The sequence below is a fragment of the Streptomyces sp. NPDC107654 genome, from assembly GCF_055639035.1.
Window position 1 is genome coordinate 1 of record NZ_JBVKBI010000016.1, and the last position, 54,560, is coordinate 54,560.

General features: G+C 73.5%; 51 protein-coding genes and 3 pseudogenes (1 of these 54 running past the window's edge). 26 read left to right on the forward strand and 28 right to left on the reverse strand.

Going from position 1 to position 54,560, the window contains the following annotated elements; genetic code table 11:
- Window positions 1-98 precede the first annotated feature (98 nt).
- The 3 genes and pseudogenes from ACZ7N4_RS25965 to ACZ7N4_RS25975 form a co-directional block, all read right to left on the reverse strand.
- Window positions 99-377, reverse strand: a pseudogene (locus ACZ7N4_RS25965) (M56 family peptidase); the annotation flags it as partial.
- Window positions 378-383: 6 nt separating this feature from the next.
- Entirely contained in the window at window positions 384-794 is a 411-nt protein-coding gene (locus ACZ7N4_RS25970) for a BlaI/MecI/CopY family transcriptional regulator (protein WP_467922467.1), read from the reverse strand.
- Window positions 795-844: 50 nt separating this feature from the next.
- A complete protein-coding gene (locus ACZ7N4_RS25975; protein WP_471361960.1) occupies window positions 845-2,275 on the reverse strand; it encodes a PepSY-associated TM helix domain-containing protein in 1,431 nt (476 codons plus the stop codon).
- A 153-nt stretch (window positions 2,276-2,428) separates the two neighbouring features.
- Between ACZ7N4_RS25975 and ACZ7N4_RS25980 the strand changes: the two genes are divergently transcribed.
- Complete coding sequence (locus tag ACZ7N4_RS25980) at window positions 2,429-3,073, forward strand: peptide deformylase (protein WP_471361962.1); 645 nt, start codon at window positions 2,429-2,431, stop codon at window positions 3,071-3,073.
- Between the two features lie 153 nt (window positions 3,074-3,226).
- Here ACZ7N4_RS25980 and ACZ7N4_RS25985 read toward each other — a convergent pair whose 3' ends face one another.
- A complete protein-coding gene (locus ACZ7N4_RS25985; protein WP_471361964.1) occupies window positions 3,227-4,657 on the reverse strand; it encodes a dihydrolipoyl dehydrogenase family protein in 1,431 nt (476 codons plus the stop codon).
- Between the two features lie 142 nt (window positions 4,658-4,799).
- Between ACZ7N4_RS25985 and ACZ7N4_RS25990 the strand changes: the two genes are divergently transcribed.
- Window positions 4,800-5,177, forward strand: a complete 378-nt coding sequence (locus tag ACZ7N4_RS25990; protein ID WP_471361966.1) for a thioredoxin family protein — start codon at window positions 4,800-4,802, stop codon at window positions 5,175-5,177.
- Between the two features lie 25 nt (window positions 5,178-5,202).
- On the opposite strand, the gene ACZ7N4_RS25995 is transcribed toward ACZ7N4_RS25990, so the two are convergent.
- A complete protein-coding gene (locus ACZ7N4_RS25995; RefSeq protein WP_471361969.1) occupies window positions 5,203-6,216 on the reverse strand; it encodes a LacI family DNA-binding transcriptional regulator in 1,014 nt (337 codons plus the stop codon).
- Window positions 6,217-6,336: 120 nt separating this feature from the next.
- Here ACZ7N4_RS25995 and ACZ7N4_RS26000 point away from each other — a divergent pair, with 120 nt between their 5' ends.
- Entirely contained in the window at window positions 6,337-7,029 is a 693-nt protein-coding gene (locus tag ACZ7N4_RS26000) for a TetR/AcrR family transcriptional regulator (protein ID WP_471361971.1), read from the forward strand.
- 13 nt (window positions 7,030-7,042) lie between these two features.
- Window positions 7,043-8,173, forward strand: a pseudogene (locus ACZ7N4_RS26005) (FAD-dependent oxidoreductase); the annotation flags it as partial.
- 30 nt (window positions 8,174-8,203) lie between these two features.
- Here the strand turns inward: ACZ7N4_RS26005 and ACZ7N4_RS26010 are convergent.
- Window positions 8,204-8,884, reverse strand: coding sequence for a TetR/AcrR family transcriptional regulator (locus tag ACZ7N4_RS26010; RefSeq protein WP_471361974.1), 681 nt, complete (start codon window positions 8,882-8,884; stop codon window positions 8,204-8,206).
- 100 nt (window positions 8,885-8,984) lie between these two features.
- Between ACZ7N4_RS26010 and ACZ7N4_RS26015 the strand changes: the two genes are divergently transcribed.
- Entirely contained in the window at window positions 8,985-9,542 is a 558-nt protein-coding gene (locus tag ACZ7N4_RS26015; protein WP_471361977.1) for an NAD(P)H-dependent oxidoreductase, read from the forward strand.
- A 416-nt stretch (window positions 9,543-9,958) separates the two neighbouring features.
- Window positions 9,959-10,924 (forward strand): alpha/beta hydrolase, encoded by a 966-nt coding sequence (locus ACZ7N4_RS26020; RefSeq protein ID WP_471361980.1) that lies wholly within the window; start codon window positions 9,959-9,961, stop codon window positions 10,922-10,924.
- A 543-nt stretch (window positions 10,925-11,467) separates the two neighbouring features.
- Here the strand turns inward: ACZ7N4_RS26020 and ACZ7N4_RS26025 are convergent.
- Entirely contained in the window at window positions 11,468-13,492 is a 2,025-nt protein-coding gene (locus tag ACZ7N4_RS26025; protein ID WP_471362274.1) for a TerD family protein, read from the reverse strand.
- A 278-nt stretch (window positions 13,493-13,770) separates the two neighbouring features.
- On the opposite strand from ACZ7N4_RS26025, the gene ACZ7N4_RS26030 reads away from it, so the two are divergent.
- From ACZ7N4_RS26030 to ACZ7N4_RS26040, 3 genes are all read left to right on the forward strand, one after another.
- Window positions 13,771-15,204, forward strand: coding sequence for an amidase (locus ACZ7N4_RS26030; RefSeq protein ID WP_471361984.1), 1,434 nt, complete (start codon window positions 13,771-13,773; stop codon window positions 15,202-15,204).
- Between the two features lie 26 nt (window positions 15,205-15,230).
- Window positions 15,231-15,449: a hypothetical protein gene (locus ACZ7N4_RS26035; RefSeq protein WP_471361986.1), complete on the forward strand. Its 219-nt coding sequence runs from the start codon at window positions 15,231-15,233 to the stop codon at window positions 15,447-15,449.
- A 139-nt stretch (window positions 15,450-15,588) separates the two neighbouring features.
- Window positions 15,589-17,070, forward strand: a complete 1,482-nt coding sequence (locus tag ACZ7N4_RS26040; protein WP_471361989.1) for an SPFH domain-containing protein — start codon at window positions 15,589-15,591, stop codon at window positions 17,068-17,070.
- Window positions 17,071-17,135: 65 nt separating this feature from the next.
- Here the strand turns inward: ACZ7N4_RS26040 and ACZ7N4_RS26045 are convergent, their stop codons facing one another.
- From ACZ7N4_RS26045 to ACZ7N4_RS26055, 3 genes and pseudogenes are all read right to left on the reverse strand, one after another.
- Window positions 17,136-18,716, reverse strand: coding sequence for a hypothetical protein (locus ACZ7N4_RS26045; protein WP_471361992.1), 1,581 nt, complete (start codon window positions 18,714-18,716; stop codon window positions 17,136-17,138).
- A 73-nt stretch (window positions 18,717-18,789) separates the two neighbouring features.
- Window positions 18,790-19,220: pseudogene (locus ACZ7N4_RS26050) on the reverse strand (hypothetical protein).
- Between the two features lie 71 nt (window positions 19,221-19,291).
- Window positions 19,292-19,963 carry a helix-turn-helix transcriptional regulator gene (locus ACZ7N4_RS26055; protein ID WP_471361995.1) on the reverse strand — a complete coding sequence of 224 codons (672 nt, stop codon included), beginning with the start codon at window positions 19,961-19,963 and terminating at the stop codon, window positions 19,292-19,294.
- Window positions 19,964-20,088: 125 nt separating this feature from the next.
- Between ACZ7N4_RS26055 and ACZ7N4_RS26060 the strand changes: the two genes are divergently transcribed.
- Both ACZ7N4_RS26060 and ACZ7N4_RS26065 read left to right on the forward strand, forming a co-directional pair.
- Window positions 20,089-20,535 carry a hypothetical protein gene (locus ACZ7N4_RS26060; protein WP_471361998.1) on the forward strand — a complete coding sequence of 149 codons (447 nt, stop codon included), beginning with the start codon at window positions 20,089-20,091 and terminating at the stop codon, window positions 20,533-20,535.
- 101 nt (window positions 20,536-20,636) lie between these two features.
- Window positions 20,637-21,083, forward strand: a complete 447-nt coding sequence (locus tag ACZ7N4_RS26065; protein ID WP_471362001.1) for a type II toxin-antitoxin system PemK/MazF family toxin — start codon at window positions 20,637-20,639, stop codon at window positions 21,081-21,083.
- A 167-nt stretch (window positions 21,084-21,250) separates the two neighbouring features.
- On the opposite strand, the gene ACZ7N4_RS26070 is transcribed toward ACZ7N4_RS26065, so the two are convergent.
- On the reverse strand, window positions 21,251-22,102 hold the full coding sequence (locus ACZ7N4_RS26070; protein ID WP_471362004.1) for a TIGR02452 family protein: 852 nt from the start codon (window positions 22,100-22,102) through the stop codon (window positions 21,251-21,253).
- A 279-nt stretch (window positions 22,103-22,381) separates the two neighbouring features.
- On the opposite strand from ACZ7N4_RS26070, the gene egtA reads away from it, so the two are divergent.
- From egtA to egtD, 4 genes are read left to right on the forward strand one after another with little or no spacing between them, the layout of a single operon-like run.
- Complete coding sequence (gene egtA / locus ACZ7N4_RS26075) at window positions 22,382-23,725, forward strand: ergothioneine biosynthesis glutamate--cysteine ligase EgtA (protein ID WP_471362007.1); 1,344 nt, start codon at window positions 22,382-22,384, stop codon at window positions 23,723-23,725.
- Window positions 23,722-25,053, forward strand: coding sequence for an ergothioneine biosynthesis protein EgtB (gene egtB / locus ACZ7N4_RS26080; protein WP_471362010.1), 1,332 nt, complete (start codon window positions 23,722-23,724; stop codon window positions 25,051-25,053). The genes egtA and egtB overlap by 4 nt, the downstream gene beginning before the upstream one ends.
- A complete protein-coding gene (gene egtC / locus ACZ7N4_RS26085; protein ID WP_471362013.1) occupies window positions 25,053-25,832 on the forward strand; it encodes an ergothioneine biosynthesis protein EgtC in 780 nt (259 codons plus the stop codon). Before egtB ends, egtC begins: the two co-directional genes overlap by 1 nt.
- Window positions 25,829-26,791: an L-histidine N(alpha)-methyltransferase gene (gene egtD / locus ACZ7N4_RS26090; RefSeq protein ID WP_471362016.1), complete on the forward strand. Its 963-nt coding sequence runs from the start codon at window positions 25,829-25,831 to the stop codon at window positions 26,789-26,791. Before egtC ends, egtD begins: the two co-directional genes overlap by 4 nt.
- A 50-nt stretch (window positions 26,792-26,841) precedes the next feature.
- Here the strand turns inward: egtD and ACZ7N4_RS26095 are convergent, their stop codons facing one another.
- The gene (locus ACZ7N4_RS26095) at window positions 26,842-28,098 is read right to left on the reverse strand and encodes an extracellular solute-binding protein (RefSeq protein WP_471362019.1); all 1,257 of its coding nucleotides are present in this window, start codon (window positions 28,096-28,098) and stop codon (window positions 26,842-26,844) included.
- 216 nt (window positions 28,099-28,314) lie between these two features.
- On the opposite strand from ACZ7N4_RS26095, the gene ACZ7N4_RS26100 reads away from it, so the two are divergent.
- Window positions 28,315-28,530, forward strand: a complete 216-nt coding sequence (locus tag ACZ7N4_RS26100; protein WP_471362022.1) for a dodecin — start codon at window positions 28,315-28,317, stop codon at window positions 28,528-28,530.
- Between the two features lie 9 nt (window positions 28,531-28,539).
- Here the strand turns inward: ACZ7N4_RS26100 and ACZ7N4_RS26105 are convergent, their stop codons facing one another.
- Window positions 28,540-29,031, reverse strand: coding sequence for a phosphatase domain-containing protein (locus tag ACZ7N4_RS26105; protein ID WP_471362024.1), 492 nt, complete (start codon window positions 29,029-29,031; stop codon window positions 28,540-28,542).
- A gap of 156 nt (window positions 29,032-29,187) precedes the next feature.
- Here ACZ7N4_RS26105 and ACZ7N4_RS26110 point away from each other — a divergent pair, with 156 nt between their 5' ends.
- From ACZ7N4_RS26110 to ACZ7N4_RS26120, 3 genes are all read left to right on the forward strand, one after another.
- The gene (locus tag ACZ7N4_RS26110; protein WP_471362027.1) at window positions 29,188-30,195 is read left to right on the forward strand and encodes an LLM class flavin-dependent oxidoreductase; all 1,008 of its coding nucleotides are present in this window, start codon (window positions 29,188-29,190) and stop codon (window positions 30,193-30,195) included.
- Between the two features lie 75 nt (window positions 30,196-30,270).
- Window positions 30,271-30,465: an antitoxin gene (locus ACZ7N4_RS26115; protein WP_471362030.1), complete on the forward strand. Its 195-nt coding sequence runs from the start codon at window positions 30,271-30,273 to the stop codon at window positions 30,463-30,465.
- Between the two features lie 29 nt (window positions 30,466-30,494).
- Window positions 30,495-32,825 (forward strand): ATP-binding cassette domain-containing protein, encoded by a 2,331-nt coding sequence (locus ACZ7N4_RS26120; RefSeq protein WP_471362033.1) that lies wholly within the window; start codon window positions 30,495-30,497, stop codon window positions 32,823-32,825.
- A gap of 37 nt (window positions 32,826-32,862) precedes the next feature.
- On the opposite strand, the gene ACZ7N4_RS26125 is transcribed toward ACZ7N4_RS26120, so the two are convergent.
- The 8 genes from ACZ7N4_RS26125 to ACZ7N4_RS26160 all read right to left on the reverse strand — a co-directional run bounded on the left by ACZ7N4_RS26125 (window position 32,863) and on the right by ACZ7N4_RS26160 (window position 39,821).
- On the reverse strand, window positions 32,863-33,441 hold the full coding sequence (locus ACZ7N4_RS26125; protein ID WP_471362036.1) for a hypothetical protein: 579 nt from the start codon (window positions 33,439-33,441) through the stop codon (window positions 32,863-32,865).
- Window positions 33,442-33,471: 30 nt separating this feature from the next.
- Window positions 33,472-34,032, reverse strand: a complete 561-nt coding sequence (locus ACZ7N4_RS26130) for a hypothetical protein (protein ID WP_471362039.1) — start codon at window positions 34,030-34,032, stop codon at window positions 33,472-33,474.
- A gap of 79 nt (window positions 34,033-34,111) precedes the next feature.
- On the reverse strand, window positions 34,112-34,945 hold the full coding sequence (locus ACZ7N4_RS26135; RefSeq protein ID WP_471362042.1) for a lysophospholipid acyltransferase family protein: 834 nt from the start codon (window positions 34,943-34,945) through the stop codon (window positions 34,112-34,114).
- Window positions 34,945-35,715, reverse strand: coding sequence for a GNAT family N-acetyltransferase (locus ACZ7N4_RS26140; RefSeq protein ID WP_471362045.1), 771 nt, complete (start codon window positions 35,713-35,715; stop codon window positions 34,945-34,947). Before ACZ7N4_RS26140 ends, ACZ7N4_RS26135 begins: the two co-directional genes overlap by 1 nt.
- A 225-nt stretch (window positions 35,716-35,940) precedes the next feature.
- The gene (locus tag ACZ7N4_RS26145) at window positions 35,941-36,204 is read right to left on the reverse strand and encodes a hypothetical protein (RefSeq protein ID WP_471362048.1); all 264 of its coding nucleotides are present in this window, start codon (window positions 36,202-36,204) and stop codon (window positions 35,941-35,943) included.
- Window positions 36,205-36,452: 248 nt separating this feature from the next.
- The gene (locus tag ACZ7N4_RS26150) at window positions 36,453-37,202 is read right to left on the reverse strand and encodes a succinate dehydrogenase/fumarate reductase iron-sulfur subunit (protein ID WP_471362051.1); all 750 of its coding nucleotides are present in this window, start codon (window positions 37,200-37,202) and stop codon (window positions 36,453-36,455) included.
- A complete protein-coding gene (locus tag ACZ7N4_RS26155) occupies window positions 37,199-39,148 on the reverse strand; it encodes a fumarate reductase/succinate dehydrogenase flavoprotein subunit (protein WP_471362053.1) in 1,950 nt (649 codons plus the stop codon). Before ACZ7N4_RS26155 ends, ACZ7N4_RS26150 begins: the two co-directional genes overlap by 4 nt.
- 1 nt (window position 39,149) lies before the next feature.
- Window positions 39,150-39,821 carry a succinate dehydrogenase gene (locus tag ACZ7N4_RS26160; protein ID WP_471362276.1) on the reverse strand — a complete coding sequence of 224 codons (672 nt, stop codon included), beginning with the start codon at window positions 39,819-39,821 and terminating at the stop codon, window positions 39,150-39,152.
- A 119-nt stretch (window positions 39,822-39,940) separates the two neighbouring features.
- On the opposite strand from ACZ7N4_RS26160, the gene ACZ7N4_RS26165 reads away from it, so the two are divergent.
- Window positions 39,941-40,825, forward strand: coding sequence for a LysR family transcriptional regulator (locus ACZ7N4_RS26165; RefSeq protein WP_471362056.1), 885 nt, complete (start codon window positions 39,941-39,943; stop codon window positions 40,823-40,825).
- 430 nt (window positions 40,826-41,255) lie between these two features.
- Here the strand turns inward: ACZ7N4_RS26165 and ACZ7N4_RS26170 are convergent, their stop codons facing one another.
- Window positions 41,256-42,146 (reverse strand): NAD(P)H-binding protein, encoded by an 891-nt coding sequence (locus ACZ7N4_RS26170; protein WP_471362059.1) that lies wholly within the window; start codon window positions 42,144-42,146, stop codon window positions 41,256-41,258.
- A 142-nt stretch (window positions 42,147-42,288) separates the two neighbouring features.
- Here ACZ7N4_RS26170 and ACZ7N4_RS26175 point away from each other — a divergent pair, with 142 nt between their 5' ends.
- Complete coding sequence (locus ACZ7N4_RS26175) at window positions 42,289-43,200, forward strand: LysR family transcriptional regulator (protein ID WP_471362062.1); 912 nt, start codon at window positions 42,289-42,291, stop codon at window positions 43,198-43,200.
- Here the strand turns inward: ACZ7N4_RS26175 and ACZ7N4_RS26180 are convergent.
- From ACZ7N4_RS26180 to ACZ7N4_RS26190, 3 genes are all read right to left on the reverse strand, one after another.
- On the reverse strand, window positions 43,137-45,281 hold the full coding sequence (locus ACZ7N4_RS26180) for a putative bifunctional diguanylate cyclase/phosphodiesterase (RefSeq protein ID WP_471362065.1): 2,145 nt from the start codon (window positions 45,279-45,281) through the stop codon (window positions 43,137-43,139). The genes ACZ7N4_RS26175 and ACZ7N4_RS26180 overlap by 64 nt on opposite strands.
- Window positions 45,278-46,090, reverse strand: a complete 813-nt coding sequence (locus ACZ7N4_RS26185) for an SAM-dependent methyltransferase (RefSeq protein WP_471362068.1) — start codon at window positions 46,088-46,090, stop codon at window positions 45,278-45,280. Before ACZ7N4_RS26185 ends, ACZ7N4_RS26180 begins: the two co-directional genes overlap by 4 nt.
- A 271-nt stretch (window positions 46,091-46,361) precedes the next feature.
- On the reverse strand, window positions 46,362-47,327 hold the full coding sequence (locus tag ACZ7N4_RS26190) for an SCO0930 family lipoprotein (protein ID WP_471362277.1): 966 nt from the start codon (window positions 47,325-47,327) through the stop codon (window positions 46,362-46,364).
- 673 nt (window positions 47,328-48,000) lie between these two features.
- On the opposite strand from ACZ7N4_RS26190, the gene ACZ7N4_RS26195 reads away from it, so the two are divergent.
- Window positions 48,001-48,192: a hypothetical protein gene (locus ACZ7N4_RS26195; protein ID WP_471362070.1), complete on the forward strand. Its 192-nt coding sequence runs from the start codon at window positions 48,001-48,003 to the stop codon at window positions 48,190-48,192.
- 32 nt (window positions 48,193-48,224) lie between these two features.
- A complete protein-coding gene (locus ACZ7N4_RS26200; protein WP_471362073.1) occupies window positions 48,225-48,989 on the forward strand; it encodes a bestrophin-like domain in 765 nt (254 codons plus the stop codon).
- Between the two features lie 154 nt (window positions 48,990-49,143).
- On the opposite strand, the gene ACZ7N4_RS26205 is transcribed toward ACZ7N4_RS26200, so the two are convergent.
- A complete protein-coding gene (locus tag ACZ7N4_RS26205; protein WP_471362076.1) occupies window positions 49,144-49,968 on the reverse strand; it encodes a hypothetical protein in 825 nt (274 codons plus the stop codon).
- Between the two features lie 332 nt (window positions 49,969-50,300).
- Between ACZ7N4_RS26205 and ACZ7N4_RS26210 the strand changes: the two genes are divergently transcribed.
- Window positions 50,301-50,972: a class F sortase gene (locus tag ACZ7N4_RS26210; protein ID WP_471362079.1), complete on the forward strand. Its 672-nt coding sequence runs from the start codon at window positions 50,301-50,303 to the stop codon at window positions 50,970-50,972.
- A gap of 25 nt (window positions 50,973-50,997) precedes the next feature.
- Here ACZ7N4_RS26210 and ACZ7N4_RS26215 read toward each other — a convergent pair whose 3' ends face one another.
- Window positions 50,998-51,831: a polysaccharide deacetylase family protein gene (locus ACZ7N4_RS26215; RefSeq protein WP_471362081.1), complete on the reverse strand. Its 834-nt coding sequence runs from the start codon at window positions 51,829-51,831 to the stop codon at window positions 50,998-51,000.
- A 325-nt stretch (window positions 51,832-52,156) separates the two neighbouring features.
- On the opposite strand from ACZ7N4_RS26215, the gene ACZ7N4_RS26220 reads away from it, so the two are divergent.
- Window positions 52,157-52,627, forward strand: a complete 471-nt coding sequence (locus tag ACZ7N4_RS26220) for a universal stress protein (protein ID WP_471362084.1) — start codon at window positions 52,157-52,159, stop codon at window positions 52,625-52,627.
- A gap of 136 nt (window positions 52,628-52,763) precedes the next feature.
- A complete protein-coding gene (locus ACZ7N4_RS26225) occupies window positions 52,764-54,188 on the forward strand; it encodes an amino acid permease (RefSeq protein WP_471362087.1) in 1,425 nt (474 codons plus the stop codon).
- Between the two features lie 12 nt (window positions 54,189-54,200).
- Here the strand turns inward: ACZ7N4_RS26225 and ACZ7N4_RS26230 are convergent, their stop codons facing one another.
- A protein-coding gene (locus ACZ7N4_RS26230) for a CapA family protein (protein ID WP_471362090.1) crosses the window boundary here: on the reverse strand, window positions 54,201-54,560 show its 3' portion. 789 nt of this gene lie beyond the right edge of the window; only the last 360 of its 1,149 coding nucleotides appear in the window; its start codon lies off the right edge, out of view; it ends in the stop codon at window positions 54,201-54,203.

Below are 54,560 nucleotides of genomic sequence, written 5' to 3' on the forward strand. Positions count from 1 at the left end.
CAGATACGACAAGCGCGGTTACGTCTTCCTCGGGACCGCGACCGCCGCAACCCTCGTCATCTGGCTCCGGGCATGATCGGCCGGACAAGTCCTAGGCCGAGCGCGGGAATGGCGGCCCGGCCGGCCACCTCGTCGTGCGGGACGGCGGCCCGCACCTCCGGGTCGGACCAGCCGTCCGGCAGGGGGTTGCCGGGCAGCTGGGCGGTGCCGACCACCATGAGCAGGGCCAGGCACAGCGTGCTGCACACGGCCATGACGACGGCGACCGCGGTCAGCAGCCGGGTGGCGGTGCGCGGGTGCAGCCGGGTCTCGGCGAGCCGGGCGACCGGCCACGCGGACAGCGGCAGCACCAGCGGCAGGAAGACGAACACCCCCATGAGCGGTCAGTCCTCCGGACCGCCGGCGTCCGGACCCGGGATGTCGAGCAGGGCCCGCAGCACCTGTTCGTCACCGGGCGGCAGGGCGGTGACGAAGCTGGCGAGAACCGCCTCCCGGTCCCGTTCGCCGTCGAGCAGGCGGCGCATGCGCAGCGCCGCCAGCCGGGCGACGTCGGCGGTCGGCGTCCACACGAAGGACCGGCCGTGCCGTTCGCGGGCGACGACGTCCTTGGCGAGCAGCCGGGTCAGGATGGTGACGACGGTGGTGTAGGCGAGGTCGCCGCCGAGGCGCTGCTGCACCCAGGCCGCGGTGACCGGCCCGTCCGCCTCCCGCAGCGCGCCGAGGACCTGGCCCTCCAGTTCGCCCTGGCCGCGCCGTCGGGCCCGGCCGCCCTCCGGCGCCGTCCGCGGTGTCACGTCCGGTTCCCTCCCCCGTCTTCCCTCGCTCGCTCACCCGCCGTTCCACGCTACTTCACGCCACTGACACTCCCGTACCCGCGGCGCCCGCGCCGGTGCGCGACCTCGCCGAGGACGATGTCGACGGCGAGGAAGCCGGCCAGCGGGATGCCGAGCAGCGGCACGAACCAGCCGAGCACGGCGACGGCCGCGAGCGCCGGAACGAGCAGGTACGGCGGCACGTCCGCCCAGGCGCCGCGCGGGACCGGCCGGCCGAAGGCGGAGCCCCGGCCGCGCTGCCACCACAGGCGGTAGCCCCACAGGACGAGCAGGACCAGGGCGAGGGCGAGCAGCGCGAGGGCGATCTGGTTGACGAGTCCGAAGAGGGAGCCGGTGTGCAGGTCGATGCCCCAGCGGGTGAGCTTGGCGAGCACCGGGTAGTCGGCGAAGCGCAGTGCGTCGGTGACCCGTCCGGTGGCCGGGTCGACGGCGACGGAGTCCTGTTTCTCGGGCCAGCTGCGCTGGATCTGCCGGACGACGTAGGCGCTGTCCGTGTCCGCGGGCGGCACGATCTCGACCGGATCGCCGAGCCCCTCGGCGCGGGCCGCCGCGAGCACCTGGTCCAGCCCCACGCCCTGCTCGGCCGGGCCGTCGGCGGAGCCGGCCGCTCCATGGCCCGCGTGACCGTGGTCCGCCTGACCGTGGCCCGCGTGCTCGCCGCCGGTCACGGCCGCCGAGACGGACGGGGTGGCCTGGCCCAGCGAGGTGCGCAGCTCGTCGATGTTCGCGCCGGCGTACGCCGACCAGGTCAGGCCGGTCGCGGACAGGAACAGGAACCCGGCGGCCGTCCAGACGCCGAGCATGCCGTGCAGGCCGAGGGTGCGGCGCCGGCCGCTGGTGCCGCGTACCCTGCGCAGGGCGCGGCGGCGGGAGAACCACAGCACCAGGCCGCCGCCCGCGATCACCCACAGCCAGCTGGCGGCCAGCTCGCTGTAGAGCCGGCCGGTCTCCCCCAGGTGCAGGTCCCGGTGGAGTCCGTCGATCCAGGTGCGCAGGGGCAGCGCGCCGGTCGCGCCGTACTGTTCGAGCGCGCCGCGGACCGTGCCGGTGTACGGGTCCATGAACACGGCGAGGGTGTGGCCGGGGTCGACGCCCCTGACGCCGGAGAGCAGCACCCTGGTGGTGGCGCCGGCCTCGGGCGAGGGGCGCACGGCCGTGACGGTGCCCTCGGGATGGGCCTCGCGGGCGGCGGCCACCTGGGCGGAGACGGGCAGCTCGCGCTCGCCGGCCGGGACGGTCAGCTCATGGTCGTACACGAGCCGCTCGGCCTGGAAGGAGCCCGCGTACAGCAGGCCGGTGACGGCGGCGACCAGCAGGAAGGGCGCGACGAGCAGGCCGGCGTAGAAGTGCAGGCGCAGCACGAGGGGGCGCAGGGGTGCCCAGGGGCGGCGGGCGGCGGGGCTGGACGCCTCGGCCGGGGCGCCCGGGGGAGCGGTGGTCATCGGTGGGCTTCTTCCGGGGGCTCGGTACCGAGGGGCTGGCCGTCGGCAGGGAGGCGAGGGCGCACCAGTAGTCGGCCCGGTGGAGGGCCGAGTTCCCCGGGGCGTGGGTGAGCTGTGCCACAGCGGGCGGGGCGGGCATGGCATCCTGACGCGATGGCACCTCCCCCTGATCACGCACCGCTCGCCGAGCGGGTCGAGGAACTCCTCGCCGCCGGCGGCCCCTTGCCCATCGTCGCGGCCGGCCGGCCGGTGCTGCGGCGCCCCGCCGAGCCGTACGACGGCCAGCTCGGCCCCGCGCTGCTGGCCCGGTTCGTCGAGGCCCTGCGCACCACCATGCACGCGGCCCCCGGTGTGGGGCTCGCCGCGCCGCAGGTGGGCATCGCGCTGCGGATCGCGGTCATCGAGGACCCGGCCCCCGTGCCGGAGGAGGTCGCGGCGGCCCGCGGCCGGGTCCCGCAGCCCTTCCGGGTACTGGTCAACCCGGTGTACGAGCCGGTCGGCACCGCCCGGGCCGCGTTCTTCGAGGGCTGTCTGAGCGTGCCGGGCTGGCAGGCGGTGGTGGCCCGGCACGCCGAGGTGCGGCTGCGCGGCGAGGACGAGCGGGGCCGCGCCCTGGACGAGGTGTTCGGCGGCTGGCCGGCCCGGATCGTGCAGCACGAGACGGACCACCTCGACGGCACGCTCTACCTGGACCGGGCGGAGCTGCGCTCCCTGTCGACCAACGAGGCGGTGGCGGCCCTGTGGGCCCAGCCGGCGCCCCGGGCCGCGGCCGAGGCCCTGGGCTTCGAGCTGCCCTAGGCGGACTCGTCCGGATCAGCCCGGCCCACGGCGTGCGGCACGCACCTCGCCGCGTTGTCGGAGCGCCCGGGTACGCCCGGGCAGGCCGGTGTTCCTCCGCCTCGCGACGCACCGCACCGGGCGCCGTGGCAATCAACTACCCTTGCCTTGAGCTCAGTTGTCGCGGTACGCCTCCAGCAGCCGCAGCCACACCTCGCTCAGCGTCGGGTAGGACGGGACCGCGTGCCACAGCCGGCCGAGCGGGACGCGGCCGGCGACCGCGATGGTGGCCGAGTGGACGAGTTCGCCGACGCCGGGGCCGACGAAGGTGACGCCGCGCAGGATCTCGTCCTCCAGGTCCACGACCATGCGGGCGCGGCCCTTGTAGCCCTCGCCGTACAGGCCGGCGCCCGCGACGGAGGAGAACTCGACGTCGACGGCGCGGACCCGGTGGCCGGCCTGTTCCGCCTCGGCGAGGGAGAGCCCGACCGCGGCGGCCTCCGGGTCGGTGAAGACGACCTGGGGTACGGCGTGGTGGTCGGCGGTGGCGGTGTGGGCGCCCCAGGGCTCCTCCGCGACGGTGCCGCCGGTGGCGCGGGCGGCGATCGCGGCGCCCGCGATGCGGGCCTGGTACTTGCCCTGGTGGGTGAGGAGGGCGCGGTGGTTCACGTCGCCGACCGCGTACAGCCAGTCGGTGCCGGTGACGCGCAGGCTGTCGTCGACGTCGAGCCAGGAGCCGGGTTCCAGGCCGACGGTCTCCAGGCCCAGGTCGTCGGTGTGCGGGACGCGGCCGGTGGCGAAGAGGATCTCGTCGGCCTCGATCCGGTCGCCGGCGGAGGTGACGGCCACGACCGTGCCGTTCTCCCGGCTGACGGACTCCACGGAGGTGCCGGTGCGGATGTCGGCGCCCGCCTCGGCGAGGGCCTCGGCGACGAGTTCCCCGGCGAACGGTTCCATCCGGTTCAGCAGGCCCTTGCCGCGCACCAGCAGGGTGACCCGGGAGCCGAGGGCCTGCCAGGCCGTGGCCATCTCGGTGGCGACGACACCGCCGCCCACGACGATCAGCCGGCCGGGGGCGGCCTTGGCACTGGTGGCCTCACGGCTGGTCCACGGCCTGACGTCGGGGAGACCGGGCAGGTCGGGCAGCCGGGCGCGGGTGCCGGTGGAGACGGCGACGGCGTGCCGTGCGGTGAGGGTGGTGACGGTGCCGTCGGGGGCGGTGACGGTGACCGTGCGGGGGCCGGCGAGACGGCCGTGGCCGCGGTAGAAGTCGGTGCCGGTCCCCTCCAGCCAGGCCACCTGGCCCCCGTCCTGCCAGTGCGAGGTGTACTCGTCCCGGCGGGCCAGGACGGCCGGGGTGTCGAGCGGGCCCTGGACCGCCTGGGCGAGGCCGGGCAGCCGGCGGGCGTCGGCCTGCGCGATGACCGGCCTGAGCAGCGCCTTGCTGGGCATGCAGGCCCAGTACGAGCACTCGCCGCCGAGCAGTTCGCTCTCCACGAGGGCGGTGGTCAGTCCGGCGGCGCGGGTGCGGTCGGCGACGTTCTCCCCGACGGGACCGCCCCCGATCACCACGACGTCGTACGCGATGGATTCCGTTTCCGTCATGGGGTCAGTCTGGTGGGTGGTGTGCGCCGTGGCCACACGGGTACGCGCGCGGAACGCAGGCGTGCACGGGCGGAATAGGCGGCCCGGCGGCCGTGTTTCCGCCGTCGGCACACCCCCTACACCAGGAAGTGGGAATCACGCCATGAGCAGCACCGTGGAGCTGACCAAGGAGAACTTCGACCAGACGGTCAGCGAGAACGAGTTCGTTCTCATCGACTTCTGGGCGGAGTGGTGCCCCCCGTGCCGGCAGTTCGCGCCGGTCTATGAGAAGGCCGCGGCGGACAATCCCGATCTGGTGTTCGGCAAGGTGGACACCGAGGCGCAGCCGGAGCTGGCCGCGGCCTTCGAGGTCCAGTCGATCCCGACGCTGATGATCATCCGCGACCAGGTGGCGGTCTTCGCCCAGCCGGGCGCGCTGCCCGCGCCGGTGCTGGAGGACCTCATCGGCCAGGCCCGCAACCTCGACATGGACGAGGTCCGCAAGAGCATCGCCGCCCAGCAGGGCGACGCGCAGAAGTAGCCCGTAAGGGGGCCGCGGTCCCGGGTCAGCTGGACTCGCGCCGGATCACCGAGGCCCCCAGCACGGTGTGCACTTCCGGCTCGCCGCCGGGGTCGCGCACCGCGCGGTCGACCAGCCCGGCGAGGTCGCGGCCCGAGGGCAGGTCGATGTGGACGGTACTGAGCCGGGGGCGCAGCAACCGGCCGAGCATCAGGTCGTCGGCGCCGACCAGGGCGACGTCCTCGGGGATGCGCACGCCCTCGTCCTGAAGGGCGCGCATCAGCAGCATCGCGTACTCGTCGTTGTAGGCGAACACCCCGTCCAGCCCCAACCGGGGCCAGCGGGCGGCGAGTTCGGCGGCGGACTCCTCGGTGTAGCCGAGCGGCAGCTCCGTCACCCCGGCGTCCGTGCCGCGCAGTGCCTCGCGTACACCGGCGAGCCGGGGCCGCGCGTAGACGTCGAGTCCCGGTTCCCCGGGCATGACGACACCGATCCGGCGCCGGCCCCGCTCGTACAGGTGGGCGCCCGCGCAGTGGCCGACGGTGGCGTGGTCCATCAGCAGGGCGTGCGCACCGTCGACGCGGGCGGGGCCGAGGGTGACGACGGCCCGGGCGCCGGAGCGCTTGAGGAGGGCGACGCCCTGGGGGCCGAGGCCGGTGCCGGGCACCAGGACGGCGACCGGGCGCAACTCGGCCCAGGCGCGGGCGGCTTCGTCGCCCTGGAGGCCGACGCTGCCGTACTGGACGACGGTGTAGTCGAGCCGGCCGAGCGCCCACTGCAGTTCGTTGAGGAACCCGCTGTAGAGGGGGCCCACCGGGATGGCCGGGGCGGGCATGAGGACCGTACGGCTGTGTCCGGCGCGCAGGCTGCGGGCTGCGGCGTGGGGGACGTACCCGAGTTCCCGGGCGGCCTCGCGGACGCGGCGGCGGGTCGCGTCGCTGATCCGCACGGCGCTGGTGTTGTTGAGGACGTAGGAGACGGTCGCGCGCGAGACGCCGGCGAGACGGGCCACATCGGCACTCGTGGGCGTGTTCGGTATCTGCACCATGACAGACCGCATCCTGGCAGAGGGGCGGGGGCCGGGAGCGGGCGGGGCAACGTGGTTCATGGTTCGACAAACTGGCGTATCCCTGCGCGCGACGAACACGTTCGTAACGAACATGTTCGTTACGGTCAGAGCATGACCGCAGCACCACGCTCCCGGCGGGAGCGCCCCGCCAAGCCCGCCCTCACCCGGGAGGGCATCGTCGCCGCCGCCGTCGCGATCCTGCGGGCGGAGGGACTCCGCAAGGTGACCATGCGACGGCTCGCCCAGGAACTCGACACCGGCCCCGCCTCCCTCTACGTGTACGTCCGCAACACCGACGAACTGCATGCGGCCGTGCTGGACGAGCTGCTCGGCACGGTCGGCACGGCGCCGGCCGGGGGCAGCTGGCGGGAGCGGCTGGAGGCGGTGCTCACCGCCTACACCGCGGTGCTCCTGGAACACCCGTCCCTGGCCCGTTCGGCACTGACCGCCTGGCCGAGCGGCCCCCACTACCTGCGCCTCATCGAGACGCTGCTCGGCCTGCTGGACGCGGGCGGGGTGCCGCCCGCCCAGGCGGCCTGGGGCGTGGACCTGCTGCTCCAGCACGCCACGGCGACCGCCGCCGAGCACGCCGGGGAGGACCCCAAGGGCGACTTCCCGGCGCTGGCCCGGGCCCTGCGCGAGGCGCCCGCCGCGACGTACCCGCACATCGCCGCCCACGCCGGAGCGCTGCTCTCCGGCGCCCCCGGGGCCCGCCTGTCCTGGGCGGTCCAGACCCTGCTCAACGGCATCGAGCGGACCGCCGTACCGACCGACACCCGCACCGAAGGCCAGGAGGCCCCGTGACCCCCGCCCCCTCCCCCACCACCCCGTCGCCGTCGTCGGCGCCGGCCTCGGCGGGCTCACGCTCGCCCGGGTGCTGCACGTGCACGGCGTCGAGGCGGCACTGTTCGACCTGTGGGCGTCGGCGGACGCCCGCACCCAAGGCGGCATGCTCGACATCCACGACGACTCCGGCCAGGAGGCGCTGCGGGCCGCCGGGCTGCACGAGCGGTTCCTGGCCCGGGTCCACACCGGCGGGCAGGCCGCGCGGGTCCTCGGCCGGGACGGCACCGTCCGCCTGGAGCAGCCCGACGACGGCACCGGCGGTCGCCCCGAGATGGACCGGGGCGAGCTGCGCGACCTGCTGCTCGGCTCGCTGCCCGCGGATACGGTCCGCTGGGGCGCCAAGGTCACCGACGTCCGCCCGGCGGAGGACGGCCGGCACCGGGTGACGCTCGCCGACGGCTCGGGGTTCACCACCGATGTGCTGGTCGGCGCGGACGGCGCCTGGTCGCGGGTGCGCCCGCTGCTCTCCGGGGCCCGGCCCGCGTACACGGGTGTGTCGTTCGTGGAGGCGGACCTGCTCCAGGCGGACGTGCGCCACCCGGTGAGTGCCCGGGTGGTCGGCGGCGGCATGCTCTTCGCGCTCGGCCCGGGCCGCGGCTTCCTCGCCCACCGGGAACCGGACGGCAGCCTGCACATATACACCGCCGTGACGGCGCCCGAGAACTGGCTGGACGGCATCGACTTCACCGACACCGAGGCGGCGAAGACGGCCGTGTTGAACGAGTTCGACGGCTGGGACGAGAGCCTGCGGGCTCTGATCGCGGACGCCGACGGGCCGCTGGTGCCCCGTCGGATCCACGCCCGGCCGGTCGGCCACCGCTGGGACCGGGTGCCCGGGGTCACCCTGCTCGGGGACGCCGCCCACCTGATGTCGCCGTTCGCCGGCGAGGGCGCCAACCTGGCCCTGATCGACGGCGCCGAACTGGGCCTCGCCCTGGTCGCGCACCCCGGCGACACCGAGGCCGCGCTGACGGCCTACGAGACCCGCATGTTCGCGCGTGCGGAGGCGTCCGCGCGCGAGTCCGCCCGCAGTCAGGCCCTGCTCTTCCGCGCGGACGCGCCGCAGGGGCTCGTGGAGATGTTCACGGGCGGGGAGGCCTGACCGGACGCCCGTAACCGCCCGAGGCCCGCCTCAGCGGGGCGGTTCGGTGCGGGTCACCCGGGCCACCAGGTCGAGCCAGCCGGCTTCCAGGCGTTTCATGGGCAAGCCGCGCTGGCGGGTCAGGTGGTGGATCAGGGCGGGGTCCAGCGAGGCCAGCAGGGTGTGGGCGAGCAGGTCGCAGTCGGCGCCCGGCACGATCTGGCGGAGCAGCACCGTGAGGTGGATGCGCAGCGACCCGGCCGCGGGGTGGGCGAACCGGCGGGTCGGCTCCGGCTGGGCGGCCAGCTGCAGATCCAGCTGCTCGGCCGTGCGGTACAGCACCGCGACGCCGAACGCCCGCAGCCGCTCCAGGGGCGGCGAGCCGGGGCCCAGCGGCGGGGGCCCGCTGAGGAAGTCGGCCTGGAGCTGCCTGGCCGAGTGGTCGAGGAGGGCCGTCAGGAGTCCGGTGCGGTCGCCGAAGCGGCGGAAGACGGTGCCCTTGCCGACGTTGGCCGCCGCGGCCACCGCCTCCATCGTGACCCCCGCCACCCCGTGCTCGGCGATCAGCCGGGCGGCGGCCTCCAGCAGCCGGGCCCGGTTGCGGGCCGCGTCGGCGCGCAGGCCCGGCTCCTCGGAAGCCGGGCCGATCTCCAGCAAGCGGGATGGTTCGAGGGGTGCTTGAGGCTTCGGGAAGGGCGGCGGAGCGCTGGACATGACGACAGCGTAAAGCATCGGGAAGAAAACTGGACCGCGGTCCGTTTGGAGTGATACACACTTAAACGGACCCCGGTCCGGATCGTGCCAATCGATGTTCAAGCCCTCTGGAGTAGCCATGTCTGTTCGCATCCTCGCGCTCGTCGGCAGCCTTCGCGCCGGCTCGCACAACCGCCAGCTCGCCGAGGCTGCCGTGAAGCTCGCACCGGAGGGCGCCGAGGTCGAGCTGTTCGAGGGCCTGGCCGACGTCCCGTTCTACAACGAGGACATCGACGTGGAGGGCGGCGTCCCGGCCGCCGCCGCCAAGCTGCGCGAGGCCGCGCAGGCCGCCGACGCCTTCCTGTTCTTCTCCCCCGAGTACAACGGCACCATCCCGGCCGTCCTGAAGAACGCCATCGACTGGCTGTCCCGCCCGTACGGCGCCGGCGCCTTCGGCGGCAAGCCCGTCGCCGTGGTCGGCACCGCCTTCGGCCAGTACGGCGGCGTGTGGGCCCAGGACGACACCCGCAAGGCCGTGGGCATCGCCGGCGGCAAGGTGATCGAGGACATCAAGCTGTCCATCCCCGGCTCCCTCACCCGCTTCGCCGAGACCCACCCGTCCGACGACGCCGAGGTGGCCGCCCAGCTGACCGAGGTCGTGGCCCGCCTGCACGGCACCGTGCCCGCGGCGGCCTGAGCGGTGCGACGGCGCACGGGGGCCGGGAGCGGACTGCCCGCAGGGGCCGGACACGACTGTCCGTGAGGACGGGGCCGACCGCCCCCGGAGACCGCACACGACTGCCCACAGGGGCCGGAGCCGACGAGGCTCCGGCCCCTGTCGCGTGCGGGCGCGAGGGGCGCGAGGGCCTCGGCGTCCGGGCCGTGAGGATGCGCAAGGGCCACGGCCTCCGGGCCGAGCCCGGTCAGGGCCTGCTGCGCCACCCCGCCCCCTGCGCCGCCCCGCCCGGCCCGCGCCGGCCACCGCCCCGGCCGGCGGGACCTCCGCCGCGGCAGGTCGTCCTCCGGGCCTGAGGGGGTAGACGGCAGACGACCGCGTGCGTGGGGCACGCGTGCTCGGGCAGTGGTCGCCGGGCATCACGAAAAGGAGCTGCCATGTCCCTGGTCCCGCCGCCGTTCGACCCGGAACTCGCCGCCGTACTGGAGTCGTTCCGGGGCGTCGTCGCGTCCGGGTTCACCCCCGACGACGTCGAGGCCGCACGGCGCGGCGCGGCGGTCGGCGAGTTGGTCGACGTCACCCTGGAGGGCGCCTTCGAGGCGGAAGACCGCACGGTGCCCGGCCCGGAGGGCGCCCCCGCTGTCTCCCTGCTCGTGTGCCGGCCGACGGCCGCTCCCGCACCGGCGGGACTGCCGGTGATCTACCACGTGCACGGCGGCGGCCTGGTGGCCGGCACCAACCGAACGGGCGTGACCGAACCCCTGGCGTGGGCGCGGGACCTGGGGGCGGTCGTCGTGTCGGTGGAGTACCGGCTGGCACCCGAACACCCGCATCCGGCGCCGGTCGAGGACGTGTACGCGGGGCTGCTGTGGACGGCGGAGTACGCGCGGGAGATCGGCGGCGACCCGGACCGGATCGTCGTCGCGGGCGCCAGCGCGGGCGGCGGTCTCACCGCGGCGCTCGCCCTCCTCACCCGGGACCGGCAGGGCCCGCGCCCGGTCGGCCAGCTGCTGATGTGCCCGATGCTGGACGACCGCAACGACACCGTCTCCAGCCGCCAGATGGCCGGCCGGGGCCTGTGGGACCGCACGGCGAACGAGACGGCCTGGACGGCCCTGCTCGGCGACCGCCGGGGCGCCGACGAGGTCTCCCCCTACGCGGCGCCGGCCCGGGCCGCCGACCTGTCCGGCCTGCCCCCGGCCTTCCTGGACGTCGGTTCGGCGGAGACCTTCCGGGACGAGGTGGTCGGTTACGCGTCCCGGATCTGGCAGGCCGGCGGCGTGGCCGAACTGCACGTCTGGCCGGGCGGCTGCCACGGCTTCGACGCCCTCGCCCCGGACGCCGCCCTCTCCCGCACGGCCCGCACCACCCGGGTCGCGTGGCTTCGCCGGCTGCTGGGCTGACCCCTCCGTACGCGGCACACCCGACGTCCAGGTGCGATGTGCCTGGACCAAGAGTTTCTCCGTGGCTACCGACAGCTGGTTCGTGGTCCAGGACCCGGAACAGTACGGCGAGGAACCCTGGGAACGAGGCGGAACGCGCCTTCCTCCGCCCCGCGCGACCGGACCGCCGCCCGGCGGGTGCCGTGGGCTCCCGGCCGGGTCGGACGGCCCTAGAACGAGTCCTCGCTACTCGTCCCGTGCGTCTCCTCACGAGGCGCGCTCGGTGGCGCTCGGCGAGTGGACCGTGCGCTCATAGGGCGCTCGTATGGCGGCGGGAAAGGTCCGGACCAAGACCACGGTTGAGCCGCCCCGCCATGCGTGCCGAGCGGCCCTCCGAGGCAGGGGGCGTCCACAGCCCACTGGGAGTCGGCCGGCACGAACGAAGCATTCGTGACGAGCCGCGCGTGCCCGTCGACGGCCCACCGGCTCGCCCGCTCCGGCTCCGTCCTGATCCGTCGGACAGGACATGGCCGCCCCTGCCCGCCGCTCAACGGGGCGACGGCCTCATGCGGATGTCACCGGCTCTTTGACGGACGCGCGTCGCGTCGTCGGACGGTCGAAGGGCACCCACACATGGCCGTAGAAACGCTGGACCGCGTCGTCGACGCTGCGGATGAATCCCGTCTCCGCGTTGCCACGGCCATGCCCCATGGACTTGAGCAGGGAGAGGCGGAAGCCCGTGATGCGAGCACCCTCTGCCTTGGGCAGCAGGTCCGCGGGCTCGGGGCGCAAGCGCTCCAGCGTGCCTCGCGGGCCACTCGTCTCACCGTCGACCAGGCTTTCGATATGCAGGTCGGCCGGTGCCTCCGCCAGGCTTCGGATGAGCCTCTTCGCCCAGGTCAGGGGATAGCCCTGGGCTGGCGCGGGAATGTCCGTGGAGACCCGTAGCCTGCCGGTGCGCAAGTCGGCACCGACCGACAGCACGCCGGAAGCGCCGTCAATGCGGAGTTCGGCCTGGAGCCGACCGTGCAGGCACAGTCGATCGGCCTGAGCCTGCCGGAGTTCGCGGGGGTCCCTGCCCCGCTTGCCCCGCTGGACCGGGAGCACCTTGCGGCCGAGTTCGCCTCCGAGCCCGAGGCACACCTGACGGATGAGCCGTTCCCAGCTCTCCACGACGTCGAGTGTCCTCGGGTCGCCCTGGCACAGGGTCTCGTCGTCGATGCCGTTGCGCACGGGTACCCAGGCGGGCCCCATGTTCTGGAATCCGTGACAGCCGGAGTTCTCGTGCTGGAGGTAGTGGAGCAGTTCCTGCAGCAGCCAAGCGTGCGCCGCGTTCCCCACGCCTTCGTGCCGGATCAGCACCTGTGCCTGGTAGGCGACCTCCGCCCAGGACAGGTGCCACAGGGCCACCTTGTGCTTGCGCCGCCCGTCGATCTTGACGTCCACGAGCGGACTTCCTTCCAGGGCGACGTCGTTGGACAGCGTGATCACGGCCTCGTACCCTCGACGTGCGGCGATGTCCGTGTACGCCTGTACCTGGTCGCTCTTGAGCGCGTTCCCGTTGGTCTTCGTCTCGATCAGCGCGGTCCACAACTTGCCCGCCCGCTCCACACGGACGACGCCGTCCGGCCGTCGCGGTGTATCGCCGTGAGGCAACGACACTTCGACGAACGTCTCCATGCGGCCCGCCGGCGCGCCGAAACCGGCCATGAGCCTTCTGCCGAACTCCGGCACCTGGGCCATGACCGACAGCAGGACCGAGGTCGCGCGAGTCTCCCGGTCCCGGTCGCTCTTGAGCGCCGAGACCGGGAACAGCCTCGCCTCCCTCCAGGACTCGTTCTCGGCGAGAGACTTCTTCGCCGTCTTGGGAAGCGTGATCTTCCGCTTCGCTGTCCGGGGGCGTGGCGTCGGACCGGGCACTCGGTCCGCTTCGTCCGGCCGACGCGGGGAGGGCACAGCGGGCAGTGCCGGCTCACGAGCGACCTCGGCGGCTTCGGCCGTCGCGCCCTCCTCGTCGCCCGTGCCGTCGTCCAGTGCGGACTCCGCTGCGGCGTCGTCGTCGACGTCGACTCCGAAGTCCGTCGCCAAACCGGCCAGGCCATCGCCGTATCCCTGCCCTACCGCGCGGAACTTCCATGCGCCGTCGCGGCGGTACAGCTCGCCGAAGATGACCGCGCTCACCGATCGGGCGTCGTCGATCGTGAACCGGAGGAGGCCCTCGCCGGTGCCGTCCGAGAGGGTGACCGTGAGATCCTCCAGGTCACCGAAGTGGGCACCGCCGTACCGGCTCGCGGCGATGACCATCCTGTCGACACTCTCCGGTACGGCGGTCAGGTCGAACCCGATCCGGTCCTCGTCACCCTGCTCGACCGGGGCCTTGCCGAGCAGCTGGACACTGCCGTCGGATGCGACAGGGTTGTTGTAGAAGTAGAAGTCGGCGTCGTTGCGCACCTTGCCGTCCGGTCCCAGCAACAGAACCGACACATCAGCGTCGCCCTCGCCGCTCGTACTGGCCCAGCGAAGACTGACGATCACCGAACCGACGTTGTCACTGAGGGCCGAAAGCGTCGCATTCGAGCCCTTCACCATCTCCCGCACCGACAATCCCCCCAGATTGCTGTTCTTCCCCATGCGCACACGTCGTTCAAGCCCATCACACAACTCTTTGTGATGTGGCCCACAGGGGAAAACTGTAGCCCTCAGGCATCACCGCTACGTCCCATGTCCGAAACGCGCACCTCCCACGGTTCGGCAGGGGGTACCGACCCCTCCCCTGACAGGACACCGCGTGAAAACCGCTCTGCCGTCCCGATCGGACGTTACCGTTCGGTAGACATCGTGCCCGGAGTCTCCCGGAGGTGCTCCCCATGACGCCCGACCGTGCCGACCGTGCCGCAGGACTCGTGGAGGCCCGGCGGGCCCTTGCCGGTGGGGAGGTGACCTCCCGGGCGTTGGTGGAGCAGGCGCTGGCCCGGATCGAGGCCGCGCAGCCCACGCTGAACGCCTTTCGGGTCGTACGGGCGGAGGCCGCGCTCGCCGAAGCGGACGCCGCCGACCGGGAGTTGGCCGCCGGGGTGGACAAGCCGCTGCTCGGGGTGCCGGTGGCGGTGAAGGACGACATGGACGTGGCGGGTGAGCCGACCGCGTTCGGCTGTCCGGGCGCGTTCGCGCCGGTGGCCGCGGACGGTGAGGCGGTACGGCGGCTGCGCGCGGCCGGCGCGGTGATCGTCGGCAAGACGAACACGTGCGAGCTGGGGCAGTGGCCGTTCACCGAGGGGCCCGCGTTCGGGGAGACCCGCAACCCCTGGGACACCGGACACACGCCCGGCGGATCCTCGGGGGGTTCGGCCGCCGCCGTCGCCGCGGGGCTGGTCCCGGCCGCGCTCGGTTCCGACGGGGCCGGCTCGGTGCGCATCCCCGCAGCCTGGACCCGTCTGATCGGCATCAAGCCGCAGCGGGGCCGGATCTCGACCTGGCCGTGGGGCGAGTCCTTCCACGGCATCACGGTCAACGGCACCCTCGCCCGGACCGTCGCCGACGCGGCCCTGCTGCTGGACGCGGCGAGCGGCAACCACGCCCGCGACCCGCACCGGCCGCCCGCGCTGACCGTGGCGGACGCGGTCGGCCGCGATCCGGGCCGGCTGCGCGTCGCACTGTCCCTGAACCCGCCGTTCACCGCCGTACCCGCCCGGCTGGACCCGGAGATCCGCGCCAGGGTCGTCGAACTCGCCGAGAAGCTGGCGGGGATGGGGCATGTGGTGGAGGAGGCCGATCCGCCGTACGGGCAGATCGGCCTGGCCTTCGTGCCGCGCGCCACCGCCGGGATCGCCGAGCGGGCCCGCGAGGCCCCCGACCCCGCGCTGCTGGACCCGCGCACCCGGGGAGCGGCCCGGCTCGGCCGGCTGCTGGGCGGGGCCCCGCTGCGGGCGGCCCGGCGCGCCGAGGCGGTGCTCCAGCGGCGGATCGGCGCGTTCTTCGGGTCGTACGACGTGGTCCTCGCGCCGACGACGGCCGTGCCCCCGCCCCGGATCGGCGCCTTCTCCCGGCTCGGCGGAATGGCGACGGACCGTGCCGTCATCGCCGCCTGCCCGTACGCCTGGCCGTGGAACGTCCTCGGCTGGCCGGGCGTGAACGTACCCGCCGGGTTCGCCGGCCCCGGACTCCCGGTCGGCGCGCAGCTGCTCGGCCCGGCCCACAGCGAGCCGCTCCTGGTCTCCCTGGCGGCGCAGCTGGAGGCTGAGCTGCGCTGGTACGAGCGGTGGCCGCCGCTGCGGGCGGACGCGGACAGGCCGGTCCCGTGACGGTGTTCCGCCCGTACGCTGGGGCCATGGGAGACGCGTCGATGGTCGGGCTGATGGGACGGGTGACGGGGGCGGTCGGACCCGGGCTGGTCGGCGAGGTGATCGTGCGGGTACGCGGTGGCGCGGAGCACTTCCTCGCCCACCCGGCCGACGGCACGGCCCGGATCGCGACCGGGACGGTGGTGATGGTCGTGGAGCACCTGCCGCCGAGGACGGTCTACGTCACACCCGCGTACGACAGTTGAGCAGTCGTCGCCCCAGGTGAGGGCGGTCCGCGTCAAGATTGTGACAAGGAACCGCCGGTGTCTTCACCACGGGCCCCGGCAGGCGCACACTCCCTTCGTTCGGTGCCGAACGGGCACCATGCAAAGGGGGCGTGTGCCGATGGTTGTCGGCGTCGTTGCGGGGGCGGTCGTGGTGGCCGTCCTCGCACTGATTGGTCTGTTCAAGCTGATGTGGCGGGTCGCCGAGCCGAACGAGGCGCTCATCATCTCCGGGTCCAAGCACCGCACCGAGGGCCTGGAGGAGGGCATGGGCTTCCGCATCGTCACGGGGCGGGGCACGCTGGTGCTGCCCGGGGTGCAGGCGGTGCGCAAGCTGTCGCTGGACCTGAACGAGACCGAGCTGCACGTGGACTGCGTGACGCACCAGGGCATTCCGCTGAAGGTGCGGGGCGTGGTCATCTTCAAGGTGGGCGACGACTTCGTGTCGATCGCGAACGCGGCCCGCCGGTTCCTGGACCAGCAGCGGCTGATGGCGGAGCGGGTGCACAACGTCTTCGCCGGTCATCTGCGGTCCATCGTGGGCGGGTTGACGGTCGAGGACATGATCCGCGACCGGGAGAAGCTGACCGGGCAGACCCGGGCGGCCTGCGGTACGGAGATGGAGAAGCTCGGCCTGATCGTGGACTCGCTGCAGATCCACGAGATCGAGGACCCGACCGGGTACATCCAGAACCTGGCCATGCCGCACGCGGCGGCCGTCCAGCGGGACGCGCGCATCGCTCAGGCGGAGGCGAACCGACTGGCCACGGAGGCCGAGCAGCAGGCGGCGGCCCGGATGTCGGAGGCCACCCGGGACAGCGAGATCCTCCAGGCCGGCTACCAGGCCGAGCGGGACAAGGCGGCGGCCAAGGCCCAGCAGGCCGGCCCGCTCGCCGCGGCGGCGGCCCGCCAGGAGGTCGTCGTGCAGGAGACCCGGGTCGCCGAGCTGGAGGCCCACCGGCGTGAGCAGCAGCTCCAGGCTGACGTCCGCAAGCCGGCCGACGCCACGGCGTACGAGAAGCGGACGCTGGCCGAGGCCGAGCGCGACGCACGGATCTCGGCGGCCCAGGCGAAGGCCAAGGAGACGGAGCTGGCCGCGGCGGCCGAGGCGACCCGGGTGAAGACCGCCGCGGCGGCCGAGGCAGAGGCGACCAAGAGCCGGGGCGCGGCGACCGCCGACGCCACCCGGGCCACCGGTGAGGCCGAGGCCGCCGCCGCGCAGGCGAGGGGTCTGGCGGAGGCCGAGGCGACGCGGGCCCAGGGTCTGGCCGAGGCGGAGGCCATCAAGGCCCGGGCCGCGGCCCTCGCGGAGAACCAGGAGGCGGTCGTCGCCCAGCAACTCGCGGAGAAGTGGCCGGAGATCGTCCAGGCCGGCGCGGCCGCCTTCGGCAACGTCGACAACATGGTGCTGCTCAACGGCGCCGACGGCATGGGCGAGTTGTTCGCCAAGGCGCTCACCATGGGCGGTACGGGACTGGGCCTGGCCCGGAAGCTGCTCGCCACGATGGGCGAGAACGGGCAGCCGGTGAACGGCGGTTCGCCCCCGCCGAACGGCGTGGTGACGCCTCCGTCGCAGAAGGTGCCGGTGGACCGGGAGCGCTGAGGAAAGGCTGTCGTGCGCGGTCGGGGTCCTTCACCAGGGGCCCCGGCCGTACGTCTGCCGGTCCCTCACCAGGGCCCCCGGCCGCACGTCTGCACGAGCCGGTCGACGGTCTCCGTGGGCAGTGCCGGGTTCGCGGCGGCGGCGTGGGCGAGTTCCGGGTCGGCGAGGAGTTCGGCGAGCCGGGGCGCCGGGAGGTTCGGGTGGCGGGCCAGGGCCGCCCGGACCTCGGGGTCGGGGTCACGGGTGAGCCGTTCGGCGACGGCCGGCCCGGTGTCCGGGTCGCGGGCGGCCAGCGCGCGGACCTTGGGGTCGGCGTGCTCGGCGAGGCGGGCGAGCCCGGTGCGCGGGAACGCCGGCAGGGCGGGCAGGCGTTCACGGTCCGGGCCGGTGTACTCCAGGAAGGCGCGCAGGAGGAGGGCCGGCGGGGCGTCCGGGTGGTTCCGGGCGAGCAGGACGCGGACGCCGAGGTCGTCGTCGGCGGCGAGACGTGCGACCAGGTCGGCCGGCAGCGTGTGGTCCCGCGCGGCCTCCCTGCGGAGCAGCGGGTGCGCGGAGAGGGCGTCCCGGCGGACGTCGGCCGGATCGCGGGGCGTCCCGGGCGCCGGCCGGAAGCAGAACGCGGCGTCCGCCGGCACCCGGTAGTCGATCCGGGCGCGGTCCCGCTCGGTGAAGGCGGGGTGGACGGAGACGGCCAGCCGTACTTCCGGGTCGGGGTCCGTGGCGAGCGTACGGCGTTCACCGGGACCCAGCCGCGGATGGCGGGCCACCGCCCTGCGCACGGCCGGTTCGGGGTCGGCGACGAGTGCGCGGCGTTCGGCCGGCCCCACGTCGGTGCGGCCCGCGATCCGCTCGCGCACCCGCGGGTCGGGGTCGCCGGCCAGGAGGGCCACCACGTCGGACGGGAGGGTGGGGTTGAGGGCGATCGTGGCCCGTTCGTCCGCCTCGGCGGGCGCGGTGAGGACGCTGTCCACGACGGCTCTGCCGAGCACCCGGTTGCGGAGGATGTCGGTGCGGCCGTGGCAGGGCCGCGCGGGCAGCCGGCCCTCCACCCACGCGGGGTCCTCCCAGCGCCGCTCCTCCCGTGCCCGCTCGCGCACCTGTGGGTCCGGATCCGCCAGCAGGGCGGCCTGCCGCTCGGCGGACAGCGACGCCCAGTGGCCGACGCCCCACCGGCGGACCTCGGCGACGGGATGCGTGGGCAGGGAGCGGATCAGCTCCCGGGACGTCTGCTGCCAGAACCCGATCGAGCCGAGCGGCTCCTCGCCGTCGTAGGTGGTGATCATGCGGACGACGGTCTCGTCGGGCAGGGGCCGCGGCCGGTGCGGCAGCGGCGTGCGGGGGCCCTCGGTGAGGTGACAGCGGACGGTCCAGTCCGGATCGTCCACCAGCCGGGCCCGCTGGACGGGATCGGCATGGGGGTTGACGGCGAAGAAGCCGCGGGTGCGGGGGTCGGGGTGCGCGATCACCGCGTCCACGACGGCGACCGGCAGTTGGCGGTCCCGGCACAGCACCATGCGTACGGCGGGCGGCGCCTCGGTCAGCAGCCGGAGCAGGGTGTCCTGCGGCACGGCCGGGTTGAGCGCCAGTCCGGCCAGCCGGCGCGTCGGCAGATCGGCCTCCGCCCAGATCTCTGCGGGTGTCGGCATGTTCCGTGGTCCCCCCGGTCGTCCCCGGCCCGGCCGGCGGCCCCCCGGTCGTCCCCGGCCCGACCCTACGGGATCACACCGTGAGCAGGGAGATCCCCAGGGCGATCAGGGCGCCGGCCTTGAGCACCTCCAGCGCCACGTACCACAGGTGGCTGCGTGAGCGGGGCAGTTCCTCGCCCGCGAGGACCCGGTCCGACCTGCGGTTGAGGCGGGGGCGGACGACGGCCAGCTGGGCGACGAGGAGGGCCGCCACCGCCGCGGTCAGTCCGATGACCCCGGCCGGCGCGTCACCCAGGGCGACGACGGCCGCCACGGTGACCGCGAGGACGGCCTCCACCGCGTTCAGCGCCCGGAACACCAGCCGGCCGATGCCCAGCCCGACGGGGATCGTCACCCCGGGGGCGCGCGGAACTTCAGCGGGGCCTCCAGGAAGGAGATCGCCAGCACCATCCCGAGCCAGACGAAGGTGACGGCACCGGCGGTGGCTGCGGGGGCGGGGGGCATGGGTTCGGGCCTTTCTGCGGGGAGGGTGACGAGGTCGGTCCGGACGGGGATGTCGGCGGGGCCGACGCGGGTCAGCCGCCCGGCGTTCCGGCCAGGTGGGCCACGCAGGAGTCGGGTTCGGCGAACGGTTCCAGCGCGGTGGCCGTCACGGGCGCGCCCAGCCGCGCCAACGCCCCCTGCATCAGGCCGAGGTGGAGCGGACACACCAACCCGCTCCGCTCCTCGGCCAGTTCGAGGAAGGGGCAGTGCCGCAGCCGGATCCGCTCCGGCGGCCCGCCGGGCCGCTCGCCCCCTTCCGGCCGCGGTGCGAAGCCCAGGCCGTCCAGCAGGGCGAGCAGCCGGGCGACCGACCGCTCGGGCGTCGGGGGTTCGTCCGGCGGGAGGGGATCGGTCAGGAAGCGGCCCCAGGAACGGCCCGCCTCCGTCAACTCCGCCCGGGCCTCGGCCGGGTCCGCGGCCGCCCACCGGCTGAGCAGCATGCGGGCGAGCAGCTGGTAGTCACGCAGGCCGCCGCGGTCCATGCCGGGCCGCGCGGTGTAGACGGTACGGGGCCGACCGCGTCCGGCGGGCGCCTCGGTACGGCGCTCCACCCGTCCGTCGGCCACCAGGGCGTCCAGGTGGAACCGCACGCTGTTGGGGTGGAGCCCCATCCGCTCGGCGGTCTCCGCGACCCCGAGCGGCGCGGGCGCGGTGCGCAGCACGTCCAGCACTTCCCGGCGGCGCGGGCCCTCCCGCCTGCTCACGTCCCGTACCCCTCTCCCACCTGCGCCCTTTCACCTGCGCCCTTTTTCACGAATCCTACATGTATTAAATGTAAAGTGGGCGGGCAGTGGGGGCAGGGGCAAGCAGGAGCCGAGAGGAACACCAGATGACGTCGCCGTCCGCGAGGGACACCAAGACGGCCGGCCGCCCGGTGGCGGACCCGCGCGTCCTGTGCGACTTCCGCGCGCTGGCCGAGGCACCGCCGGCGGCGTCCGGCGTGCTGTGGAAGCTGGCGGAGAGCGGACGTCAGCTCGACGCGAACGTGGTCCGGCTGGCCCCCGGCGCCCGGATCACGGCGCACACCGAGGCGCAGCTGGACGTGCTGGTCCTGGTCGTCGCCGGGGACGGGAGGCTCGGCGACGGCACCCCGGACATGGCGGAGCCGCTCGCCGAGGGCGCCCTGGTCTGGCTGCCGCACGGCGCCGCCCGCAGCATCACCGCCGGTGCGGCCGGACTGACGTACGTGACCGTGCACGGCCGGCGCCCGGGCATGCGGATCGGCGTGCGCCCCGGCATGGCTCCGGCCCGGACCCCCGGCTCCGACTCCGAGTGACGCTCGGACAGCCGCGTGACGTCGGGCACCCGCGTCCGTACGGGCGTCCGCGTAACGTACCTGCATCCGACGCGAGTTGCGCGGACCACTAGGGTGCCTCCGTGAGCACGTTTACCGAAGACGACGTCCCCGGCCGCCGCGGCCCGCACGCCACCGTCGAGGCCGACCCGCGCGAGGTCGGCCGGGTGCGCACCGAGTACTCCCCGGCCCACGACGGCGACCCGGATCCCGGGGAGATCGTGTGGACCTGGGTGCCGTTCGAGGAGAACGACGCCCGGGGCAAGGACCGCCCGGTGCTGGTCGTGGCCCGGGAGGCGGCGGGCACGCTCCTCGCCGTGCGGCTCTCCAGCAAGCGGCACGACGGCGACCGTGAGTGGGTGGCGATCGGCAGCGGGCCCTGGGACCGGTCGGGCCGGGACTCGTGGGTCGACGTGGACCGGGTGCTGCGGCTGCACGAGAAGGGCATGCGCCGGGAGGCGTGCGCGCTGGACCGCACGCGCTTCGACCTGGTCCGCCACCGCCTGCACGAGCGCTACGGCTGGACCTGACCGGCCACCTGCCACCTGCCGCCGACCACGGTCACCCGCCGGCCACCTGCGGCCGGCCACCCCGCCACCGGCCACCGTTCACGGCCAACCGCCGACGGCCACGTGCCCGACCACGGCCACCCGCCGACGGCCACCCCCGGCCACCGGCCACGGCCCCCGGCCGGACGCTACGGAAAGGCCCGCGCGAACGCCTCCCGTACGACGGCCCCCCGCGTCCGGTCGAGCACCCCGAACACCACGTGCTCGAAGGAGCGGGCGAACCGCCCGCCGGGCCCCAGCAGCGTCCGGAAGGCGCCCGCGACCTGCGCCGGGTCGTTCTGGAAGACACCGCATCCCCAGGCGCCCAGGACCAGTCGCCGGTAGCCGTGGGCCGCGGCGGTCTCCAGGACGCGTTCGGCGCGTACCGCCAGGGCGCCGGGGATCGCGGCGGCCCGCTCCGGTGCCGTACGCCGGATCACGCCCGCGTTGGGAGCGGCGGCCGTCAGGAAGCCGGCGAGGTACGGCTCGGCGAGCAGCCGGCCCCGGTCGTCGCGGAAGACGGGGACGGCCGGGGAGTGGATCACCCGGTCCGTGTAGAACGGGTCGCGGTCGGCGCGGTGGTGGTCGTAGAAGGCACGGGCCGTCAGCAGGCAGGTGTGCAGCGCGGACGCGCGGCACAGGGCCTCCTCCTGGGCCTGCGCGCCGTTGAGATAGCCGCCGCCCGGGTTCCGGGCCGAGGCGAAGTTCAGGACGGCGACGGGGGCGGCGGCAGCGGCCAGCCGGCGGGCCGCCTCCAGGCTGCTCTCGCCGGTGACCTCGTGGACCGTGTCGCTCACGGGCGGTACCGCCGGCACCGGAACCGGTGCCGGCCCGAACATCCGGGTGCCCGCCCGCGCGGCCTCGACGGCGTCGGCGAGCACCACCTCCCGTCCGGCCGCCTGCCGACCAGCCGCCTCCCGGCCGTATACCGACGCCTGGTACCGGCCCACGGCCACGATCCGTTCGGTCTCCTCGGCGATCCCGCGCAGGCGCGCGCTCACGGCGCCACCCCCGTGGGCGCCGTGACCGCGGCCCGCGCGGTCTCCCCCGTCGTGCTCATGTGCGCATCCTGGGTGATGCTGGTGAGGCGGTGCAACGGAGTTTCCCGCGCCCGGAACGGCCAACGGCCCGGAAACACACAAGGAAACGGAGGTGGCGGATCCGGAACGTCCGAGTTGGCACCCTTGTGCGAATCGGCGCGAGGGTTTTGGGTGGGACGAGTGCCTGTCCGGCCCACATTCCGGGCCGGTGGCATGGTGGAACTTCAGGAGGATTCCGACATGTCCGACACGCAGAGCGACGGCGGTGACTGTACAAACCACCGCACCGCCGTCACCGAGGCCGAGGTGGAGGCCCTGGTCCGGGGCATCTGCTTCAAGACCGGACCGCCCCGCACCCTCGGTGTCGAGCTGGAGTGGCTGGTCCACCCGCTGGAGCTGCCGCAGCTCCCCGTCTCACCCGAACGACTCGAAGCGGCCTACGCCACCCTGCGGACCGTACCCCTCGGTTCGGCGCTCACCGTCGAACCCGGAGGCCAGCTGGAGCTGAGTTCGCCTCCCGCCGCCTCCCTGATGGAGTGCGTCGACACCGTCTCCGCCGACCTGGACGCCGTCCGGGCCGTGCTGGCCGAGGACGGTCTCGGTCTCGCGGGCATCGGCCACGACCCCTGGCACCCGCCGCGCAGGTTCCTGCACGAGCCCCGCTACGACGCCATGGAGACCTGCCTGGACCGCACCGGTCCGGCCGGCCGGCACATGATGTGCGCCTCGGCGTCCGTCCAGGTCTGCGTGGACGCCGGCCACGAGGAGCCCGGCCCGCTGGGGCACGTCCGGCGCTGGTGGCTGGCGCACCTGCTGGGCGCGGTCCTGGTGGCCGCGTTCGCCAACTCGCCGCTGCTCGGCCGGCGGCCCACGGGCTGGCAGTCGACCCGGCAGCTGATGTGGATGGAGATCGGTGCCGGCCGGGCCGGCGCTCCCCCGCTGAACGGCGCGCCGCGGGACGCCTGGGCCCGGCACGTGCTGGACTCACCGGTGATGTGCGTCCGCCGGGACAGCGGGCCCTGGGAGGTGCCCGAGGGGCTCACCTTCCGGGAGTGGACCCGATCCGGCGGCCCCCGGCCGCCCACCCGGGCGGATCTCGACTACCACCTGACCACCCTGTTCCCGCCGGTCCGGCCGCGCGGTCATCTGGAGCTGCGGATGATCGACGCGCAGCCCGGGGCGGACGGCTGGCTCGTGCCGCTCGCGGTGACGGCCGCGCTGTTCGACGACCCGGAGGCCGCCGAGACCGCCTACCGGGCCGTGAAACCGCTGGCCGAACGGGCCCGGACCATCCCCGCACCGCACAACCCGCTGTGGGTGGACGCGGCCCGGCACGGGCTCGCCGACCCGGAGCTGCGCGAGGCCGCCGGCATCTGCTTCGCGGCGGCCCTGGAGGCGCTGCCCCGGCTCGGCGCCACCACCCGGATCACCGACGCCGTGGCGGCGTACCGGGAACGCTACGTCGCCCGGGGCCGCTGTCCGGCCGACGACCTGCTGGACCGGCCGCCCGCCGCGGACCCGCCCCGTTCCGGCCCGGCCGGGGGCACCCGCACCGCCGACCGGAGGAAGGACATCCGTACATGACCGCCCCCGAGACGGAGACCACGCCGACGGACACCGAGGCGCTGCGGGAGCGCGCGCTGGCCTCCCTCACCACCGCCCGTGACCGCACCACGCTGCTGACCTCCTGCGTCGAGGAACCGGACCTCACCGCCCAGCACTCCCCGCTGATGTCCCCGCTGGTGTGGGACCTCGCGCACATCGGCAACCAGGAGGAGCTGTGGCTGCTGCGGGCGGTCGGCGGCCGGGAGGCGATGCGACCGGAGATCGACAACCTGTACGACGCCTTCGAGCATTCGCGGGCCGAGCGGCCCTCGCTGCCGCTGCTGGCGCCCGCCGAGGCCCGCCGGTACGCGGCCGAGGTCCGCGGCCGGGCGCTGGACCTGCTGGAGGCGGCGGACTTCCACGGCACCCGGCTGACCGAGGCCGGCTTCGCCTTCGGCATGATCGCCCAGCACGAACAGCAGCACGACGAGACGATGCTGATCACCCATCAGCTGCGGAAGGGGCCGCAGGTCCTGACCGCCCCGGACCCGGAGCCGCTCCCGCTGTTCACCGGTCCGGCCGAAGTCCTCGTACCCGGCGGCCCGTTCACCATGGGCACCTCCGGCGAGCCCTGGGCGCTGGACAACGAACGCCCGGCGCACCCGCGGGAGGTGGCCCCGTTCTGGATCGACACGACCCCGGTGACCAACGCGGCGTACCAGGCGTTCATCGAGGACGGCGGCTACGACACCGAGCGCTGGTGGTCGCCGGAGGGCTGGGCGCACATCAGGCAGCACTCCGTCACGGCCCCGCTGTTCTGGCGGCGCGACGGCGGCCAGTGGCTCAGGCGCCGGTTCGGGATCACGGAGCCGGTCCCGCCGGACGAGCCGGTGCTGCACGTGTGCTGGTACGAGGCGGACGCCTACGCCCGCTGGGCCGGGCGGCGGCTGCCCACCGAGACGGAGTGGGAGAAGGCGGCCCGCTTCGACCCGGCGACCGGCCGCTCGCGGCGCTACCCGTGGGGCGACGCCGACCCGGCGCCCGAGCACGCCAACCTGGGCCAGCGGCACCTGAGGCCCGCCCCGGCCGGCAGCTACCCGGCCGGCGAGTCGCCGCTCGGGGTACGCCAGCTGATCGGCGACGTGTGGGAGTGGACGGCGAGCGACTTCCTGCCGTACCCGGGCTTCCAGGCCTTCCCGTACAAGGAGTACTCCGAGGTGTTCTTCGGCCCGGAGTACAAGGTGCTGCGCGGCGGTTCGTTCGCCGTGGACCCGGTGGCCTGCCGGGGCACGTTCCGCAACTGGGACTACCCGATCCGCCGGCAGATCTTCTCCGGGTTCCGCACCGCCCGCTCGGAGACCGTCTGATGTGCCGTCACCTCGCCTACCTGGGCCCCGATGCGCCGCTCGGCCGGGTCCTCGCGGAGCCCCCGCACAGTCTGGTCCGCCAGTCGTGGGCGCCGCGCCGGCAGCGGTACGGGACGGTCAACGCCGATGGTTTCGGGGTGGGTTGGTACACCTCGGAGGACCCCGTCCCGGCCCGCTACCGGCGGGCCGGGCCGATCTGGGCCGACCTGTCCTTCGCCGACCTGGCCCGGGTCGTGCGCTCGGGTGCCGTGCTGGCGGCCGTCCGGGACGCGACCCTCGCCGGGGCGGACGCCGAGGCCGCGGCGGCGCCGTTCGCGGCCGGGCGGTGGCTGTTCAGCCACAACGGGGCGGTGGCGGGCTGGCCGGAGTCGGCCGCGCCCCTGGTCTCCGCGCTGCCGCCGGTCGACCTGCTGTCGCTCCAGGCCCGCACCGACTCGGCGTTCGTCTGGGCACTCGTCCTGCACCGCCTGCGCGGCGGCGACGAACCCGACCAGGCCCTGGGCGAAACGGTGCGCCGGCTGGCCGCCGCCGCGCCCGCGTCCCGCCTCAACCTGCTGCTGACCGACGGAACCACGATCGCCGCCACCGCCTGGGGCGACTCGCTCTGGTACCGCACGGAGCCCGGCCGGAGCACGGTCGTCGCCTCGGAGCCGTACGACGACGACCCGCTCTGGCAGGAGGTTCCCGACCGCACCGTGCTCACCGCGAGCCGCGCCGGCGTGCTGCTCGCCCCGCTGGAGGATCCGGCGGCCGCAACCCCGAAGGAGCCCTGCCGTTGAGCCCCCTGCACGTCACCCGTACCCTCCCCGAGGACGCGACGGACGCCGCGCTGCGCGCCGACGTCCTGCACGGCCTCACCGCCACCCCCAAGTGGCTGCCGCCGAAGTGGTTCTACGACGCCCGCGGCAGCGAGCTGTTCGAGCGGATCACCGGACTGCCCGAGTACTACCCCACGCGGGCCGAGCGGGAGATCCTCGCCGCCCGCTCCGGTGAGATCGCCGCGGCGAGCGGTGCCCGTACCCTGGTCGAACTGGGCTCGGGCTCCTCCGAGAAGACCCGCTATCTGATCGAGGCCCTCTCCTCGCTCGCCGTCTACGTCCCGGTCGACGTCAGCGAGAGCGCCCTCGTCCGGGCCGGGCAGGCCCTGATCGAGGAGCGCCCGGATTTGGACGTTCACGCGCTGATCGCCGACTTCACCGCCCCGTTGACCCTGCCGGCGACGCCGGGGCCCCGGCTGGTGGCGTTCCTCGGCGGCACGATCGGCAACCTGCTGCCCGCCGAACGCGCCGCCTTCCTGGCCTCGGTGCGCTCGCTGCTCGCCCCGGGCGACGGGCTGCTGCTCGGCACGGACCTGGTCAAGGACGAGGCGGTGCTGGTCCGCGCCTACGACGACGCGGCCGGGGTGACGGCCGCGTTCAACAAGAACGTGCTGGCCGTGGTCGACCGGGAACTGGGCGCCGACTTCGACCCGGACGCCTTCGACCACGTGGCCCTGTGGGACGCCGAGCGTGAGTGGATCGAGATGCGGCTGCGCTCCCGGACCGCGCAGACGGTGAAGGTGCCCGCCCTGGGACTCGCCGTGGACTTCGCGGCGGGCGAGGAGCTGCGCACCGAGGTGTCGGCCAAGTTCCGCAAGGAGGGCGTGACGGCGGAACTGGCCGCGGCCGGACTGCGGTTGACCCACTGGTGGACGGACGCGCAGGACCGCTTCGCGCTGTCGCTGAGCGTGGCCGGGTGAACCGGGTGAACCCAGTGAGCCGGGCGCGAACGGTGGCCGTGGCGGTGCGGTCAGCCCACGTCCGGGGCGAGCGCCTCGGTGATCTTCCGTGAGGCGCGGCGGGCCTCGGTCGCCGGGTCCGCTCCGTTCAGCACCCGGGTCATGTACTCCTTGATCGGGTTGTCGGCCTCCACGTCGGCCCACTGAGGGGTGGCGGGGGTCGCCCTGCCGTGCGCCGCGCCCGCGGCCATGGCGGCGACCCCCTCCTCGTCCGCGACCGCGCCGGCCAGCGTGGTCTTGTTGGGCACGTAGTTCATGGTGCGGGCGAGTTCGGTGTCCCACTTGGCTCCGGTGAGCGCCGCGACGACGGCGGTCGCGGCGAACTGGTCGTCGGTGTTGCGCGGCACGACCAGGTCGGAGCCGCCGGTGAAGACGGCACCGGGCCGCCCGGAGGTCCTGCCGGGCACGGGGAAGAAGCCCAGCCTGCCCTTCAGTTCCGGGTTCTTCCGGAGGATCGACTGGGTGAGCCCGGGTACGGCGATGATCTGAGCGACCCGGCCTTCGGCGAACACCCCGGCCTGGGGCGGGTGTTCCTCGTCGGCGTCCACGGGTCCCCGGCCGAGCGCCTGGAGCCTGCGGTAGAAGTCCATGCCGCGCAGGGCGGCCGGGGTGTCCAGGGTGCCGTGCCAGGCGTAGTCCTTCTCCCGGGCGAGGTCGCCGCCCTCGTCCCAGATGAAGCCGGAGAGCGTGTACCAGTCCTGTCCGGCGAGGTAAATCCCTTGATTGCCGCCGGAGTTGAGTTTTTCGGTGGCGGTGAGCCAGGCGTCGCGGGTCTCGGGCGGGCGGGTGATGCCGGCCTGCTCGAACAGGTCCTTGCGGTAGATGACGACGCGGTTGGCCGCGTACCAGGGGATGCCGTACTGCTTGTTGCCGTCCTTGCCGGGCTGGGCGAGGCCGGGCAGCCACTTCTCCTTGCCCCAGTCCCGCATCGACTCCAGCGTGAGGTCCGCGAGCCGGCCGCCGTCCGCGTACAGCGGCACCTGGGTGTTGCCGACCTCGATGACGTCCGGGCCGTCGCCGGAGTCCGCCTTGAGCGCGGTGCGGACCTTCTGGACGATGCCGGTCCAGTCCTGGATGCGGATGTCGAGGCGCAGGTCCTCGTGGGTGCGTTCGAAGTCCTCGGTGAACCGTTGCAGGAACTCCCTGGAGGCACTGTCCTTCATCAGCCACACGGTGACGGTCTTCCGCTCGTGGTCGCCGGGGAGCATCCCACAGCCGCTGACGAGGGTTCCGGTGACACAGACGAGGGCGAGCAGACGACGTCTCACGAGGGGTCCTGTTCTGTCTGGCTGGGGTGCTGGGACAGGGAAGGGGGCCCGACGTGGGGGGACGAGCGGGAGGCTCGTACGGGTGTGGTGGATTTTGGTATGGACCAATGCTGAGGTCAAGGGCTAGCGGGCGTTCGGCTGTGACGCCGTGCGGGCCGGGCGGGGATGCGGCACGGTGGAGTACGGCGTGACACCCGCGCGGAGAGGAGCCCCCTCATGACCCACCACACCTACCGGCTCACCGAGATCGTCGGCAGCTCGCACGAGGGCGTCGACCAGGCCATCCGCAACGGCATCGAACGCGCCGGCCAGACCCTGCGCAACCTGGACTGGTTCGAGGTGACGCAGATCCGCGGCCAGCTGGGGGACGGGCAGATCGAGCACTGGCAGGTGTGCCTCAAGGTGGGCTTCCGCATCGAGGACGGGGAGTGACCCGCCCGGTCAGGTACGCCCCTCCCGCTCCTGTGCCTCCCGCAGCGCGGCCGACTGGGCGGCCCAGCGGGCCCGTACGACGGTGAACCCGGCGCGTTCCGCGTCGTCGCACACCAGCTCGTCGTCGTCCACGAGCACCCGGATCTCCCGGTCCCGGGCGAGCCGGCGCAGGATCTCCAGCTTGGTGAACCGGGCGGGCCGGCGGTCGGCGTTGCCCCGCATGAACACCCGCCCCTGGGGCAGGCCGTGGGCCGCGAGCCAGTCCAGCGTGTCCCGGCGGCACCGCTCGGGACGGCCGGTGAGGTAGAGGACCTCGCACGCGCGGGCGCTCTCCACGGCCAGCGCCACGCCCTCCGCGAGCGGCGGGTCCTGGGGCGCGGCGGCGAAGAACGCGTCCCAGTTCCGCGGCCGGCTCACCAGGAAGTGCTGGCGGTGGGCGGTGTCGGCCAACGTGTTGTCGAGGTCGAACACGGCCAGCGGGCGCCTGCTGCTGTCTGTCACACCGGCCACCCTAGCCAGCCCGCGGACCCCGGCAACCTCCGCGCCGGCGGCCGCGACCGGGTACGGAGGAACCGGCGGCCACCCCGCGGACCTCATGCCCGGCACGCCGATCAGCCCGCGCGGGAATCCCCCGGCCGGCAGGGTGTTGAACCTTGCGTGAGCAGCTCAGTGATCAGCCGGACCCGGTTCTCCGTCCTCGACCGCTCCCGCACCCGTGAGGGCCACCCGCCCGCCGAGGCGCTGCGGGACACCGTCGCGCTGGCCCGGGAGACGGAGAGGCTGGGCTACCACCGGTTCTGGGTCTCCGAGCACCACGGGGTGCCGGGGGTGGCCGGCTCCGCGCCGACCGTGCTCGCCGCCGCGGTCGCCGCGGCCACCCGCACCATCCGGGTCGGCACCGGCGGGGTCATGCTCCCCAACCACCGGTCCTTGGTCGTCGCCGAGCAGTTCGGCGTGCTGGAGGCGCTTTTCCCGGGGCGGGTCGACATGGGGCTCGGCCGTTCCGTCGGCTTCACGGACGGGGTGCGCAGGGCGCTGGGCCGGGACAAGGGGGACGCCGAGGACTTCGCGGCGCAGCTCGCAGAGCTGCTGGACTGGTTCACGGGCGGCTCCCCGTCCGGGGTGCACGCGCGCCCCGCGGAGGGGCTGACCGTGCCGCCGTTCGTACTGGCCATGGGCGAGGGCGCGGAGATCGCGGCCCGCGCGGGCCTGCCCAGGGTCATCGGCGACCTGCGCGGCCGAGAGAAGCTGCTGCGCGGGATCGACCGGTACCGCTCCCTGTTCCGCCCCTCCCCCTGGGCCGCCGAGCCGTACGTGGTCGTCTCCGGCACGGTCGCCGTCGCCGGCACCGCGGCCGAGGCGCGCCGGCTGCTGGTCCCCGAGGCCTGGTCGATGGCGTACTCCCGCACGCACGGCACCTTCCCTCCGCTCGCCCCCGCCGAGGAGGTCGAGGCCCGCACGATGACCGCGAGGGAACGGGGCTTCTACGAGTCCGGTCTCGCCGGGCACATCGCCGGCACCGCGGAGCAGGTCGCCCACGAGCTGGAGACGGTGCTGAAGGAGACGGGCGCACAGGAGGTGCTCGTGACGACCAGCACCTACGACCGTACGGCCCTGCTGGACTCCCACCGTCGGCTCGCCGGGCTCTTCGCACCCGGGCGGTGAGCGGTTCGAGATGCGGTCCCGGCCCGGGGCGGTGACCCTGGGAGGGCAAGCCTGGAAGCGACGAGGAGGGCTGCCATGTCCTTCATGGACAAGATCAAGGGCATGCTCAAGGGCCACGAGAGCATGACCGACAAGGGCATCGACAAGGGCGGGGACTACCTCGACCAGCGCACCGGGAACAAGTACCAGTCGCAGGTCGACACCGGGCAGGACCGGCTGAGGGACGAGTTCGGCACCGGTCGGGACCGGAACGACCCTCCGCGGTCGTAACGCACGGGGGCGGCTAGAGTAAACCCCCGATGCACAGCCCCCATGACCCGTACGTCCGCGTGCGCGGCGCCCGTGAGCACAACCTCAAGGGTGTCGACGTGGACATCCCCCGTGACGTACTGGCCGTGTTCACCGGCGTCTCCGGCTCGGGCAAGTCCTCCCTGGCGTTCGGCACGGTCTACGCCGAGGCCCAGCGACGGTACTTCGAGTCGGTGGCGCCGTACGCGCGCCGGCTGATCCACCAGGTCGGGGCCCCCACGGTGGGCGAGATCACCGGGCTGCCGCCCGCGGTCTCGCTGCAGCAGCGGCGTGCGGCCCCCACCTCGCGTTCCTCGGTGGGCACGGTCACCAACCTCTCGAACTCGCTGCGCATGCTGTTCTCACGCGCCGGCACGTATCCGCCCGGCGCCGAACGGCTCGATTCGGACGCGTTCTCGCCGAACACGGCCGCCGGCGCCTGCCCCGGGTGCCACGGTCTCGGCCGGGTGCACGAGACCGCCGAGGAGCTGCTGGTCCCGGACCCCTCGCTGTCCGTCCGCGAGGGCGCCGTCGCGGCATGGCCGGGCGCCTGGCAGGGCAAGAACCTGCGGGACATCCTGGACGCGCTCGGGTACGACGTGGACCGGCCCTGGCGGGACCTGCCCGCCGAGCAGCGCGAGTGGATCCTGTTCACCGACGAGCAGCCGGTCGTCACCGTGCACCCGGTCCGGGACGCGGACCGCATCCAACGGCCGTACCAGGGCACTTACACGAGCGCCCGCCGGTACGTCCTCAAGACCTTCTCCGACACCAGGTCGGCGACCCTCAGGGCGAAGGCGGAACGCTTCCTGACCAGCGCGCCCTGCCCGGCCTGCGGGGGCAGCCGGCTGCGGCCCGAGGCGCTCGCGGTGACCTTCGGCGGCCGGACCATCGCCGAGCTGGCCGCGCTGCCCCTGACCGACCTCGCGGGGCTGCTCGACGGCGGCGGCGAGGCGGCCAGGGTGCTCACGGCCGACCTGAAGTCCCGGATCGCGCCGGTGGTCGAGCTGGGCCTCGGCTACCTCAGCCTGGACCGGGCCGCCCCCACCCTCTCGGCGGGCGAGCTGCAGCGGCTGCGGCTCGCCACCCAGTTGCGCTCCGGCCTCTTCGGTGTCGTCTACGTGCTGGACGAACCGTCCGCCGGACTGCATCCGGCGGACACCGAGGCGCTGCTGACCGTGCTGGAGCGGCTCAAGGCGGCCGGGAACTCGGTGTTCGTGGTGGAACACCACCTGGAGGTGGTGCGCGCCGCGGACTGGGTGGTCGACGTGGGCCCCGGGGCGGGCGAGCACGGCGGACGGGTGCTGTACAGCGGGCCGCCGGCCGAGCTGGCGTCGGTGGAGGAGTCGGCGACGGCCGTGTTCCTCTTCGACGAGTCGCCCGGGCCGGCCCGTGAGGTCCGCGAGCCGCGCGGCTGGCTGACGGTGGGTCCGGTGACCCGGCACAACCTGCGCGGGGTGACGGCGGGGTTCCCCGTCGGCGCGTTCACGGCGGTCACCGGTGTCTCCGGCTCCGGGAAGTCCACGCTCGTCGGCGAGTTGACCGAGGAGGTGCCGGGTGTCGAGCGGCTGGTCCGGGTCGACCAGAAGCCCATCGGACGCACCCCGCGCTCCAACCTGGCCACCTACACGGGCCTGTTCGACGTCGTGCGGAAGGTGTTCGCCGGCACCGAGGAGGCGCGGGCGCGCGGGTACGGGGTGGGGCGGTTCTCCTTCAACGTGGCCGGCGGACGCTGCGAGACCTGCCAGGGCGAGGGGTTCGTCAGCGTGGAGCTGCTGTTCCTGCCCAGCACCTACGCACCGTGTCCCGACTGCGGCGGCGCCCGCTACAACCCGCCGACGCTCCAGGTGGAGTACCGGGGACGGAGCATCGCCGACGTGCTGGACCTGACGGTGGAGGCCGCCGCGGAGTTCTTCGCGGACACACCGGCCGCCGCCCGCAGCCTCGGCACCCTGCTCGACGTCGGCCTCGGCTATCTGCGGCTCGGCCAGCCGGCGACCGAGCTGTCCGGTGGGGAGGCCCAGCGGATCAAGCTGGCGAGCGAACTCCAGCGCGGGCGCCGGGGCCACACCGTGTACCTGCTGGACGAACCGACGACCGGACTGCACCCGGCCGATGTCGAGGTGCTGATGGACCGGCTGCACGGGCTGGTCGACGCCGGGCACACGGTCGTCGTGGTGGAGCACGACATGACGGTGGTCGCGGGCGCCGACTGGGTGATCGACCTGGGCCCGGGCGGCGGCGACCGGGGCGGCCGGATCGTGGCGGCCGGCCCGCCGGCCCGGGTGGCCCGGGCCCAGGGCAGCGCCACGGCGCCCTACCTGGCGCGGGTCATGCCCTGAGCCGGGCGGGGCGCCGCGGGCGAGGGGGCGGTGGGGCTCAGGTGCTGAGCAGGCGGTTGAAGAAGGAACGGTAGCGCCGCAGCGCTCCCCGGAGTTCCTCCGTGTCCACCTTCTCGCCCTCGCCCCACTGGCTCTCCAGGTCCTTCTTGTGCTGGGCGAAGGTGGAGGCCAGGGTCTGCATGACGTCGGCGACCAGGGCGTCGGCGTCGTGCACGGCCTCGCGCGGGTCGTCAACGAACCGGTTCTGGATCGCCTGCCAGCGGTCGCGGAAGTCCCGCTCGTCGTCGTCCGTCAGCAACTGCGGAGCCTCGTCGTCCGAGGCGCCCGGAGCACCCGTGGCGGCCGGGGCCCGCGTGGTCCCCGACGTCTCGGCCGAGGTCTCGGCCAGGGGCTCGTCCGAGGTCTCGGCCAGGGGCTCGTCCGGGGCTTCGGCCCCGGCTCCGCCGGTGACGGACGTGTCGCCCGCGGTCTGGGTCCCGGTGCTCTCACCGGGATACATCGGGGCCCCAGCGGAGGTCTCCTCCGGCTCGGCGTCCGCACCCGTGGCCGTCGGCCGGGCGAGGTCCTCGGTCGACAGATCGCCGGTGGTGCGGCCCGCGTCCTCGTTCCTGTGCATGGGTTCCTCCGTGCGGAGTGGTGATCGCGGTCAGGACCGAGCGGCTTGCGCCCGGCCGCCGCCGTCGGAGAGCAACTCGTCGAACAGGGCGCGGTAGTGCACCATGGCGCCCCGCAACTGTTCGGTCGTCGCCTGCTTACGGGTGGAGAGGGCCTCCACCTCGTGCGCGGCCCGGTAGTGCTCCAGCGTGGAGCTGTGCTCCACCGAGAGGTCCCTCATCTGCTGCTCGTACCCCTCGGTCGGATACCCGCGCTCGTGCATCAGGGAGGTCACCAGGCGGTCCGCGTCGTGCACCGCGTCCTCCGGCCGGTCGACGAACTCCTCCTGGACACTGGTCCACTCCCGCGTGTAGCGGTCCCGTGAGACGGGGGGCAGCGCCTTGATGTCCAGCGAGTCGTGTCGCCTCTCGCGCTCCCGGAGCTCACGCTCGGCGGCGAGCCGGCTGTCGGATCCCTCGACCGTCCGTTCGTACTCCGGGCCGAAGCGTTCACGGAGGTGACGGCGTCGCATCAGCAGTGAGACCGCCACAGCGGCCAGAGCGATCACCACCACGATCGGAATGATGATCGCCAGAAGCGTTCCCGTAGACATGGGCACACGCTCCTCAGGGAGTAGTGATGTGCACTGTCCGAATTCCCTTTTGCGGCTTTTCTACGCATTCAAGGAACGCCTACGTGTACAGGACATGGGCCCGTACGGCGGTGACCAGGGCGGTGTGGGTCCAGGCGGGCTCGGGGGCGGCCGGCTGGGCCGCGCGGGCGAGGGAGCGGCGGTCGCGGTGGGCGCCCGGCCGGAGCAGCGGGTGGACCTCCACCTCGGCGACCAGGCCCCGGGTCCGGGCCACCCGCCACAGGGAGGCCGGCAGGGTGTCCTCGCCGACGAAGGCCGCAGCGGTGCCGGGGCCGCCGCCCAGCTGCCGGTAGCGCAGGCCGACCGGCTGGACGGGGACGCCCGCGTCCAGCGCGGCCTGGAACACGGCCCGGCGGAAGCGGCCGTGGGCGCGCCCGCACCAGGTGCTGCCCTCGGGGAAGGCGGTCACGGCCGCGCCCGCACCGAGGGCACCGGCGATCTCGGCGACCGTACCGGGCAGGGCGCGCAGCCGGTCCCGTTCGATGAACAGGGCCCCGCCGCGCGCCGCGAGCGCGCCCGCCAGCGGCCACCGCCGGATCTCGGTCTTGGCGAGCATCCGGGCCGGGCGTACGGCGGTGAGCAGCGGGACGTCCAGCCACGAGACGTGGTTGGCGACCAGCAGCAGCCCGCCGCCCTGCGGGGCGGCGCCGGTGACGCGGACCCGGACCCCGATGGCCCGCACGATCATCCGGCACCAGCGCCTGACCCACTCGGCGGGGATCGTCCCGCCGAGCGGGGACAGCGCGACCCCGGCCAGCAGCAGGACCGCGACCGCGGTCAGCCGCAGCACGGCACGGGGTACGGCGGCGGCGGCGCGGACCGGTTCCACGCAGGCGCCCGGAGTGCAGGGCGCGGTGGGCAGCCAGACGCTCATCAGGCCGGGACGAGGGAGAGGAAGTGCCGCAGATAGCGCGGGTCGACCCGGCGCATCGACAGCAGGACGTACAGGTCGGCGACCCCGAAGTCGGGGTCGTGCGCGGGCTCCCCGCACACCCAGGCGCCCAGCCGGAGATAGCCGCGCAGCAGCGCCGGGAGGTCGGTGCGGCCGGCCGGGGCCCCGCCGTCCGGGACCCAGGGCAGGAGCGGACGGACCCGGAACTCCTCGGGCGCCAGGTGCTTGCCGCGCACCCGCTCCCAGGTGCCGGTGGCGAGGGCGCCGCCGTCGGCGAGCGGCACGGAGCAGCAGCCCGCCAGCCACTCGTGGCCCCGGTCGGTCATGTAGCGGGCTATGCCGGCCCAGATGAGGCCGATGACGACGCCGTCGCGGTGGTCGGGGTGGACACAGGATCGGCCGACCTCGACCAGGCCGGGCCGGATCGCGTCGAGCGCGGTGAGGTCGAACTCGCCCTCGGAGTAGAGCCGGCCGGCGACCGCGGCCCGCTCCGGGGGCAGCAGCCGGTAGGTGCCGACGACCTGCCCGGTCACCTCCTCGCGGACGAGGAGGTGGTCGCAGTAGGCGTCGAAGGCGTCGACGTCGTGCCCCGGCTCGGCGGTGGCCAGCAGGGCCCCCATCTCCCCGGCGAAGACGTCGTGCCGCAGCCGCTGCGCGGCACGCACGTCGGCCTCGTCACGGGCGAGGGTGACGGTGTAGCGGGTGGGTGCCGCGGGCTGCGCGGGACGGTCGAGGGCGGTCACGCCGGTCATGGCTCTCTCCTGGGCACGGGCCGGGTCGGCGACGGGGACGGCGGGCCGGATGGGTACGGGCCGCCGCTCCTGTTCTTCCGACGCCGGTTGGCGTACGCGTGACGCGTGCCGGGAGAGCGGATGTGGGGGTGGTGAACGCCGGGGTCGGCCGTTCTCGGCCACGCATCCGGCGAGCAGCCGTCCGGCTCCTCCGCGTCGAGCACCGCTTCAGCACGAGGTCGCCCGTCATGTGCGGGAAGAACCGGCCGGCGGGCGGCTCCGCTCGTACGACGGCGGGTCCGGGACGAGAAGTCGTACGCCGTCCACGACGGGAACGTCCGAGCGGGAGCCCTCGTTCCACACCCGGTCGCCGGAGGGGGTGACGGGGTTGAAGGAGCCGGTGGTGTCCACCTGTCCGGGCCGGTCCCGGCAGACGGCCGCCTCCTCGGCGGAGGGGGCGCGGCCGGGCGGGTGGCCGCCGCCGGTCAGGACGTCGGCGCTACCGCTCATGCGCAGCACGTGACCGGTGCCGGTGGGGCGGTCCGGCACGACCGGCTCACCCGGGAAACACTGCTGCGACCGGTCGGCTTCCCGTTCGCGGACGGCGGCCCCGGAACCGGCCGCGGCGTCGCCGAACCGCTCCCTCCGGAGATCGTGCGCGGAGCCTGCACATGCCCGGAAATCCAGACGGGGCCGGGGAGCACCTCCCGGCCCCGCCCGCCCGCCTCTGTCCGGCGAACGTCCTCAGGTGGTGGGCGCTAGCGCTTGCCCGCCTTCCGGGTGGCCCGCAGCCACTCCCTGTTCATGCTCGTGATCGACATCAGCGGAATGCCCTTGGGGCAGGCGGTGGCGCACTCACCGGTCAGCGTGCACCCGCCGAATCCCTCCGCGTCCATCTGCGCCACCATGTCCAGCACCCGCGTCTCCCGCTCGGGCGCCCCCTGGGGCAGCACGTTGAGATGGTTGACCTTGGCGGAGGTGAACAGCATCGCCGCGCCGTTCGGGCACGCGGCCACGCACGCCCCGCACCCGATGCACTCGGCGTGCTCGAACGCGAAGTCGGCGTCGGCCTTGGGCACCGGGGTGGCGTGGGCCTCCGGCGCGGACCCGGTCGGCGCGGTGATGTAGCCGCCGGCCTGGATGATCCGGTCGAACGCCGACCGGTCCACCACCAGGTCCTTGATCACCGGGAACGCGGACGCCCGCCACGGCTCGATGTCGATCGTGTCGCCGTCCCGGAAGGACCGCATGTGCAGCTGGCAGGTGGTGGTGCGCTCCGGTCCGTGCGCGTCGCCGTTGATGACCAGGCTGCACGCGCCGCAGATGCCCTCGCGGCAGTCGTGGTCGAAGGCGACCGGCTCCTCCCCGGCGAGGATGAGCCGTTCGTTGAGGACGTCCAGCATCTCCAGGAAGGACATGTCGGGCGAGATGTCGTCCACCTCGTAGGTGGACATCGCTCCTTCGGCGTCGGCGTTCTTCTGCCGCCAGACGCGCAGGGTGAGCTTCATGCGTAGCTCCGCTGGGTGGGGTGGACGTACTCGAAGACCAGGTCTTCCCTGTGCAGGACGGGCGCCTCGCCGGTGCCGGTGAACTCCCAGGCGGCGGCGTAGGAGAACGCCTCGTCCCTGCGGGCGGCCTCGCCGTCCGGGGTCTGGGACTCCTCGCGGAAGTGGCCGCCGCAGGACTCGGTGCGGTGGAGCGCGTCGAGGCACATCAGCTCGGCGAGTTCCAGGTAGTCGACGATGCGGTTGGCCTTCTCCAGCGACTGGTTGAACTCCTCGCCGGTGCCGGGCACCTTGATCCGGCGCCAGAACTCCTCGCGGATCTGCGGGATGCGCTCCAGGGCCTTGCGCAGGCCCGCCTCGCTGCGCGCCATGCCGCAGAACTCCCACATCAGCTCGCCGAGTTCGCGGTGGAAGGAGTCCGGGGTGCGGTCGCCGTCGACGGCCAGCAGCAGGTTGATCCGGTCCTCGGTCTCGGCCAGCGCCTCCTGGACGACGGGGTGTTCGTCGGTGACCGGTTCCTGGTGCGGGTTGCGGGCCAGGTAGTCGTTGATGGTGGCCGGCAGCACGAAGTAGCCGTCGGCGAGGCCCTGCATCAGCGCCGAGGCACCCAGCCGGTTGGCGCCGTGGTCGGAGAAGTTGGCCTCGCCGATCGCGAACAGGCCGGGGACGGTGGTCTGGAGGTCGTAGTCGACCCACAGGCCGCCCATCGTGTAGTGCACGGCCGGGTAGATCCGCATCGGCACCTCGTACGGATCCTCGTCGGTGATCCGCTGGTACATGTCGAAGAGGTTGCCGTACCTGGCCTCGACGGCCTCGCGGCCCATCCGCCGGATGGCGTCGGCGAAGTCCAGGTAGACGCCCTGGCCGCCGGGGCCCACTCCCCTGCCCTCGTCGCAGACGTTCTTCGCGGCGCGGGAGGCGATGTCGCGGGGCACGAGGTTGCCGAAGGACGGGTAGATGCGCTCCAGGTAGTAGTCGCGCTCGTCCTCCGGGATCTCGTTCGGCGGGCGGGTGTCGCCCTGGGCCTTCGGCACCCAGATGCGGCCGTCGTTGCGCAGCGACTCGCTCATCAGCGTGAGCTTGGACTGGTGGTCGCCGGTGCGCGGGATGCACGTCGGGTGGATCTGGGTGAAGCAGGGGTTGGCGAACCAGGCGCCGCGCCGGTGCGCCCGCCAGATCGCGGTCGCGTTGGAGTTCATGGCGTTGGTCGACAGGTAGAAGACGTTGCCGTAGCCGCCGGAGGCGAGGACGACGGCGTCCGCGAAGTACGTGTCGATCCTCCCGGTGACCAGATCCCGGGCGACGATCCCGCGGGCGCGCCCGTCGACCACGATCAGGTCGAGCATCTCGGTGCGCGGGTGCAACTCCACGTTGCCCGCGGCGATCTGCCTGCTGAGGGCCTGGTAGGCCCCGAGGAGCAGCTGCTGGCCGGTCTGGCCGCGGGCGTAGAAGGTGCGGGAGACCTGGACGCCGCCGAAGGAGCGGGTGTCGAGCAGACCGCCGTACTCGCGGGCGAACGGCACGCCCTGGGCCACGCACTGGTCGATGATCTCGACCGAGATCTGGGCGAGCCGGTGCACGTTGGACTCGCGGGCCCGGAAGTCGCCGCCCTTGACGGTGTCGTAGAACAGGCGGTGGACCGAGTCGCCGTCGTTGCGGTAGTTCTTCGCCGCGTTGATGCCGCCCTGCGCGGCGATGGAGTGTGCCCGGCGCGGGGAGTCCTGGTAGCAGAACTGGACGACGTGGTAACCCTGTTCGGCGAGGGTGGCGCCCGCGGAGCCACCGGCGAGGCCGGTGCCCACGACGATGATCGTGTGCTTGCGGCGGTTGGCCGGGTTGACCAGCCTGGCCTCGAAACGGCGCCTGTCCCAGCGTTCGTGGATCGGTCCGGCGGGGGCCTTCGTGTCGGTGACCGGCGTGCCGGTCGCGTAGTCGGCGTAGGTCGTCATGTCAGCTCACCACTCCGGTCATGACGCCCACGGGTACGGCGACGAAGCCGGCCGTGAGCAGCAGCGCGAGGACGTTCGCGAGGGTCTTCAGGGCGCGGTCGCGGGTGCGGCTGCCGACGCCGAGGGTCTGGGCGGCGCTCCAGAGGCCGTGCCGGATGTGCAGGCCGAGCGCCAGCATCGCGACGATGTAGACGACGTTGCCGTACCAGGTGGAGAAGGTGTCCACGACGTTCTGGTACGGGTGGCCCTCCTGGAAGCCGCCGGAGTGCACGGTGCCGGTGGTCAGGTCGAGGACGTGCCAGACGATGAACAGGCCGAGGATGACGCCGCCCCAGCGCATCGTGCGGGTCGCGTAACCGGCCCCGGGCTTCCTGTGCACGTACGTGCCGGGCCGTGCCCTGATGTCGCGTCGGCTGAGCTGGTACGCGGAGGTGGCGTGGGCGACCACGGCGACGACGAGGACGATCCGGACGAGCCAGAGCGTCCACTCGTAGTGCATGAAGGGTTCGCCGACCGTGCGCAGCCAGTGGGCGTAGTGGTTGAACTCCCCCGCGCCGAAGAAGATCTTCAGGTTCCCGATGACGTGGGCGACCAGGTACAGCAGCATGATCACGCCGCTGACGGCCATCACGGTCTTCTTGCCGACGGAGGAGTCCCACATCGTGCGCGCCATGGACGGTCGTCGGTCCGTCCGCGTTGCCAGAGCCATGGACAAGACGCTAGGGCCGAACGGGCCAATCGGTCCAAGACATGGTGCAGCTGGATTCCATAGGCCGAAGCTATCGTGGCGCCATGCAGTTCCAGCAGCTCCAGTATTTCGTGGCCGTCGCCGAGACCCGGCACTTCACCCGGGCCGCCGAGCTGGTCCATGTCGCCCAGCCGTCGCTGTCCCAGCAGATCAAGGCGCTGGAGCGGGAGCTGGGCGCGGACCTCTTCCTGCGCGCCCGGGGCAACATCACGCTCACCGACGCCGGGGAGGCGCTGCTGCCGCTGGCCCGGCGCATCCTGGCCGACGCGGACACCGCACGGCACGAGGTACAGGAGCTGGTCCAGCTGCGGCGGGGACGGGTCCGGCTGGGGGCGACACCGAGCCTGTGCACGGGGTTGCTGCCGGATGTGCTGCGCGCCTTCCACGACCGGTACCCGGGGGTCCGGCTGCTGATCGAGGAGAGCGGCTCGCACGACCTGGTACGGGAGCTGGCGCGCGGTGCGCTCGACCTCGCGCTGGTCGTGCTGCCGCTGCCGACGCCGGCGCCCGCGCTGACGACGGTGGAGCTGCTGCGGGAGGACCTCGTGGTGGTGTCCTCGCCGGAGGCGCCGGTGCCCGGCCGGGGCGGGCGGGCGGTGGAGATCCCCGACCTGGAGGGGGAACGGCTGGTGATGTTCCGGCACGGCTACGACCTGCGGGAACTGACCGTCGCGGCGTGCCGCTCCGCGGGGTTCGAGCCGGACTTCGCCGTGGAGGGCGGCGAGATGGACGCGGTGCTGGGGTTCGTCCGGGCGGGGCTCGGCGTGGCCGTCGTACCGCGGATGGTGGCCGCCCGGGCGGGCCGCGGACTACGGGTCACGCCCCTGGCCCGCCCCGGACTGCACCGCACCATCGCCCTCGCCCACCGCAGCGACGTGGCTCCGCCGCGGGCGGCCCGGGAACTGCAGCGGATGCTGCTGGAGCGGTAGGCGACGCGGAGGGAGCCGCAGAGGGTGCCGGCGGAACCTCAGAGGGTGCCCGCTGAGCCGCAGACGGTGCCGGCGGAGTCACGGGCGATCCCTGCTGAACGGCGGCCGACACCGCCGGAGCCGTGGCCGGCACCGGGGGAACGGCGGGCGGCACCGGTGGAACGGCAGGCGATCCCGACGGGACCGCAGGCGATCCCCACGGGACGCCAAGGCGACACCGCCAGACCCCCAGACGACCCCCACAGGACGCCAGGCGACACCGGCAGAGTCACAGGCGATCTCGGCGGAGCGGCGGGCGGCACCGCCAGGGCCGTGGTCGGTACCGGGGTGCCGCGGACGGTACCGGCGGAGCCGTCGGCGGTACCGGCGGAGCCGTCGGCGGTACCGGCGGAGCCGTCGGCGGTACCGGCGGAGCCGTCGGCGGTGCCGGTCAGTTCAGGACGGCCGGCCTGAGTACCTCCTCGCACCAGCGGCGGAAGGACGTGGGCGCGGTCTCGGGTGTGCTGGGTGCCGTGCTGCCGTAGAAGCCCTGCTCGGCCGTCGCGGACGCGAGGTCGGTCAGGCCGCGCGCCCAGTCCTCGCTCGCGCCGTGCCGCAGCAGCGTCGCCTTGTACTCCGCCTCACCGAGCCGCCGGAAGCGGACCGGGCGGTCCAGCACCTCGGACACCACGCGCGCCATGTCCTCGGGTGTCAGGGCGTCGGGGCCGACCGTCGGGACGTCCTCCTGGCCGGCCCAGGTGCCGTCCAGCAGCAGCCGTGCCGCCACGGCGCCGATGTCACGGGTGGTGCAGGTGCGCAGCACCCGGTCGCCGTACGTCGCCATGGCGATCACACCGCTGTCGCGGATCACCGCGGCCTGGTGGAGCAGGTTCTCCATGAGGTACGGCGGGCACAGCGCCCGGTGGTGGACGCCGGTGGCCCGGATCTCCTCGTCCATGGCCAGCGAGGCCGAGATCTGCCCGGCGTTCCGGGCGATGCCGCGGCCCAGGGTGGAGACGCCGACGACCCGCTCGACGCCCTCGGTGCGGATCGCGTCGACCAGGGGCCGGCTGAAGGCGCGGAAGTGTCCCTCGACGCTGTCGGCGGTGGGCGCCGGCGGCACCAGCCAGAAGACCCGGTCGACGTCCGCGCACGCCTTGGCGGCGACGTCGGGGTCGGCGTGCGAGCCGCTGACGGTCTCGACGCGGGCGCGTACGCGCGGGGACAGGCGGGCGGGGTCCCGGACGATCACGCGGACCTCTCCGGCCGCGTCCCCGGCGGCGAGGAGGGAGTCGAGGACCTGGCTGCCGATCTGGCCGGTCGGGGTGGTGACGAGGATCACGGAGGGCTCCTGGGAGAGGGGGAATCAGGCGTGGTCGAGCCTGCCGTCCGGCCTCCGGTAACTGAAGGACCGCTTCGCTCGCGGTTGTTACCCTCAGGGCAATAACGGCCTTCAGGGCAGCTGCCGAAAGGAGGGCGAAGCCGTGGAGTCCCGCCCGTTGCGCTACTTCGTCGCCGTCGCCGAGGAACTCAACTTCGCCCGCGCGGCCGAACGGCTGGGCATCTCCGCCCCGCCCCTGTCCCGGGCGATCCGCCGGCTGGAGACCGATCTCGGGGTCACCCTCTTCGAACGGACCACCCACAGCGTCGCGTTGACCCGGGCAGGCGAGGTGCTCCTCGCCGAGGCGCGGTTCGCGCTGGACGCGCTGGAGGCGGCCGGCCGGCGGGCCCGGCGCGCGGCGGGCCCGGACCGCACGCTGGTCCTGGCGGTCAAGGCCGACGGCGACGCGGGCCTGCTGGAGCCGGTCCTGGAGCGCTACGCCACCGACCCCGCCGCCGTACCGGTGACGGTCCGGCTGTGCGGCTGGCTGGAGCAGCCGCGGTTGCTGCGCCGCGGCGAGGCCGACGCCGCGCTGGTGCACGAGCCCTTCGACCGCACCGGCCTGGACAGCGAGACCCTGGTCGCCGAGCCGCGGGTCGCGGTGCTCGGCGCGGCCCACCCGCTCGCCGCCCGCGACCGGGTCCACCTCGCCGATCTGGGGCTGCGCCCCGGGGACCTGCACCGGTTCCTGGAGGAGACGCGGCGCGAGGGCCGCGATCTCGCCCAGGTGCTCACCCGTGTCGCCCTGGGCGAACTGGTCACCCTGCTGCCGGCGTCCGTCGCCGACCGCTATCCGCGTCCGGGCGTCGTCTACCGGCCCGTCCCGGACGCGCCGCCGTCGCTGCTGGCGATCGCCTGGCCGCAGCAGTCCCGCTCCACCGCCACCGCGGCACTCGTCCGGGCGGCCGCCGCCGTGGCCGCGACCGCCCGGACGGGGGACGACGGCGCGGCTCAGCCCGTGGCGTCCACCAGGGCCAGGTCGTGGAGCCTCTCCGGCGGGCCCGGACGGGCGTAGTACCAGCCCTGGGCCGTGTCGCAGCCCAGTATCCGCAGTTGCTCGGCCTGGGCGCCGGTCTCCACGCCCTCGACGGTGACCGCGAGATCGAGGCTGTGGGCCAGCGTGACGATGCCCTCCACGATCTTGAGGTCGACGGGGTCGGCCGGGAACTGCTGCATGCCCTGGGTGAAGGAGCGGTCGAGCTTGAGGACGCTCACCGGCAGGCGGCGCAGGTTGGCGAGGTTGGAGTAGCCGGTGCCGAAGTCGTCCAGGGCGATGTCGACGCCCATCTCGGCCAGCCTGCGCAGGGGTTTGAGCAGGTCGTCGTCGGCCCCGATGAGCGCGGACTCGGTGACCTCCAGGCAGAGGGCGTCCGGGGTGACGCCCGACCGTTCGAGGATGTCGACCGTGTCCTGCACCAGGCCGGGGTGGCTGAGCTGGCACGGGGACAGGTTGACGTTGATGCGCAGCGGACCGGCGGTGGTCTCCTCGCCGTGCCGCTCACGCCAGGCGCGGGCCTGGCGGATCGACTCCTCCAGGACCCAGCGGCCGAGCGGCACGATCAGCCCGGTGTGCTCGGCGAGCGGGATGAAGCGGTCGGGTCCGAGGACTCCGTGCTGCGGGTGCAGCCAGCGCACCAGGGCCTCGGCACCACGCACGCTGCCGTCGCCGAGGTGGACCAGGGGCTGGTACTCGATGAAGAACTCGCCGCGTTCCAGGGCCGTCGGCAGGGCCGTGGTCAGGCCGTGGCGGGTGATCGCGCGGGCGTCGGCCTCGGGGTCGGCGAGCTCGGAGCGGTTGCCGCCGGCCGACTTGGCCCGGTACATGGTGATGTCGGCGCTGCGCAGCACCTCCGCCGCGGTGCGCTCGCCGGCCGGACCCTCCACGATGCCGAGGCTGCCGCGCACCATGAGGTCACGGCCGTCGACGCTGATCGGGGTGACCAGCGCGTTCATGATGCGCTCGGCGAGTTCGTCCACCTTGCGTTCGGTGCCGGGGCCGGTGGTCAGGGCCACGAACTCGTCGCCGCCGAGCCGGGCGACCATCTCGCCGGGGGCGGTCGCGCAGGACTGGAGCCGGTCGGCGACCTCCACGAGCAGCCGGTCGCCGGCCGCGTGGCCGAGGCTGTCGTTGACGGTCTTGAAGCCGTCCAGGTCGAGGTAGCACAGGCCGAAGCGCTGGCCCTGGCCCGCGTTCAGGACCTTCTCCAGCCGTTCGAAGAACAGGGAGCGGTTGGGCAGGCCGGTGAGGGCGTCGTGCGTGGCCTCGTAGCGCAGCCGGAGGTTGAGCAGGCGGCGCTCGGTGGTGTCCTCCATCAGGGCGAGCTGGTACTGCGGGGTGCCGTCGGCGTCGCGCAGCAGGGAGACCGTCAGGTTGGTCCACAGGACCGTGCCGTCGGTGCGGTTGAAGGCCTTCTCCACGTGGTAGTGCTCGCGGTCGCCGCGCACGAGTTCGTCGTAGAGCCGCCAGGTCTGCGGGGCGTCCTCGGGGTGCACCCAGTCCTGGACGCGCCGGCCGCGCAGGGACTGCTCGGTGAGGCCGAACATGCGCAGCAGCGCCTCGTTGACCTGGAGGACGTTGCCGTCGAGGTCGGCGATGCCGATTCCTATCGCGGCGCCCTCGAAGACCGCGCGGAAGCGGGCCTCGCTGGCGTGGAGCGCCTGGGCCACCACGCCCTGGGCGCGCAAGGCGGCCTGGGCGATGGCCTGTTGCTCGGCGAGGGTGCGCTCGCGCAGCGCCTGGGCGTAGCCGGCGGCCATCGCGTGCTGCAAGCGCGAGGAGCGCATGCGCAGTTCGTCCTGCGGGCCGTCCTCGCCGCAGTACAGGACGAGGTAGGCGTCCACGCAGTCCAGGGTGCGGGCGAGGGCCTCGGGGTCGGTGCAGTGCGCCTCGACCAGGGCGGCACCCACGGCCTTCGCCGCGTCCGCGTCGAAGCTTCGGGCGCGCAGTAGCTCGCTCAACCGTCCTGCGAGCGGCAGGAGTTGCTCCTCGAACTCGGCACGGGTCAGCGACGTGGAGGTCACCGGGAAGAGGGCCCGGCTCCAGATCGTCGTCAACCGGCGCAGTCTGCCCTCCGGCTCGTCCGGCTCCGCGCTCACGCCGTACGCCCCACGCCGGCGAATCCGGAGAAGGCATACGGATCCTCGTCCTCCGGTGCCGATTCCGGGCGCCAGCGCGGCATCGGCACCAGTCCGGGTTCCACCATGTCGTACCCCTCGAAGAACCGCGCGATCTCGTCGCGCGAGCGCATGATCAGCGGGTTGCGAATGTCCTTGTACACGTCCACCGCGCCCTCGGCCCGCCCGGCGGGCAGCGGGATTCCCTCGTACGAGGCATGGGTGAGGATCAGCAGGCTGCCGGGCGCGAGCGCCTTGCGCAGCTCGGCCACCGCACCGTACGGGTCGTCCGCGTCTTCCACGAAGTGCAGTATGGCAACGAGGAGCAGGGCCACTGGCCGATTCAGGTCGATCAGCCGCTCCAGCCGGGGGCTTGCGAGGATCTCGTGGGGCTTGCGGAGGTCCGCCGCGACCACGTCGGCGGCGTCGTTGCCCGCCAGTACGGCCTGGCTGTGGGCCACCGCCACCGGGTCGTGGTCGACGTAGACGACACGGGCGCCCGGTACGGCCGTCTGTGCCACCTCGTGGACGTTGCCGAAGGTGGGGATGCCGGAGCCGATGTCGAGGAACTGGGTGATGCCCTCGTCGGCCGCGAACCGCACGGCCCGGCGCATGAACGCCCGGTTCGCCTGCATGATCTTCGGCAGGCCCGGCATGAACTCCATCGCCTTGCGGGCCGCTTCCCGGTCGACCTCGAAGTTGTGCGAACCGCCCAGGTAGTAGTCGTAGATCCGCGAGACGCTGGGCACCGAGATGTCGATGCTCCGTGGGGCCCAGGCGGGACGCTCCATGTGACTCTCCAAGGCGTGGACAGGTGTAGGCGATCCGGTGTTCGAGCTGAGGCTACTGATCGCCCGCCAAAGGAGCGACCCGAACCGGAAATTGACCGTCCGTTCCCGGTCACTGCCTGCGGCAAGTGCCCGTCCGGCCCCGCTGTGTCACGGCCGTGCGGCCGGACGTGCTCACCGCACACAACGATCCGCCCCCTCCGTGCGGTGCGGAGGGGGCGGATCTTCGGCCGCGCGTCGGGCTGGGGCGGGGCGATCGACCTGGGGAGGTGATCTACTTGCCCGGCGCGCCGACCGGCTTTCCGTCGGGCGAGACGGCGTACCAGGTGCCGCCCACGCCCTGACCGTTGGTGTCACCGGGGGCCTTGTCCCCGGAGAAGGTGTAGACCGGCCAGCAGTTGACCGTCATCTGCCGGACGCCGTCGGGGCGGGAGAAGGACATCAGGCCCTTCTTCTTCACGCCCTCGGTGTCGTCGGCGTTGACCGGTCCGACGGCCGGCCACTTCTCCAGGCAGGCCCCGGTGCAGTGGGAGACGGGTTTCGGCCAGGCCTGGTCCTTCAGGAAGCGGTAGACCGTCATGCCGTTCTTGTCGACGATGACGTCACCCAGCTTGGGGTCCTTGCGGACGGACAGGCCGGGCAGGTCGGACAGTTTGGCCTTCTTCCCGGAGGGGGCGAGGGCGAACCATTTGCCGCCCACGCCCTGGCCGTTGACGTCCCCGGCGTTGACGTCCTTGGCGTAGCGGTAGGCGGGCCAGCCGCCGATGGTGAGCTGTTTGGCGCCGTCGGCCCGGGTGACCTCCCCGAGCAGCGCCTTGTCGATGCCGGCGCCGGCGGTGGCGTCGTCGGCGGGGACCGGCGGCCAGGTGGTGGCGCAGTCGCCGTCGCAGTTGGACTTGGGCGGGTTGGCGGTGTCCTTGTCGAACCGGTAGAGGGTGAGGCCGGAACCGTCGGTCAGCACGTTCCCGAGTTCGGGGTTGCTCGCCACGGAGAGCTTGCCCGCGGGGGTGGCCGGCGCCGCGGAGGCGGAGGCCTGGTTGCCGTCGGCGCCGTACCCGTTGCCCGCGCCGGTCTGCGTACCGCCGCCCGGGCTGCCGTAGTCGCCGGCCGCGGCCGTGGCCCCGACGTTCTGGGCCGCCGAGGCGGGAGTGGTGGCGTTGTCCTGACCGCACGCCGTCGTCAGCGCCAGCACCGAAGCGGCTGTGGCCACCAGTGAGGCGGTCCGCCAGGAGGTCTTCATCGTCAAACTCCCCATAATCGCCTGGATATTGCAGCGCCCTGCTGCGCCGCCGCACGGCCATGGGTACGCACCGGAGGGGCCGGGGCGTTCAACGGCGGCCGGAATTTCTTTGCGGACCCGGTGACGGGGCGCGGCGCGTCGGCGCGGTCTCTTCCGCTTGTCAAACCTCCGACCGCGCCATCTCCCTCGTTCGGAGCAATTGCGGCGCACTACGGCGCACGGCGGCCGTCCACGGCTCATGATCTGCGTCGTGCATGGACCCGAAGTGACCCGATGCGCGCCCGCCACAAGGGCCGTGGCCCTGTTGACGCTGACCTGGGCCCTGGTGGGCTGTCCGGCCGGCACCGCGTCGGCCGACGCCTGCGCGTTCGCCTCGACGGGACCGGACGGCACGGTGGCGGTGGCCTACGCCGGCGGCCACCACTGGCCCGACCCGCCCTGCCCGAAGCCGACCCCCCCGCCGTGTCCGCCCACACCGACGCCGACCCCGACACCGCCTCCGAAGCCGACTCCCCCGCCGCAGCCCACGCCGACACCGACGCCCACACCCAGGCCGACACCGACGCCCACACCCACGCCCAGACCGAAGCCGACCCCCACACCGCGGCCGCCCGCCCGCCCCGTTCCGCCGCCCCCGGCGCCCCGGCCGACGCCCACGCCCACTCCGCCGCCGGTGGCGCCCAAGCCGAAACCGAAGCCCGAACCCAAGCCCACCCCGCGGCCCTCCGCGGCCCCGGTGAGCTACCCGGCGTACCACCCCCACACCATCAGCCACGCCCCGCGCGGCCGCACCAAGCCCGTCACCTACGTCCTGCTCATCACCGTTCCCGCGATCGTCGCCGTCGCGGCGCTGCGCCCGCGCTGACGCGCCGGCCCGCTCACCCCTGGAGGCACCTGTTGTCGGATTGGCTTGTTCTCGTCCTCGCGATGCTGGGGGCCTGTGGCGTGGTGGTGGTCATCACGCTGCTACGGCACCGGACGGCCGCCGAGGACGAGGATCCGAGCGAGACCCCGGACGTCATCGAGTACATGACGATGTGGATCGGCGTCATCTACGCCATCGTGCTGGGCCTGGCCATCGCGGGCGTGTGGGAGGCCCGCAACGCCGCCCAGGACCACGTGCAGACCGAGGCCCAGGCGCTGCACGAGATCTCGGAGCGGGTCCGCGTCTACCCGCCCGACGTCCGGGACGGCATCCGCTCGGACGTGAACGCCTATGTGACGTACGTCGTCCACTCCGAGTGGCGGACGATGGCGCACGAGGAGCGCGTCACCGACCGCGGCACCGAACTGCTGCGGCAGGTCCGGGCGGACGTCACCGACTACCGCCCGAAGAACGACTTCGAGGCGCAGGCCTACCAGCCGCTGCTGGACCAGCTCGCCACCGCCGACCAGGCACGCAACGCGCGGGCCGACTCCACCGGGGCCACCATGCCGCCGGTGGTGTGGTGGGGGCTGCTCACCGGGGCGCTGATCACCATCGGCATGGTGTTCGCGCTCCAGATCCGGCGCACCGGACGCGAACTGGTCCTGGCCGGGCTGTTCTCCGCGACCATCGCCTTCATGCTGTTCCTTATCTGGGACTTCGACGCGCCCTACAGCCGGGGCATCGCGGTGACCGCGGAACCGTTCCTGAGTCTGTTCCCGGGCGCCGGCGGATAGCCCCGCCCGGGTCGGCTCCCGGCGCCCCGTCGGTACGGCCGCCACGACAGGCCTCCGCCCCCGCTTCCCTGCGGAGTCGGGGCGAGGGCCTGTCGGTGTGCGAGGGCTCGGGCGCGGGGGCGGATCCGGTGGCCCCGGCGGCGCACCGGGGAGCTCAGGCGCGCTTCTCGTGCCGGCGACGCAGCCAGAGGGCACCACCGCCGACCAGGGCCGCGGTCACCAGGCCGCCGCCGATGGCCACGTCGGCCGGCGTGGCACCGGTGCTCCTGCTTCCGCCGATGCCGCCGTTGACACCGCCGAGCACGGTGAAGGCGTCCCTGCGGGTCAGGGTGCGGCCGTCACAGCGCACGGTGACGTCGTACCGGCCGCGGCGGGCGTCGCGGTCGACGATGGCGACACCTCGCGCGGTGTCGTCGCGGAACGGCTCCAGCCGGATGGTGCCGAAGGCGTCGGAACTCGCCGTACCGGACGAGCAGCCGTTGACGATGATGGTGAGGCGGCCCCCGGCCGGCAGGACGTCCGGCGTGACGAAGATGTCGCGGGAGTTCACACCGTCACCGTGGCCCTCGCCCTCACCGCCGCGTCCGTTCTCGCGGCCGAAGTCGCCACCCCGGTCGCCGCCTTCACCCCCGCGGCCGTTCCCCTCTCCCCCGTGGCCGTTCCCCTCGCCGCGGCCGTTGCCTCCGCGGCCGTTGCCGTTCCCGAAGCCCTCGCCCCCACGGCCGTTCCCGTTGCCGTTGAAGTTCCCGTTGCCGTTGCCGTTGAAGTGGCCGTTCCCGTTGACGTTGCCGTTCCCCGGCAGGACGCCGTTCCCGCTGAAGGTGCCGATGTTGCCGGTGCCGGGGACGATGACGGTGGTGTTGTCGGTGCCGCTCGGTCCGCCCCCGTTGCCCATGCCGTCCGCGACGGCCACCGGGGCGGCGAGCCCGAGCACGGCGACTGTGGTGCACGCCGCCGCCAGGGCACGTTGGTTGCGCATGTGATCCTCCGCGGGAGGTCACCGGGGCCCGTCCCCGGTGGATCGGCGAGGAACACCTCCCAGGCAAGACCCTCGGACGCGCGGAACACGCCCGCATGTCGAGAATGGTCCGTCCCGGTGATCCGACACGCCGACGGACAACCACACAATCTGATATTGCCGCAGGTCACGGACCGTCAGAAAATTCCTGGGAACGGCAACTCGGATGGCTCACCGGACGGGCGGCCCGCCACCCGTTCGCCGATCGCCCCGTCGCCCGCGGCCCGCACGGGATTTAGCGTTTTCCCATGCGCGACGGACGTGGGGACGACCGCGTCGAGAGGGGATGGCGAATGTCTGCGTCCAAGCTGTCCGAGCTTGCCGAGGAGGAAGCGCGGCGGAGGAAACGCGCCCCGTGGGGCGTCATGGCGCTTGCCCTGCTGTCCGGCCTGGCGCTCATCAGGAACGGTTCCGGAGAGTTCGACGTCGGCCCGCCGCAGCCCGCCTCCGCGGCGGCCCCGGACACCCGCGCCACCCCGGGCTCCCCCGCGTCCGCGCCCACCGCGCTGCCGTTCTCCCCCGTGCAGCGGGTGCGGATCCCGGCGATCCGGGTGGACGCGCCCGTGGTGCAGGTCGGACTGGACGCCGACGGCTGGGTCGCCGCACCGCCGCCGGACAACCCCAACCTGGCCGGCTGGTTCACCGGCGCCGTCTCCCCCGGGGAGAAGGGCACCGCGGTCGTCGTCGGCCATGTCGACAACAAACAGGGCCCCGCCGTGTTCTACGGCCTCGGGGCGCTGCAGAAGGGCAACCAGGTCGAAGTCCTGCGCCAGGACGGGAGGACCGCGGTGTTCGAGATCTACGGCGTCGAGGTCTTCGCGAAGAACAACTTCCCCGGCGACCGCGTGTACGGCTCGAAGGGCACCCCGGAACTCCGGGTCATCACCTGCGGAGGCGGATTCTCGAAGCAGAACGGCTACGAAGGGAATGTCGTCGTCTTCGCCCGTCTGGCCGCGGTGGTCTGAACCGCCGCGGCCGGGACGGTGACCGTCACACGCGCCGGCGCGGCACGCTGATGCGGTATCCGGAGTCGATCAGGTAGGGCAGCCATTCCCGGATGGCGTGGACGGTCTGCGAGCGGTCGCCCCCGGCGTCGTGGGAGAGCACCACGACGCCGGGGGCGGCGCCCTCCTCGATCCGGTCCACGATGGTGTCGGTGCCCGGCTCCATCCAGTCGGTGGTGTCCACGGTCCACGCCATGGGCTCCATGCCCATGGCGGCCCCCAGTTGGAAGGCGGCGCGGTTCCAGGCGCCGTAGGGGGCGCGGAACCACTGCGGACGCTCGCCGTAGGCGTCCTCGATGGCGTCGCTGGTGCTCTCCATCTCGTCGCGGATCTCCCCCCGGTCGAGTTCGGTCAGCAGCGGGTGCGTCCAGGTGTGGTTGCCGACGACATGGCCCTCGTCGGCCATCCGGGCCAGCAGTTCCTTGTTCTCGACCACGCACTCGCCGCAGACGAAGAACATCGCCCGTACGCCGTAGTGGGCGAGGGTGTCCAGGATGTGCGGGGTGTACTCCGGGTGGGGACCGTCGTCGAAGGTCAGCACCATGCGCCGGCCGCGCCCGGAGATCTGCAGGATGGGCTCCTCGCGCACCTTCAGCTTGCGGGGCGCGGCGCGCGGCGGGCCGTACCCGGTGAGCGGCTGGAGCCGGAAGGCGGAGGGCGCCAGCACCTGGCGGGCCTGCGGACCGGCGACGGGCGCCGCCGCGGTCCGGGCGGTCTCCTCGGTGCCGGCCAGGATGACTCCGGCGGTGCCCGCGGCTCCCAGGGCGGCCCCGCCGGCGAGGAGCATCCGGCGACGCGTGAACAACTGATCCTTCTGCATGCACCATCAGTCGCCCCGCCGGACTCCGGCGCACCCCAACGACACCGGTGGCGCCGCGGGAATGCACCCGGACAGCGGAGTGGACGCGGGTTCGGGCGGGCCGGGCGAGGGGGCCGGTCCGGGTTCGGGCCCCGTCCGCGCACGGGCCCGGCCCCGTCCCCTCCGGCGAGGCCGGACGCCGGCACGGACGGCGGGCCGCCGTCCGGTCTCCGGGTGCCCTCTCGGCGTCCATGAACTCCACGTGTCCCGCGGTCCCGGTCACGGTGCATCAGGTCCGGGGGCCCGGACCAGCGGGGGAATTGTTGGTTCCGATAGCCTCACGGCCGTGACGGAACAGCACGAGCAGCACTCCCACCGGTTCGAACGGGGCACGGACGGGCCGAAGGTCATCCTGGTCGGCGTGGACGGTTCCGACTCCTCGATGCGCGCCGCCGCGTACGCGAGCGGACTGGCCCGGCGCCAGCGTGCGCTGCTGGCGGTCGTGTACGTGCAGCCGGTGCTCGCGGCGGGGGCGGCCCTCGGGGCGCCGGTGGCGGAGACCACCGACGAGATCGCCGAGGACCTGGTGGCGCAGATCCGGGAGGCGGCCGAGCGGCTCAAGGGGATCTTCGAGGTGCGCTGGGAGTTCCACACCTTCCGCGGGGACCCCTACAACGGGCTGGTGCAGGCGGCGGACGAACTGAAGGCGGACGCGGTGGTGGTGGGCGCCTCGGAGCAGGCCGGCCACCGGATCATCGGCTCGGTGGCGGTCCGGCTGGTGAAGGCGGGACGCTGGCCGGTGACGGTCGTGCCGTAGGGCGCCACGGCGGCGGGACGGCCGGCAGCGGGCACCGGACCCCGGGGCCGACCGTGCGTGGCGTCTTCCCTGCGCGGCGGCCCTGAGACATCATGATCGGCCGTCAGCCGTTGCCGTGGGCGAAGAGGTGAGACGCATGGCCAGGATCCGCGCGGGTGAGGGAATTCTCCGCCGCAAACCCATCGAGCACATCGAGGAGACCGAGGTCGGCGAGGGCACCCGGCTGGACAGGTCGCTGGGGCTCTGGCAGCTCACCGCCATCGGCGTGGGCGGCATCATCGGCGCGGGCATCTTCACGCTGGCCGGCACGGTGGCGAACGGTACGGCCGGGCCCGCGGTGCTGGTGTCCTTCCTGATCGCCGGTCTCGCGAGCGCCTGCGCGGCGCTGTCGTACGCCGAGTTCGCCGGGATGATCCCGAAGGCGGGGTCCGCCTACACGTACGGGTACGCGGTGCTCGGCGAGTTCGCGGGCTGGTTCATCGGCTGGGACCTGCTCCTGGAGTACACGGCGATCGTGGCCGTGGTGGCCATCGGCATCTCCGGCTACTTCAGCTTCCTCGTCGAGGAACTGGGCGCCGGCCTGCCGCAGTGGATGCTGGGCGCGCCCGGCACCGGGCCCGGACACCGGGTCGACCTGTTCGCGGCCGTGCTCTGCCTGCTGATCGCCTGGCTGCTGAACCAGGGCATCCGCAGCGCGGCCCGCTTCGAGACGTTCGTGGTCGGGCTGAAGGTGCTGGTCGTGCTGCTGGTGATCGGAGTGGGCGTGTTCCACATCAACACCGGGAACTACCACCCGTTCTTCCCGTACGGCGTCAGCGGGGCGTTCACCGGCGCCGCGACGGTGTTCTTCGCGGTGTTCGGCTACGACGCGATGTCGACGGCGGCCGAGGAGTCGAGGGACGCCCAGCGGCACATGCCGAAGGCGATCGTCTACTCGCTGGTGATCGCCATGGTGCTGTACGTGGCGGCCTGTCTGGTGCTGACGGGCATGCAGAACTACCGGCACATCGACAAGGAGAGCGGCTTCTCGACGGCGTTCAAGTCGGTGGGGCTCGACGCGCTGGCGGACGTGATCGCGGTCGGGGCGATCATCGGCATCCTCACGGTGATGTTCACGTTCATGCTGGGCGTGACCCGGGTGTGGTTCGCGATGTCCCGGGACGGGCTGCTGCCCCGGTGGTTCGCCAAGACGCACCCGACGCGGCACGTGCCGACCCGGGTGACCTGGATCGTCGGGGCGGCCTCGGCCGTCATCGCCGGGTTCGTCCCGATCGGTGAGGCGGCGCAGCTGACCAACATCGGCATCCTGCTGGCGTTCGTGGTGGTGTGCGCGGCGGTGATCGTGCTGCGCTACCGGCAGCCGGAGCTGCCGCGCACCTTCCGGACGCCGGGGATGCCGGTCGTGCCCGCGCTGGGTGTCCTCTTCTCGATCTGGCTGATCACGTTCCTGCAGTGGCAGACCTGGGTGCGGTTCGCGGTGTGGTTCGCGATCGGCTGCGTGATCTACTTCGGCTACTCCTACCGGCGCTCGGCGCTGGCCGCCCGGCAGCCCGCCGAGTGACCGGCACGCCGGTCACTCGCCCATGACCAGACCGTCCTGGGCGGCGCCGCGGCTGAGCACCACCTGGCGGATCCGGTCGCGCCGGGCCTGCAGTTCGGCGCCCCGGTCGATGGCCTGATTGAGGTTGACGACCCGGCCGGCGTCGAGGTCGTAGAGCTGCGGGACGAACTCGGCCTTGGTGACCCGCCAGGCCTCGCCGGGCCGGGCGGGCGGGGCGAAGGTGAAGCGGCCGAGGGTGGACTCGTTGCCCCGCGGGTCCTGGGCGCCCTCGCCGTTGTACATCTCGCCGGCGATCTGGTCGCCCATCCCGTAGATCACCCAGGTCCCGTTGACCTTCTCGTACGCCTGGGGGACGTGGGCGTGGGTGCCGAG

Bases quoted from the DNA above. Each gene is read 5' to 3' on its own strand.
- ACZ7N4_RS25975 (WP_471361960.1), bottom strand. From the start codon at position 2,275: ATGACCACCGCTCCCCCGGGCGCCCCGGCCGAGGCGTCCAGCCCCGCC.
- ACZ7N4_RS25980 (WP_471361962.1), top strand. From the start codon at position 2,429: ATGGCACCTCCCCCTGATCACGCACCGCTCGCCGAGCGGGTCGAGGAA.
- ACZ7N4_RS25985 (WP_471361964.1), bottom strand. From the start codon at position 4,657: ATGACGGAAACGGAATCCATCGCGTACGACGTCGTGGTGATCGGGGGC.
- ACZ7N4_RS25990 (WP_471361966.1), top strand. From the start codon at position 4,800: ATGAGCAGCACCGTGGAGCTGACCAAGGAGAACTTCGACCAGACGGTC.
- ACZ7N4_RS25995 (WP_471361969.1), bottom strand. From the start codon at position 6,216: ATGCGGTCTGTCATGGTGCAGATACCGAACACGCCCACGAGTGCCGAT.
- ACZ7N4_RS26000 (WP_471361971.1), top strand. From the start codon at position 6,337: ATGACCGCAGCACCACGCTCCCGGCGGGAGCGCCCCGCCAAGCCCGCC.
- ACZ7N4_RS26010 (WP_471361974.1), bottom strand. From the start codon at position 8,884: ATGCTTTACGCTGTCGTCATGTCCAGCGCTCCGCCGCCCTTCCCGAAG.
- ACZ7N4_RS26015 (WP_471361977.1), top strand. From the start codon at position 8,985: ATGTCTGTTCGCATCCTCGCGCTCGTCGGCAGCCTTCGCGCCGGCTCG.
- ACZ7N4_RS26020 (WP_471361980.1), top strand. From the start codon at position 9,959: ATGTCCCTGGTCCCGCCGCCGTTCGACCCGGAACTCGCCGCCGTACTG.
- ACZ7N4_RS26025 (WP_471362274.1), bottom strand. From the start codon at position 13,492: ATGGTGAAGGGCTCGAATGCGACGCTTTCGGCCCTCAGTGACAACGTC.
- ACZ7N4_RS26030 (WP_471361984.1), top strand. From the start codon at position 13,771: ATGACGCCCGACCGTGCCGACCGTGCCGCAGGACTCGTGGAGGCCCGG.
- ACZ7N4_RS26035 (WP_471361986.1), top strand. From the start codon at position 15,231: ATGGGAGACGCGTCGATGGTCGGGCTGATGGGACGGGTGACGGGGGCG.
- ACZ7N4_RS26040 (WP_471361989.1), top strand. From the start codon at position 15,589: ATGGTTGTCGGCGTCGTTGCGGGGGCGGTCGTGGTGGCCGTCCTCGCA.
- ACZ7N4_RS26045 (WP_471361992.1), bottom strand. From the start codon at position 18,716: ATGCCGACACCCGCAGAGATCTGGGCGGAGGCCGATCTGCCGACGCGC.
- ACZ7N4_RS26060 (WP_471361998.1), top strand. From the start codon at position 20,089: ATGACGTCGCCGTCCGCGAGGGACACCAAGACGGCCGGCCGCCCGGTG.
- egtA (WP_471362007.1), top strand. From the start codon at position 22,382: ATGTCCGACACGCAGAGCGACGGCGGTGACTGTACAAACCACCGCACC.
- egtB (WP_471362010.1), top strand. From the start codon at position 23,722: ATGACCGCCCCCGAGACGGAGACCACGCCGACGGACACCGAGGCGCTG.
- egtC (WP_471362013.1), top strand. From the start codon at position 25,053: ATGTGCCGTCACCTCGCCTACCTGGGCCCCGATGCGCCGCTCGGCCGG.
- ACZ7N4_RS26100 (WP_471362022.1), top strand. From the start codon at position 28,315: ATGACCCACCACACCTACCGGCTCACCGAGATCGTCGGCAGCTCGCAC.
- ACZ7N4_RS26115 (WP_471362030.1), top strand. From the start codon at position 30,271: ATGTCCTTCATGGACAAGATCAAGGGCATGCTCAAGGGCCACGAGAGC.
- ACZ7N4_RS26120 (WP_471362033.1), top strand. From the start codon at position 30,495: ATGCACAGCCCCCATGACCCGTACGTCCGCGTGCGCGGCGCCCGTGAG.
- ACZ7N4_RS26125 (WP_471362036.1), bottom strand. From the start codon at position 33,441: ATGCACAGGAACGAGGACGCGGGCCGCACCACCGGCGATCTGTCGACC.
- ACZ7N4_RS26130 (WP_471362039.1), bottom strand. From the start codon at position 34,032: ATGTCTACGGGAACGCTTCTGGCGATCATCATTCCGATCGTGGTGGTG.
- ACZ7N4_RS26135 (WP_471362042.1), bottom strand. From the start codon at position 34,945: ATGAGCGTCTGGCTGCCCACCGCGCCCTGCACTCCGGGCGCCTGCGTG.
- ACZ7N4_RS26140 (WP_471362045.1), bottom strand. From the start codon at position 35,715: ATGACCGGCGTGACCGCCCTCGACCGTCCCGCGCAGCCCGCGGCACCC.
- ACZ7N4_RS26145 (WP_471362048.1), bottom strand. From the start codon at position 36,204: ATGAGCGGTAGCGCCGACGTCCTGACCGGCGGCGGCCACCCGCCCGGC.
- ACZ7N4_RS26150 (WP_471362051.1), bottom strand. From the start codon at position 37,202: ATGAAGCTCACCCTGCGCGTCTGGCGGCAGAAGAACGCCGACGCCGAA.
- ACZ7N4_RS26155 (WP_471362053.1), bottom strand. From the start codon at position 39,148: ATGACGACCTACGCCGACTACGCGACCGGCACGCCGGTCACCGACACG.
- ACZ7N4_RS26160 (WP_471362276.1), bottom strand. From the start codon at position 39,821: ATGGCGCGCACGATGTGGGACTCCTCCGTCGGCAAGAAGACCGTGATG.
- ACZ7N4_RS26165 (WP_471362056.1), top strand. From the start codon at position 39,941: ATGCAGTTCCAGCAGCTCCAGTATTTCGTGGCCGTCGCCGAGACCCGG.
- ACZ7N4_RS26185 (WP_471362068.1), bottom strand. From the start codon at position 46,090: ATGGAGCGTCCCGCCTGGGCCCCACGGAGCATCGACATCTCGGTGCCC.
- ACZ7N4_RS26190 (WP_471362277.1), bottom strand. From the start codon at position 47,327: ATGAAGACCTCCTGGCGGACCGCCTCACTGGTGGCCACAGCCGCTTCG.
- ACZ7N4_RS26205 (WP_471362076.1), bottom strand. From the start codon at position 49,968: ATGCGCAACCAACGTGCCCTGGCGGCGGCGTGCACCACAGTCGCCGTG.
- ACZ7N4_RS26210 (WP_471362079.1), top strand. From the start codon at position 50,301: ATGTCTGCGTCCAAGCTGTCCGAGCTTGCCGAGGAGGAAGCGCGGCGG.
- ACZ7N4_RS26215 (WP_471362081.1), bottom strand. From the start codon at position 51,831: ATGCAGAAGGATCAGTTGTTCACGCGTCGCCGGATGCTCCTCGCCGGC.
- ACZ7N4_RS26225 (WP_471362087.1), top strand. From the start codon at position 52,764: ATGGCCAGGATCCGCGCGGGTGAGGGAATTCTCCGCCGCAAACCCATC.